This is a genomic window from Streptomyces colonosanans (genome assembly GCF_001866645.1).
GTDB classification, from domain to species: domain Bacteria; phylum Actinomycetota; class Actinomycetes; order Streptomycetales; family Streptomycetaceae; genus Streptomyces; species Streptomyces colonosanans.
Genome location: NZ_MLYP01000079.1, coordinates 1 through 55,228 on the forward strand (window position 1 = coordinate 1; position 55,228 = coordinate 55,228).

55 protein-coding genes, 1 other RNA gene and 3 pseudogenes (1 of these 59 cut by a window edge) are annotated in these 55,228 nt (G+C 71.1%); 31 read left to right on the top strand and 28 right to left on the bottom strand.

The features are described from left to right. The first annotated feature begins 332 nt into the window (after window positions 1-332). Window positions 333-776 carry a hypothetical protein gene (locus tag BIV24_RS26795; protein WP_071369038.1) on the top strand — a complete coding sequence of 148 codons (444 nt, stop codon included), beginning with the start codon at window positions 333-335 and terminating at the stop codon, window positions 774-776. Window positions 777-800: 24 nt separating this feature from the next. Here the strand turns inward: BIV24_RS26795 and BIV24_RS35730 are convergent. Then, window positions 801-914, bottom strand: a pseudogene (locus BIV24_RS35730) (IS5/IS1182 family transposase); the annotation flags it as partial. A 138-nt stretch (window positions 915-1,052) separates the two neighbouring features. Here BIV24_RS35730 and BIV24_RS26800 point away from each other — a divergent pair. Further along, window positions 1,053-1,307 (top strand): type II toxin-antitoxin system VapB family antitoxin, encoded by a 255-nt coding sequence (locus BIV24_RS26800; protein ID WP_071369039.1) that lies wholly within the window; start codon window positions 1,053-1,055, stop codon window positions 1,305-1,307. Continuing rightward, on the top strand, window positions 1,307-1,726 hold the full coding sequence (locus BIV24_RS26805) for a PIN domain nuclease (RefSeq protein WP_071369040.1): 420 nt from the start codon (window positions 1,307-1,309) through the stop codon (window positions 1,724-1,726). The genes BIV24_RS26800 and BIV24_RS26805 overlap by 1 nt, the downstream gene beginning before the upstream one ends. 668 nt (window positions 1,727-2,394) lie before the next feature. Here BIV24_RS26805 and rnpB read toward each other — a convergent pair. The 3 genes from rnpB to BIV24_RS26820 all read right to left on the bottom strand — a co-directional run bounded on the left by rnpB (window position 2,395) and on the right by BIV24_RS26820 (window position 4,236). After that, window positions 2,395-2,796: RNase P RNA component class A (gene rnpB, locus BIV24_RS26810), an RNA gene on the bottom strand. A 139-nt stretch (window positions 2,797-2,935) separates the two neighbouring features. Then, window positions 2,936-3,892 (bottom strand): DUF1648 domain-containing protein, encoded by a 957-nt coding sequence (locus BIV24_RS26815; protein ID WP_071369041.1) that lies wholly within the window; start codon window positions 3,890-3,892, stop codon window positions 2,936-2,938. Then, window positions 3,889-4,236: a GntR family transcriptional regulator gene (locus BIV24_RS26820; protein WP_071369042.1), complete on the bottom strand. Its 348-nt coding sequence runs from the start codon at window positions 4,234-4,236 to the stop codon at window positions 3,889-3,891. The genes BIV24_RS26815 and BIV24_RS26820 overlap by 4 nt, the downstream gene beginning before the upstream one ends. A gap of 31 nt (window positions 4,237-4,267) precedes the next feature. On the opposite strand from BIV24_RS26820, the gene BIV24_RS26825 reads away from it, so the two are divergent. After that, window positions 4,268-4,549 carry a hypothetical protein gene (locus BIV24_RS26825; protein ID WP_071369043.1) on the top strand — a complete coding sequence of 94 codons (282 nt, stop codon included), beginning with the start codon at window positions 4,268-4,270 and terminating at the stop codon, window positions 4,547-4,549. On the opposite strand, the gene BIV24_RS26830 is transcribed toward BIV24_RS26825, so the two are convergent. Together BIV24_RS26830 and BIV24_RS26835 are read right to left on the bottom strand one after the other, a co-directional pair. Next, on the bottom strand, window positions 4,546-5,070 hold the full coding sequence (locus BIV24_RS26830; protein WP_071369113.1) for a TetR/AcrR family transcriptional regulator: 525 nt from the start codon (window positions 5,068-5,070) through the stop codon (window positions 4,546-4,548). The genes BIV24_RS26825 and BIV24_RS26830 overlap by 4 nt on opposite strands. A gap of 49 nt (window positions 5,071-5,119) precedes the next feature. Further along, window positions 5,120-5,527 carry a DUF4260 family protein gene (locus BIV24_RS26835; protein ID WP_071369044.1) on the bottom strand — a complete coding sequence of 136 codons (408 nt, stop codon included), beginning with the start codon at window positions 5,525-5,527 and terminating at the stop codon, window positions 5,120-5,122. Window positions 5,528-5,841: 314 nt separating this feature from the next. Between BIV24_RS26835 and yaaA the strand changes: the two genes are divergently transcribed. Together yaaA and eda are read left to right on the top strand one after the other, a co-directional pair. Further along, window positions 5,842-6,642: a peroxide stress protein YaaA gene (gene yaaA / locus BIV24_RS26840; RefSeq protein ID WP_071369045.1), complete on the top strand. Its 801-nt coding sequence runs from the start codon at window positions 5,842-5,844 to the stop codon at window positions 6,640-6,642. A gap of 82 nt (window positions 6,643-6,724) precedes the next feature. Then, complete coding sequence (gene eda, locus BIV24_RS26845) at window positions 6,725-7,372, top strand: bifunctional 4-hydroxy-2-oxoglutarate aldolase/2-dehydro-3-deoxy-phosphogluconate aldolase (protein WP_071369046.1); 648 nt, start codon at window positions 6,725-6,727, stop codon at window positions 7,370-7,372. Between the two features lie 292 nt (window positions 7,373-7,664). On the opposite strand, the gene BIV24_RS26850 is transcribed toward eda, so the two are convergent. Genes BIV24_RS26850 through BIV24_RS32560 form a run of 3 tightly spaced genes read right to left on the bottom strand, consistent with a single transcriptional unit; the run spans window position 7,665 to window position 10,549 of the window. Beyond that, window positions 7,665-8,933: a bifunctional RNase H/acid phosphatase gene (locus BIV24_RS26850; protein ID WP_071369047.1), complete on the bottom strand. Its 1,269-nt coding sequence runs from the start codon at window positions 8,931-8,933 to the stop codon at window positions 7,665-7,667. 12 nt (window positions 8,934-8,945) lie between these two features. Then, on the bottom strand, window positions 8,946-9,689 hold the full coding sequence (locus tag BIV24_RS26855) for a zinc ribbon domain-containing protein (RefSeq protein ID WP_079168565.1): 744 nt from the start codon (window positions 9,687-9,689) through the stop codon (window positions 8,946-8,948). Then, entirely contained in the window at window positions 9,686-10,549 is an 864-nt protein-coding gene (locus BIV24_RS32560) for a Nif3-like dinuclear metal center hexameric protein (protein WP_079168556.1), read from the bottom strand. Before BIV24_RS32560 ends, BIV24_RS26855 begins: the two co-directional genes overlap by 4 nt. A 232-nt stretch (window positions 10,550-10,781) precedes the next feature. Between BIV24_RS32560 and BIV24_RS26860 the strand changes: the two genes are divergently transcribed. Together BIV24_RS26860 and BIV24_RS34595 are read left to right on the top strand one after the other, a co-directional pair. Further along, window positions 10,782-12,128 (top strand): hypothetical protein, encoded by a 1,347-nt coding sequence (locus tag BIV24_RS26860; RefSeq protein WP_071369049.1) that lies wholly within the window; start codon window positions 10,782-10,784, stop codon window positions 12,126-12,128. 48 nt (window positions 12,129-12,176) lie between these two features. Continuing rightward, window positions 12,177-12,344, top strand: coding sequence for a hypothetical protein (locus BIV24_RS34595; RefSeq protein WP_177198832.1), 168 nt, complete (start codon window positions 12,177-12,179; stop codon window positions 12,342-12,344). A gap of 201 nt (window positions 12,345-12,545) precedes the next feature. Here the strand turns inward: BIV24_RS34595 and BIV24_RS26865 are convergent, their stop codons facing one another. Beyond that, window positions 12,546-13,439 carry a MaoC/PaaZ C-terminal domain-containing protein gene (locus BIV24_RS26865; protein ID WP_071369050.1) on the bottom strand — a complete coding sequence of 298 codons (894 nt, stop codon included), beginning with the start codon at window positions 13,437-13,439 and terminating at the stop codon, window positions 12,546-12,548. Between the two features lie 223 nt (window positions 13,440-13,662). On the opposite strand from BIV24_RS26865, the gene BIV24_RS26870 reads away from it, so the two are divergent. From BIV24_RS26870 to BIV24_RS26885, 4 genes are all read left to right on the top strand, one after another. Continuing rightward, the gene (locus tag BIV24_RS26870) at window positions 13,663-14,574 is read left to right on the top strand and encodes an ABC transporter ATP-binding protein (RefSeq protein ID WP_071369051.1); all 912 of its coding nucleotides are present in this window, start codon (window positions 13,663-13,665) and stop codon (window positions 14,572-14,574) included. Then, the gene (locus BIV24_RS26875) at window positions 14,574-15,290 is read left to right on the top strand and encodes an ABC transporter permease (RefSeq protein WP_071369052.1); all 717 of its coding nucleotides are present in this window, start codon (window positions 14,574-14,576) and stop codon (window positions 15,288-15,290) included. The genes BIV24_RS26870 and BIV24_RS26875 overlap by 1 nt, the downstream gene beginning before the upstream one ends. Before the next feature lie 15 nt (window positions 15,291-15,305). Continuing rightward, window positions 15,306-16,613, top strand: a complete 1,308-nt coding sequence (locus tag BIV24_RS26880; protein ID WP_071369053.1) for a sensor histidine kinase — start codon at window positions 15,306-15,308, stop codon at window positions 16,611-16,613. A 281-nt stretch (window positions 16,614-16,894) separates the two neighbouring features. Beyond that, complete coding sequence (locus BIV24_RS26885) at window positions 16,895-17,527, top strand: response regulator transcription factor (RefSeq protein WP_071369054.1); 633 nt, start codon at window positions 16,895-16,897, stop codon at window positions 17,525-17,527. A gap of 120 nt (window positions 17,528-17,647) precedes the next feature. Here BIV24_RS26885 and BIV24_RS26890 read toward each other — a convergent pair whose 3' ends face one another. Genes BIV24_RS26890 through BIV24_RS26900 form a run of 3 tightly spaced genes read right to left on the bottom strand, consistent with a single transcriptional unit; the run spans window position 17,648 to window position 20,487 of the window. Next, complete coding sequence (locus BIV24_RS26890) at window positions 17,648-18,460, bottom strand: hypothetical protein (RefSeq protein WP_177198833.1); 813 nt, start codon at window positions 18,458-18,460, stop codon at window positions 17,648-17,650. Then, window positions 18,460-18,999, bottom strand: coding sequence for a SigE family RNA polymerase sigma factor (locus BIV24_RS26895; RefSeq protein ID WP_071369056.1), 540 nt, complete (start codon window positions 18,997-18,999; stop codon window positions 18,460-18,462). Before BIV24_RS26895 ends, BIV24_RS26890 begins: the two co-directional genes overlap by 1 nt. A 51-nt stretch (window positions 19,000-19,050) precedes the next feature. After that, window positions 19,051-20,487, bottom strand: a complete 1,437-nt coding sequence (locus BIV24_RS26900) for an MFS transporter (RefSeq protein ID WP_107459743.1) — start codon at window positions 20,485-20,487, stop codon at window positions 19,051-19,053. A gap of 278 nt (window positions 20,488-20,765) precedes the next feature. Here BIV24_RS26900 and BIV24_RS26905 point away from each other — a divergent pair, with 278 nt between their 5' ends. The 4 genes from BIV24_RS26905 to BIV24_RS26920 all read left to right on the top strand — a co-directional run bounded on the left by BIV24_RS26905 (window position 20,766) and on the right by BIV24_RS26920 (window position 25,396). Next, window positions 20,766-22,505 (top strand): MFS transporter, encoded by a 1,740-nt coding sequence (locus tag BIV24_RS26905; RefSeq protein ID WP_071369057.1) that lies wholly within the window; start codon window positions 20,766-20,768, stop codon window positions 22,503-22,505. Between the two features lie 221 nt (window positions 22,506-22,726). Continuing rightward, the gene (locus BIV24_RS26910) at window positions 22,727-23,419 is read left to right on the top strand and encodes a class I SAM-dependent methyltransferase (RefSeq protein WP_071369058.1); all 693 of its coding nucleotides are present in this window, start codon (window positions 22,727-22,729) and stop codon (window positions 23,417-23,419) included. A 10-nt stretch (window positions 23,420-23,429) separates the two neighbouring features. Further along, a complete protein-coding gene (locus BIV24_RS26915) occupies window positions 23,430-24,377 on the top strand; it encodes an N-acetylmuramoyl-L-alanine amidase (RefSeq protein ID WP_071369059.1) in 948 nt (315 codons plus the stop codon). A gap of 158 nt (window positions 24,378-24,535) precedes the next feature. Beyond that, window positions 24,536-25,396: a DUF5336 domain-containing protein gene (locus BIV24_RS26920; protein WP_079168557.1), complete on the top strand. Its 861-nt coding sequence runs from the start codon at window positions 24,536-24,538 to the stop codon at window positions 25,394-25,396. A gap of 95 nt (window positions 25,397-25,491) precedes the next feature. Here BIV24_RS26920 and BIV24_RS26925 read toward each other — a convergent pair whose 3' ends face one another. The 4 genes from BIV24_RS26925 to BIV24_RS26940 all read right to left on the bottom strand — a co-directional run bounded on the left by BIV24_RS26925 (window position 25,492) and on the right by BIV24_RS26940 (window position 29,809). Then, the gene (locus BIV24_RS26925) at window positions 25,492-26,046 is read right to left on the bottom strand and encodes a hypothetical protein (protein ID WP_071369115.1); all 555 of its coding nucleotides are present in this window, start codon (window positions 26,044-26,046) and stop codon (window positions 25,492-25,494) included. Between the two features lie 468 nt (window positions 26,047-26,514). Beyond that, on the bottom strand, window positions 26,515-27,585 hold the full coding sequence (locus tag BIV24_RS26930) for a prenyltransferase/squalene oxidase repeat-containing protein (RefSeq protein WP_071369061.1): 1,071 nt from the start codon (window positions 27,583-27,585) through the stop codon (window positions 26,515-26,517). Further along, window positions 27,582-28,325 carry a class I SAM-dependent methyltransferase gene (locus tag BIV24_RS26935; protein WP_071369062.1) on the bottom strand — a complete coding sequence of 248 codons (744 nt, stop codon included), beginning with the start codon at window positions 28,323-28,325 and terminating at the stop codon, window positions 27,582-27,584. Before BIV24_RS26935 ends, BIV24_RS26930 begins: the two co-directional genes overlap by 4 nt. Further along, complete coding sequence (locus tag BIV24_RS26940; protein ID WP_071369063.1) at window positions 28,319-29,809, bottom strand: glycosyltransferase family 4 protein; 1,491 nt, start codon at window positions 29,807-29,809, stop codon at window positions 28,319-28,321. The genes BIV24_RS26935 and BIV24_RS26940 overlap by 7 nt, the downstream gene beginning before the upstream one ends. Window positions 29,810-30,023: 214 nt before the next feature. On the opposite strand from BIV24_RS26940, the gene BIV24_RS26945 reads away from it, so the two are divergent. Further along, a complete protein-coding gene (locus tag BIV24_RS26945) occupies window positions 30,024-30,668 on the top strand; it encodes a TetR family transcriptional regulator (RefSeq protein ID WP_071369064.1) in 645 nt (214 codons plus the stop codon). A gap of 296 nt (window positions 30,669-30,964) precedes the next feature. Here BIV24_RS26945 and BIV24_RS26950 read toward each other — a convergent pair. Together BIV24_RS26950 and BIV24_RS26955 are read right to left on the bottom strand one after the other, a co-directional pair. Continuing rightward, a pseudogene (locus tag BIV24_RS26950) lies at window positions 30,965-31,203 on the bottom strand (helix-turn-helix domain-containing protein). Window positions 31,204-31,321: 118 nt separating this feature from the next. Beyond that, complete coding sequence (locus BIV24_RS26955; protein ID WP_071369116.1) at window positions 31,322-31,987, bottom strand: phosphotransferase; 666 nt, start codon at window positions 31,985-31,987, stop codon at window positions 31,322-31,324. 320 nt (window positions 31,988-32,307) lie between these two features. Here BIV24_RS26955 and BIV24_RS26960 point away from each other — a divergent pair, with 320 nt between their 5' ends. From BIV24_RS26960 to BIV24_RS26985, 6 genes are all read left to right on the top strand, one after another. After that, complete coding sequence (locus BIV24_RS26960; protein ID WP_071369065.1) at window positions 32,308-33,534, top strand: SCO2321 family membrane protein; 1,227 nt, start codon at window positions 32,308-32,310, stop codon at window positions 33,532-33,534. Beyond that, window positions 33,531-34,145: an SCO2322 family protein gene (locus tag BIV24_RS26965; protein WP_071369066.1), complete on the top strand. Its 615-nt coding sequence runs from the start codon at window positions 33,531-33,533 to the stop codon at window positions 34,143-34,145. The genes BIV24_RS26960 and BIV24_RS26965 overlap by 4 nt, the downstream gene beginning before the upstream one ends. 2 nt (window positions 34,146-34,147) lie before the next feature. Beyond that, window positions 34,148-35,236: a CbiQ family ECF transporter T component gene (locus BIV24_RS26970; protein ID WP_071369067.1), complete on the top strand. Its 1,089-nt coding sequence runs from the start codon at window positions 34,148-34,150 to the stop codon at window positions 35,234-35,236. Continuing rightward, the gene (locus tag BIV24_RS26975) at window positions 35,233-36,942 is read left to right on the top strand and encodes an ABC transporter ATP-binding protein (protein ID WP_071369068.1); all 1,710 of its coding nucleotides are present in this window, start codon (window positions 35,233-35,235) and stop codon (window positions 36,940-36,942) included. The genes BIV24_RS26970 and BIV24_RS26975 overlap by 4 nt, the downstream gene beginning before the upstream one ends. After that, complete coding sequence (locus tag BIV24_RS26980) at window positions 36,939-37,760, top strand: ECF transporter S component (protein ID WP_071369069.1); 822 nt, start codon at window positions 36,939-36,941, stop codon at window positions 37,758-37,760. The genes BIV24_RS26975 and BIV24_RS26980 overlap by 4 nt, the downstream gene beginning before the upstream one ends. A gap of 375 nt (window positions 37,761-38,135) precedes the next feature. Next, complete coding sequence (locus tag BIV24_RS26985; RefSeq protein WP_071369070.1) at window positions 38,136-38,555, top strand: aggregation-promoting factor C-terminal-like domain-containing protein; 420 nt, start codon at window positions 38,136-38,138, stop codon at window positions 38,553-38,555. A gap of 323 nt (window positions 38,556-38,878) precedes the next feature. Here BIV24_RS26985 and BIV24_RS33990 read toward each other — a convergent pair whose 3' ends face one another. Continuing rightward, entirely contained in the window at window positions 38,879-39,310 is a 432-nt protein-coding gene (locus tag BIV24_RS33990; protein ID WP_143064670.1) for a hypothetical protein, read from the bottom strand. A gap of 325 nt (window positions 39,311-39,635) precedes the next feature. On the opposite strand from BIV24_RS33990, the gene BIV24_RS34600 reads away from it, so the two are divergent. Continuing rightward, complete coding sequence (locus BIV24_RS34600) at window positions 39,636-39,785, top strand: TipAS antibiotic-recognition domain-containing protein (protein ID WP_177198834.1); 150 nt, start codon at window positions 39,636-39,638, stop codon at window positions 39,783-39,785. Between the two features lie 304 nt (window positions 39,786-40,089). On the opposite strand, the gene BIV24_RS27000 is transcribed toward BIV24_RS34600, so the two are convergent. Then, a complete protein-coding gene (locus BIV24_RS27000) occupies window positions 40,090-42,147 on the bottom strand; it encodes a bifunctional glycosyltransferase 87/phosphatase PAP2 family protein (protein ID WP_071369073.1) in 2,058 nt (685 codons plus the stop codon). A gap of 403 nt (window positions 42,148-42,550) precedes the next feature. Here BIV24_RS27000 and proP point away from each other — a divergent pair, with 403 nt between their 5' ends. Then, window positions 42,551-43,936 carry a glycine betaine/L-proline transporter ProP gene (gene proP, locus BIV24_RS27005; RefSeq protein ID WP_071369074.1) on the top strand — a complete coding sequence of 462 codons (1,386 nt, stop codon included), beginning with the start codon at window positions 42,551-42,553 and terminating at the stop codon, window positions 43,934-43,936. Window positions 43,937-43,954: 18 nt separating this feature from the next. Here proP and BIV24_RS27010 read toward each other — a convergent pair whose 3' ends face one another. Then, window positions 43,955-44,362 carry an FHA domain-containing protein gene (locus BIV24_RS27010; protein WP_071369075.1) on the bottom strand — a complete coding sequence of 136 codons (408 nt, stop codon included), beginning with the start codon at window positions 44,360-44,362 and terminating at the stop codon, window positions 43,955-43,957. A gap of 118 nt (window positions 44,363-44,480) precedes the next feature. Here BIV24_RS27010 and BIV24_RS27015 point away from each other — a divergent pair, with 118 nt between their 5' ends. Then, window positions 44,481-44,885 carry a DnaJ family domain-containing protein gene (locus BIV24_RS27015; protein WP_071369076.1) on the top strand — a complete coding sequence of 135 codons (405 nt, stop codon included), beginning with the start codon at window positions 44,481-44,483 and terminating at the stop codon, window positions 44,883-44,885. Between the two features lie 67 nt (window positions 44,886-44,952). Beyond that, on the top strand, window positions 44,953-45,444 hold the full coding sequence (locus BIV24_RS27020) for a GNAT family N-acetyltransferase (RefSeq protein WP_071369077.1): 492 nt from the start codon (window positions 44,953-44,955) through the stop codon (window positions 45,442-45,444). 272 nt (window positions 45,445-45,716) lie between these two features. Here BIV24_RS27020 and BIV24_RS27025 read toward each other — a convergent pair whose 3' ends face one another. Then, window positions 45,717-47,834 (bottom strand): MDR family MFS transporter, encoded by a 2,118-nt coding sequence (locus tag BIV24_RS27025; protein WP_071369078.1) that lies wholly within the window; start codon window positions 47,832-47,834, stop codon window positions 45,717-45,719. Between the two features lie 226 nt (window positions 47,835-48,060). Between BIV24_RS27025 and BIV24_RS27030 the strand changes: the two genes are divergently transcribed. Further along, window positions 48,061-49,065: a peptidoglycan-binding protein gene (locus tag BIV24_RS27030; protein WP_071369079.1), complete on the top strand. Its 1,005-nt coding sequence runs from the start codon at window positions 48,061-48,063 to the stop codon at window positions 49,063-49,065. Window positions 49,066-49,086: 21 nt separating this feature from the next. Here the strand turns inward: BIV24_RS27030 and BIV24_RS27035 are convergent, their stop codons facing one another. Further along, window positions 49,087-49,752: an HAD family hydrolase gene (locus BIV24_RS27035; protein ID WP_071369080.1), complete on the bottom strand. Its 666-nt coding sequence runs from the start codon at window positions 49,750-49,752 to the stop codon at window positions 49,087-49,089. Between the two features lie 167 nt (window positions 49,753-49,919). After that, window positions 49,920-50,501, bottom strand: coding sequence for a TMEM165/GDT1 family protein (locus BIV24_RS27040; protein WP_071369081.1), 582 nt, complete (start codon window positions 50,499-50,501; stop codon window positions 49,920-49,922). Window positions 50,502-50,901: 400 nt separating this feature from the next. On the opposite strand from BIV24_RS27040, the pseudogene BIV24_RS27045 reads away from it, so the two are divergent. The 3 genes and pseudogenes from BIV24_RS27045 to BIV24_RS32570 all read left to right on the top strand — a co-directional run. After that, window positions 50,902-51,282 (top strand): annotated as a pseudogene (locus tag BIV24_RS27045) (hypothetical protein); the annotation flags it as partial. 231 nt (window positions 51,283-51,513) lie between these two features. After that, on the top strand, window positions 51,514-52,173 hold the full coding sequence (locus BIV24_RS27050; protein WP_245766952.1) for a PhzF family phenazine biosynthesis protein: 660 nt from the start codon (window positions 51,514-51,516) through the stop codon (window positions 52,171-52,173). 57 nt (window positions 52,174-52,230) lie between these two features. Then, window positions 52,231-52,914 (top strand): maleylpyruvate isomerase family mycothiol-dependent enzyme, encoded by a 684-nt coding sequence (locus BIV24_RS32570; protein WP_245766953.1) that lies wholly within the window; start codon window positions 52,231-52,233, stop codon window positions 52,912-52,914. Between the two features lie 69 nt (window positions 52,915-52,983). On the opposite strand, the gene BIV24_RS27060 is transcribed toward BIV24_RS32570, so the two are convergent. The 3 genes in view from BIV24_RS27060 to BIV24_RS27070 are tightly spaced (at most 39 nt apart) and all read right to left on the bottom strand, a layout consistent with a single transcriptional unit that may run on beyond the window. After that, window positions 52,984-53,391 carry a DUF6262 family protein gene (locus BIV24_RS27060; RefSeq protein WP_071369083.1) on the bottom strand — a complete coding sequence of 136 codons (408 nt, stop codon included), beginning with the start codon at window positions 53,389-53,391 and terminating at the stop codon, window positions 52,984-52,986. Then, complete coding sequence (locus BIV24_RS27065) at window positions 53,388-54,731, bottom strand: tyrosine-type recombinase/integrase (RefSeq protein WP_143064671.1); 1,344 nt, start codon at window positions 54,729-54,731, stop codon at window positions 53,388-53,390. Before BIV24_RS27065 ends, BIV24_RS27060 begins: the two co-directional genes overlap by 4 nt. Before the next feature lie 39 nt (window positions 54,732-54,770). Beyond that, a protein-coding gene (locus BIV24_RS27070; protein WP_143064672.1) for a hypothetical protein crosses the window boundary here: on the bottom strand, window positions 54,771-55,228 show its 3' portion. 412 nt of this gene lie beyond the right edge of the window; the window shows 458 of its 870 coding nt (coding positions 413-870); its start codon lies beyond the right edge, outside the window — the gene reads right to left on this strand; it ends in the stop codon at window positions 54,771-54,773.

The window sequence follows — 55,228 nt, forward strand, 5'->3', positions numbered from 1 at the left end:
CCGTCCCGGCCGAGGGGGCCCTCGCCTGTCCGGGCCCGGTTCACCTTCTAGTGCCGCGGCAGGCAACGTTTGCCCGTTCAGGAGCGGCGTTCGGTGCGTTCCCCCACGCTCGGCTTCGCTCGCGCGGGCGGTGCCCCCACCGGCGTGCCGGCCGGAAGCCCTCGTACTGGACGTACTTGGGCTTTCGGTCGGTGCGGCGAGTGGGGGTACCCCCTGCTCGAAGAGCTTGGGGGAGGCGTGCCGGGCGTCGCGACGGGGCAGACGTTGCCTGTTGCGGCACTAGCGTTCTTGTGACGCGGTATCGCGTTGGCGGCCGACTCGGAGGGGACAAGGTGGGTGCTTCGTACTGGGACTACTACGTGCCGTACCAGGAGGATCTCGGCGCTGCGCTGGAGGAGTTGCGACACCGCGAGTTCCGCGCCGGTGACTACTTCTGGGTGCGCGGCGACGACCGGCTTCCCGAGGAGGAGCGCCGCCCGCGGCCTTCGACCCTGGACGAACTGTGGGCCGACGAGTGGACGCAGCACTCCGGCACCCACTCGATTCTCGATGTCTTCCACGTTCAACGCGAAGATGAGGAGCCCGAGGCCTGCGCGGTACAGCAGGTGACCGCCGAGGAGGCCCGGAGGGCCACCGGCAGTGAACGGCTGACCCGCGAACACGTTCCGGCCGTCCAAGACCTCGCTCGCGAGCGCTGGTACGGCCGTTGCGCAGTACTGCACGACAACCACGGGACGCCACAGGAGATCTACTTCTGGGGTTGGTCCGGAGACTGAGCCGTCTACCTGATCTCGGGCGAGAGCGAGGTGGAGGGTGAGCACGGCCTTGATCAGGTCCGTGATGCCGCTCGTGCTGCACCGCAGTTTGCGCGGGAGCCGCCAGGTCTCGCGCGTGGCTGCGGTCTGTTCGCCCAAGGGGCACCGGCACGACGCCTCGCAACCGGGTGTCGAAGTCTCCGGCGACAACGACAGCCGCGACCAAAAACGATATCGAATGCCATCGACAAATGCTATCGTTTTCGTGGCAGGAGCACTCGCGAAGGGACCGTCCGTATGGCCAGAACCGTCATCGACCTCGACGAAGACATGGTCACCGAGGCCATGCGCATCTTCGGCACCAAGACCAAGGCCAAAGCTGTCCGCCTCGCCATGGAGGATGCCGTCAAGAGGCACCTTCGACAAGAAGGCTTCGACGCCATCGAGGCCGGCGAGCTCGACTTCAGCGAGATCGTGGAGACCACCGGCCCCCGTAACGCCGACGGCTCCCTCAAGCACACCGGCGACTGCGGCGGAGGCCGGGCCGCCTGATGCAGGACCGCTACCTGATCGACAAGTCCGCCCTGGCCCGCTGGGCGAAGCCGAACGTCAAGGAGGCACTCAAACCCCTGCACGAGCGCTACCTCCTCGCCGTGTGCCAGCCCACCGAGTACGAGATGATCCACTCCGCACGGGACAGCTCGGAGGCGACCCGGATCAGCACCTGGCTCCACGCCTTCGACTACCTCCACGCCGACGACCATGCCTTCGCCCGCGCCCTGGAAGTCCAGCGCCATGCTCTCAACGCAGGCTTCCACCGCGCCCTGTCCCTTCCCGACCTGCTGATCGCCGCCACGGCAGAACTGCACCAGCGGACGGTCCTCCACTACGACGGCGACTTCGACATGATCGCCTCCCTCACCGGCCAACCCACCGAATGGGTCGTCCCGCCCGGCAGCGCCGACCGCTGAGCAGGTCGAGCCTCCCAGCCGCTCTCGCGGGGCGGGTACGTCCGTTGCGGCAGCGCGGTGCCCAGACGGGTCAGGCCTCGCCGGTGACGACCGTCTGGATGGCAGCCACGGGTTCCCGGGGCGTGCGTCCTTGAGCAGGAAGCCTGCACCGGGAGCGCATCACACATTCCGGAGGACTTCTTCGCCGTACTGTCTGACGCACTCTCGAACCAGATCGGGGAAGGCTGGGCCGATGGACACGCCTACATCCAGTCCAACCTCATGCCTCCAGCCGTAGCGACAGCGGCCATAGTCACGGCGGCACTTGCGGACAATAACGCGTCCCTGGAATGACGGCCCTATCTCCTGGGTGTCTTGTCCAGCTGCTGACGTTCACCCGAAACCGGCACCCTGCCACCGCCACCTTCGGGCCCACGCTGCAACAGACACCGCTTCCCGCCTCAAGGGACGATCGCCGAGCCCCGCACCAAGACCAGCGAAACTATGATCTGCCCAGGTCAGAGGTGCCCCTCGCTTCTCTACGCCAGGGACTTTTCAGGGACTCTCAGCGCTGTCCGAGGGACTTCCAAGGGACTTTTCGCGGCCTGACGCGGCAAGCCCCCGAAAGACCGGAAAGGGCCTCCGAAGCAGGTCAGAGGCCCTCTCCCAGGCAAAGCCGCAGGCAGCGGCAGACGAGTCGGGCTGTACGCCGGGTTCTGTTCCGAAGGGTCCTCGCGGGCCCTCCGGCGACGGCCATCCATCTAGGACCGGCGTTGCCGCCGGCCTCGTGCGGTCTACCCGCGGACTCGGGCGGGCAGCCCTCGATCGTCCGCGCAGAAACACCGGGGTGTTTCCTTTTGACCTTGCTCCGGGTGGGGTTTACCGAGCTGCCCAGGTCACCCTGGGCACTGGTGGTCTCTTACACCACCGTTTCACCCTTACCAGGGGCCGAAGCCCCGGGCGGTTTGCTTTCTGTGGCACTGTCCCGCGGGTCACCCCGGGTGGCCGTTAGCCACCACCCTGCCCTGTGGAGCCCGGACGTTCCTCGGGGAGGTCCATCAGGACCCCCACGCGGCCGCCCGCCCGGCTCGTCTGCCGTGTCGACCATGCTACCGGGCGCGCGCGGCGGATTCGTCCGGTGTCCGGGCCCGCCGTCGCGAGCACCGAGCCCGCGACGATCAGGGCGTACGCGGCGAGGCCCTGCGCCCACCGCCGCGCCGGAAGCCCGGCTCAACGGGACGGGTGTTGTGCGCGCAAGGAGTTCAGGAGCGCGGCACCTCGTGCGGCGTCGTCCACGCTCACGGCGAAGTCCCTGCCCCGGGCGCGGATGACGAGGCACTCCCCACCGCGCAGCATCACCGTGGTGCCCAGCCTGTTCAGCCGATAGCCCAGGCCACCGACCTGCGCCGCCGTGCGGGCTTCTGAGCGGGCCGACTCGATGTCCCCCACGGACCAGCGCCGAGCCGGCCAGCCGAACGGCCCGAAGGCGACCCTCAGCCCCGTCTCGCTGACCCGTGCCTCCACGGAGGCGAGGCCGAGGAGCAGGATCGAAGCAAGGGCGAGGGGCACGATCAGCGACCAGTCCAGGCTCGTCAGCCCGACCACGCCGACAAGGAGCGCGGCCATCGCCACGAGCCCGGTCACGGCGAAAGCCCCATACATCCACGGGCTGGAAGCACGGGAGAACCACACCAGCCGCTGGCCTTCGGGAAGGTCCATGACCGGGCTGTCCGCCGTCTCCCGCCAAGGGGCAGGAACACGACGGCCGGCGAGCCAGACGATCAATCCCGCCGCGCCCGCCACCGCAAGGGCCGCCACGACCCAGACCGTCACCGAGCGCGCCTCGTGCCAGTCGGTCCGGTCCAGGTTGGCGTGCACGATGGAGGCCTGCGTACCCACGAGGAAGAGTCCGGTCATCAGCACGGCAGGCACCCACTCGCGTGCCACGTCCGTCCGCCGCCACACGATCACCGCACCCGAGGCCAGTACCAGCCAGATCAGTGCCGGGATGAACACCGCGGCCCACAAGGGCATCGAACCGTCGGGGTCTCCCGCACCGTTCCAGTGCGTTGCCAGCCTCTCCGGCAGGCGCCCGCTCGCGGCCAACGGCATCCCCACCAGCAGCGCCAGTATTCCGGCGGTCCACCCGGCGACCCCCCAGGTCGCTCCGTTCCCGCGCTCGTTCACGACAGCTCTCCGATCATCTCGATGAGGTCGGCCTTGCCGTACCCCAGGCGGGCGGCATCGGCCACCAGATCCCGCAGGCGGTCCAGGAGGACGGAGCGCCCGTCCGCCCCGGCGGCCACGGATACGCCCCGGCCGCGCCGGAACTCCAGCACGCCCTCCTCGCGCAGGGTCCGAAGGCCGCGCAACACGGTGTTCACATTGACGTCCAGTGCCTGGGAGAGCTCGCGCGCCGAGGGCAGCCGGTCCCCCGGGACGCACTCCCCCTCCGCGATGGCTCGGCGAATAGCGCCGGCCACCTGCTCGTGCAGGGGACGGGTGTCCGCAACGTTCAGTCTCAGCAACATGGTGCTAATGACGATAGCACCATTAGACGTTATGGGCCTGGGCGCCTTGAGCCCCCTCGCCTCGCTGGACGCGACGACCAAGCGGCGGAGGCCGGGTACCTACTCGTCTTCTCCGGCCTACGCGGCCGCCCGGAAGCAGAAGGGCGACCGCGCAGGGCGGACAGCGACCGCGCGGATGCCGCACGCGCAGGTCGCGGACGGGGAGGGAGAGGGGGAAGCGCTCAGCGGTCAGCCACTTCAAAAGGCGGCCGAGGGCCGGATCATCCGCAGCCCGCTCGCCGATGGGGTCGCGCTCGGGACACTAGGACACTAGGAATGCAATGCCGTCAGGCCCCGCTTCCACGCCGCCGCCAGGTCGGCGTCGCCGGGAAACCGCCCGTGGATCTCCAGGATCACCATGCCGTGCGCGAAGGCCCAGATGGACCGGGCCAGGTCCCCGTCGCCGCCACAGGCGCGCAGCAGAGGCAGTGCGGCCCGGTCCTCCAGGCCCGGCGGGAGCGACGCGCGGGGCAGGGGGCGCTCGGTGGCCAGGCAGTACAGGTGCGGGTGGGCGAGTGCGTACGCCCGATAGGCCTCCGCCAGCGCCGGCAGCCCGCCAGAGGCTCGGGCCTCGGTCGCCTCCAGGACCTCGGCGCACTCCTCGAGCATCTGGGCGATCAGCTCGACCTCGACGGCCTGCTTGTCCGGGAAGTGCTTGTAGAGGGAGGGGGCCTTGATGCCGAGGTGGTCGGCGAGGGTCCGCATGGTGAGCGCGGTGGGCCCGGACTCTTCCAGGAGGGTCCTGGCCGCCGCGACGATCTCCCGTGCGCGGGGCGAGAGATGCGCCCCGGCCACCGGGAGGGCGGCCGCGGAGGCGGGAGTCCCGGCCTTCGAGGTCGAACGGTCAGCCACGCTGGAAACCCTCCTTCGTCCGCAGCCCGTAGCCGAAAGCGCGATCGTACGAGATGTGGGCGAGCCAGCCGCACAGCGCGGCGAAGGCCGGAGCCCAGCTGTCGGGCGTGACCGTGCAGAGGACCATCAGCGCCAGCGGGACCAGCGCCCGGTGCATCGCGTTGTAGTACGGCACCGCACGGGGCGGGAGCTGCCCCTTCTTCATGCGGGGCGCCTCGTCCAGGGCGACCAGGAAGGTCAGGTCCGGCAGAACGGCGAAGGCGAGGGCGAGCGTGCCCGCGAGCCAGCCGTGGTTCACGGCCTCGAGCACCGCGAAGGCGGACCAGAACAGGGCGTTCGCCAGCCAGGCCGTACGGCGGACGACGGTGAGGGCGGGGCGACTGGATGTGGCCGTGACCATGGCTGCCTCCCGGGCTGTCGATTAAGGCTAACACCGTTAGCCACGACTGCGACCGTAAGGCTAACGCCGTTAGCCTGTCAAGGGCCGGGCTTGACCATGACGCAACGTCAGCGTTTGTACTGATGCCATGCGGATCGGAGAACTCGCCGCGACCGTCGGCGTCACCACGCGGACCGTGCGGCACGCGCCGCGTCGGCGCCGTTTGCGGATCGAGCCGGGTGAGCGCACGCCGAGAGCCTCCGGGGACGTGGGGGTGGCTTTCGGTCGCACGGCACGCCGTACGCTGGCGCTGAGTCCTACAGAAGGAGTACGTGTTGCTTGTCCTGCTGCCGCCCTCCGAGGGCAAGGCGTCCTCCGGCCGCGGTGCCCCGGTGAAGCTGGAGTCGCTGTCGCTGCCGGCGCTGAACGCCGCACGCGCGGCCGTCCTGGAGGAACTGGTCGGGCTGTGCGCGGGCGACGAGGACAAGGCGCGCGAGGTGCTGGGGCTCAGCGAGGGGCTGCGCGGGGAGGTCGCGAAGAACGCCGGGCTGCGGACCGCGGGGGCGCGGCCGGCCGGGGAGATCTACACCGGTGTCTTGTACGACGCCCTCGCCCTCGCCTCGCTGGACACGGCGGCCAAGCGGCGGGCAGCCAGGTCCCTGCTCGTGTTCTCCGGGCTGTGGGGCGCGGTCCGGGTGACCGACCGCATCCCCTCGTACCGGTGCTCGATGGGCGTGAAGCTGCCCGGGCTCGGGGCACTGGGCGCGTTCTGGCGTACGCCGATGGCCGCCGCCCTGCCCGAGGCGGCCGGTGACGGCCTGGTGCTGGACCTCCGGTCCTCCGCGTACGCGGCCGCCTGGAAGCCGAAGGGCGAGGTCGCGGGGCGGACGGCGACGGTGCGAGTGCTGCACGCGCAGGTCGTGGACGGGGTGGAGAAGCGGTCGGTGGTCAGCCACTTCAACAAGGCGACCAAGGGCCGGATCGTCCGCAGCCTGCTGACCGAGGGGGCCGCACCGAAGGACCCGGCGGAGCTGGTGGAAGCACTGCGGGACCTGGGTTACACGGTGGAGGCCGAGGCGCCCGCCAAGGCCGGGAAGGCGTGGTCGCTGGACGTGGTGGTGACGGAGATCCACTGAGCTGCGCGGGACGCCGCCTTCTTGCGTTGCATCATACGCAACGCACATTGTGCATATCGCTATCCGTGGGCAGGATGAGGCCATGGCCTCGCCCCTGCCCTCGTCGCCGTCCGCCGTCTCGGTCCTCGATCTCGCGCCCGTCGTCCCCGTGGTCGTCCTCCAGGAGGCCGCCGACGCCGTACCGCTCGCGCGGGCGCTGGTCGCGGGCGGGCTGCCGGCGATCGAGGTGACGCTGCGCACCCCGGCCGGGCTCGGCGCGATCCGGGCGATCGCCGCGGAGGTCGCGGGCGCGGTGGCCGGGGCGGGCACGGTCATCACGCCCCGACAGGTGACCGAGTGCGTGGCGGCCGGTGCGCGTTTCCTGGTCAGTCCCGGATGGACCGACGCGCTGCTGGCGGCGATGCAGGCGTCCGGGGTGCCGTTCCTGCCGGGGGTGTCCACGACCTCGGAGGTCGTGGCGCTCCTTGAACGGGGCGTACGGGAGATGAAGTTCTTCCCGGCGCAGGCGGCGGGCGGCACGGCCTATCTGAAGTCGCTGGCCGGACCGCTCCCGCAGGCCCGTTTCTGCCCCACGGGCGGCATCGGCCCGGCGAACGCCCCGGAGTATCTGGCGCTCCCCAACGTCGGCTGTGTGGGCGGGACATGGATGGTGCCGCAGGACGCGATCGCGGCGAAGGACTGGACGCGGATCGAGCGGCTGGCGCGGCAGGCGGCGGCGCTCGAAAGCTAGGGCCTGTTCTGAGTTCCCCGTCGTCCGCGCGGAGCGCGGGCGCAGCGGCGTTCGGTGCGTGCGATCGGCGTTCGGTGCGTGCGATCGGCGTTCGGTGCGTGCGATCGGCGTGCGGTGCGTGCGATCGGCGTGCGGTGTCGCAGGTCATGTGGCGGAGCCACCTGTCCTGCGGCGCCGTGCGGCATGCGGGTCCCCCCTGCTCGAGCGAAGCCGAGAGCTTGGGGGAGTGCGTGCCGAACGCCGCTGCGCAGACGGGGAACTCAGAACAGGCCCTAAGGCCCCGGCGGAGTCCTCAGCGCAGGTGGGAGGTGTCGTTGAGGAGGCGGAGGCTGGCGTTGCCGTCGGCGTAGTACGCCACCGCGGTCAGCGAGGCCGCGGACAGTTCCATGCGGAACAGGGACTCGGGGGGCGCGCCGAGGGCGAGGCGCACCAGGGTCTTGATGGGCGTGACGTGCGAGACGAGCAGAGCCGTGCGGCCCGCGCGGGAGGCGAGGAGCTGGTCCTGCGTGGCGGCGACCCGGCGGGCGACGGCCGCGAAGCTCTCGCCGCCGCCGGTGGGTTCGGCCTCCGGGTCGGCGAGCCAGGCGTCCATGTCGTCCCGGTACCGCTCGCGGACCTCGGCGAACGTGAGGCCCTCCCAGGCGCCGAAGTCGGTCTCGCGCAGCCCGTCCTCCACACTGACGTCGAGCCCGAGGCGGGCGGCGACGATCCCGGCGGTCTCGCGGCAGCGGGCGAGCGGCGAGGAGACGACGGCCTGGACGGTCCCCCGCGCGGCCAGCACCCCGGCGACGAGTCCGGCCTGGCGCCGGCCGGCCTCGGAGAGGGCCGGGTCGGTGCCGCCGCTGCCGGAGAACCGTTTGAGCGGGGTGAGGGGGGTCTCGCCGTGACGCAGCAGCACGAACGTGGTCGGGGTGCCGAGGTCGGGCGGGGCGGAGGCGATCTGACAAGTGGCCCTCACATCGGCATCGGCCTTCTCCGCCGCTGCCCCGCGGGCCGAGGACGGGGCGGCCGGGACTGCGGTTGCGGCCGCCAGAGCCGCCCGCGCCCGCGCCGCACCGGCGGCCGCGTCGCCGGGCGGGCCCGCCGGTTCGGGTGCCATGGCGGCACGCGTGTCCAGTTCCGCGGTCGAGCGGGAGGGCTCCCACCGCTCCCCGCGGCTGCCCGCGTCCATCGCCTCGTTGGCCAGACGGTCCGCGTGCTTGTTCTTCTCGCGCGGGATCCACTCGTAGGTGACCTGCGCGGCGGGGAAGACGGCGGCGGCCTGCATCGCCAGCGGCTTCATGGCCGGGTGCTTGATCTTCCAGCGGCCGGACATCTGCTCCACGACCAGCTTGGAGTCCATGCGCACGCGCACCCGCGCGGTCGGGTCCAGCTCGTACGCCGCGCGCAGCCCGGCCAGCAGTCCCCGGTACTCGGCGACGTTGTTCGTGGCGGTCCCGATGAACTCGGCCCGCTCCGCCAGCGTCTGGCCCGTCGCCGCGTCGCACACCACGGAGCCGTAGCCGGCGGGCCCCGGGTTGCCCCGGGAACCGCCGTCGGCCTCGACGATGAACTCCCGCACGCCGTACGCCTCTTACAGGCCGGACTCGGAGGTGCGCACCAGGATGCGACGGCAGTTCTCGCAGCGGACGACCGTGTCCGGCGCGGCCGTGCGGATCTCGTTCAGCTCGGTGATCGCCAGCTCCTGGCGGCAGCCCTGGCAGGTGCGCTGGTACAGCTTGGCCGCGCCGATGCCGCCCTGCTGCTCGCGCAGCTTGTCGTACAGCTTCAGCAGGTCCGCGGGCACCGAGCCGGCGATGACCTCGCGCTCCTTGGTCACCGACGCCACCTCGCCGTCGATCTCCTCGAAGGCCGCGTCCCGGCGCCCCGTGGCGTCGTCGATCCTCGACTGCACCGAGGCGACCCGCTCGGTCAGCTCGCCGACGCGCTCCTGCGCGGACTCGCGGCGCTCCATCACCTCCAGGACCACGTCCTCCAGGTCGCCCTGCCGCTTGGCGAGCGAGACGATCTCGTGCTGGAGGTTCTCCAGGTCCTTGGGGGAGGTGATGGCGCCGGAGTCGAGGCGCTGCTGGTCGCGGGCGGCGCGCTGGCGCACCTGGTCCACGTCCTGCTCCGCCTTGGTCTGCTCGCGGGCGCAGTCGCTCTCCTCGGTCTGCGCGGCCACCAGCAGGTCGCGCAGCTGCGTGAGGTCCTTGCTCAGCGACTCGATCTCGGCGTGCTCGGGCAGGGACCTCCGCCGGTGCGCGAGCTGCTGCAGGCGTACGTCGAGGGCCTGGACGTCGAGGAGGCGGATCTGGTCTGCGGGCGCGGCGTTCAGTTGGGGGCTCCTGTGGAGTGAGTGGCGGCGGACGCCGCGTGGGCGGTCCAGGGGTCGGTGACCGTTTTCGAGACGTGGACGCGAAGGCCCCATCCGTGGCGGTCGGAGATCTCGTCGAGCTGAGCGGCTGCCAGCTCGCACCAGGGCCATTCGGTGGCCCAGTGCGCCGCGTCGAGCAGCGCGAGAGGACTGTGGGCGCGATCCGCCATGAACTCTGACGCCGGGTGGTGGCGCAGGTCCGCGGTGAGGAAGGCGTCGACGCCGGCTGCGCGGACGTCGTCGAAGAGGCTGTCGCCGGAGCCGCCGCTGACGGCGACCGTACGGACGACGGCGTCGGGGTCGCCGGCGACGCGGATGCCCTGCGCGGTGGCGGGCAGCCGTTCGGCGGCACGGGCGGCCAGCTCGCGGACGGTCAGCGGGTGGTCCAGCTCGCAGATGCGGCCGAGGCCCCGGCGGCCCTCCGGGTCGGTCGTGTCCGGTACGAGGGGGCGCAGGATCCGCAGGTCGAGCGCGCCGGCGAGAGCGTCGCTGACGCCGGGATCGGCCCGGTCGGCGTTGGTGTGGGCGACGTGCAGCGCGATGTCGTTCTTGATGAGGGTGTGCACGGCGCGGCCCTTGAAGGTGGAGGCCGCCACCGTCGTGGTGCCGCGCAGAAAGAGCGGGTGGTGGGTGACCAGCAGGTCCGCACCCAGCTTCACCGCCTCGTCGACGATCTCCTGGACGGGATCGACGGCGAAGAGGACCCGGGAGACCTCCTGGTCGGGGTCGCCGACGACCGTGCCGACCGCGTCCCAGGACTCGGCCCGCTCGGCAGGCCACAGGGTTTCCAGCGCGGCGATGACTTCAGACAGACGGGGCACGGGGAAAAGGCTACCTGGCCCGGGTCTGTGCCCCACCGGGTCACGGGGGCGACCGGCCTTTCGGACGGCATGGGGTCGCGCATGGAGGGGCCGTGCACTCCCCTCGCGCAGCACATCCGCCCCTTTTCCTCAGGCGAACGGCGAGACGAACACCCTTATGTGTGAAGCGGTCCCCGGGGATCCCACACCTGTGCGTACGAAAACTAGTTTCGTGGCCGGAGGTGACCGAACGATGACGATCTGTGCCTTTACGGCCGCGGCCGAGAACGGGAACGCGTGGGCGGCCCGGCCCGGTTGTGTGATCACCGCGGAAGGCTCCTACGCGGCGCGGCTCGCCCGGCACGGCGAGTCCTGGTACCCGGAGCGCTGGACCCTGGGCGGACCGGAACCGTACGCCGTACCGCTGCCCGGCCATCAGCCGGAGGAGCCCGGCACCGAGGTGCAGCCGATGACCGACGGGCGGGTGCTGGTCCACCGTGCCATGGGCGGGCGGCACACGTTCTCGCTGCTCTATCCGACGGGCCCGGGGACCGGGGAGCTGGCGCTGGGTGCGGTGGAGTGCCCGGGCGCGGGGAGCCGGCTGCGACTGCTTCCGCCCTCGCCGACGGGGAACCGCGCCTACGCGCTCGCGGTGGACGGTGACACGACGACGGTGTGGCTGGTGGCGGGCGGGGCGCACGGGCCCGAGCGCCTGGCCCGGGTGCCGGCCCGCTGCGGCGGCGGGGTGTGGCTGGACCGTGCGGGCCGGATGCTGGCCCTGGACCGCGTGCCGGAGGGGGGTCCCACGAAGACGGTGGTGGTGGATCTGGCGCGGGGCGGGGAGGTGTCGCCGCTGCTGGAGATCACGGAGGAGAGCGACGACCGGGTACTGCTCGCGGACTGGGACAGCGGGCTGCTGCTGATCCGCTCGGACGCGCCGTCACCGGGTCACGCCCGGCTGGGGTGGGGGGTGTTGGGGAGCACGCTGCCGGTGCGCTTTCCGGAGTGCCTGCGCCTGGGCTCCGCCTCCGTGACGCCGTTCGCGATCCAGCCGGGGCAGATGCTGACGCCGGAGAGCTGTGCGGTGGCACTGCGGATCGACGGGGCGGCGGGCAGTTGGGTCGGGGTGTGGCGCCCGGCACACCGCACGGTCCAGCATCTCGCGCCGCCCGCGGGCTGGTTGGCGGGGGCGGGGCTGTGGACGCCGGAGGGGGTGCTGCGGCTTCCGTATGCGACGGAGGCGGTGCGGTGCGGGGTGGCGCGGCTGGCGGTGCCCGGGGGAACAGTCCCGCCCGTCAAGGAGCCCTCCGCGCGGCCGGGTCCGGACTCCGGGGAGCGGGGGGCGGCACGGCCGGTGCCGTTGCAGCAGGCGCCGCTGTGGGAGCGTACGGCGAGCGGTGCCGCCAAGGTGCGCAGGCCGCTGGCGGAACCGGCGCGCAGAACGCCGGCGGCTGCGGTACGCAATCCTCCAACGGAGGCGGCGCTCAGAACCCCGTCGGAACCGGTACACAAACCTCCGGCGGAAGCGGCGGGGACGCCTCCGGCCGAAGTGACGAAGACTTCTCCGGCTGGCAACGCGCCTGTCATGGCCGCCCGTTAGAATCGCCCGGCTGTACGAAGGATCATATTGACGGGGTGAGCACTTCCGATGAGCGACAACTGCACCACACTGCCTGCGCCCGCCGAGGCTGAGGAGGCCGCCGGTCACGGCCGGCACCGCGGAGAGATCTCCGCCCAGGAAGCCGAGTCGAGCCCGAGCGGCCGGCACCGCAAGCCGTCCGAGGAGGCCGAGCAGTCCGGCATCACGGCGGCCTGACAGTGGACCAACGGCAGCGGAGCGATGAACTGACTGCCTATCAGTTCTGCTGAGCTTCCTGCCGGTTGCCGCATCACACACGGCCCCGCCCGTCGTCGAGCAGACGACGGGCGGGGCCGTTCTGTGCGGGGTCCTCCCCTGGACCCTCGCGCTGCGGCGGTCGGACGCGCGTAGGCGGATTCCCTCGAAGGGCCGGCGGGCTCAGGAGTGTTCGACGATCGTGTCGAGGAGGACGGGAGCGTCGCCCCTCCCCCACTCTCGGCTTCGCTCGAGCGGGGGGACCCCCATGATCGCACTCACGGCCACCCGGACCGAACTGTCCCGCCGCCACATACGGATGCGCAGAGTCTCGCCCGGGAAGACGACCCCGGCGAACCGTGTGGAGTAGGCGCGGACCCGGGTCACATCCCCCTCGAGCAGCGTGTCGACGATGGCCTTGAGCGTCATCCCGTAGGTGCACAGGCCGTGCAGGATGGGCCGCTCGAACCCGGCGAGCTTCGCGAACTCGGGGTCGGCGTGCAGCGGGTTCCAGTCGCCGCACAGGCGGTAGAGAAGGGCCTGGTCCTCACGGATCGGCCGCTCGACCACCCGGTCCGGCTCGCCGGTGGGCGGCTCGAGGGCCGCCGTGGGGCCGCGGTCGCCGCCCCAGCCGCCTTCGCCGCGCACGAAGATCTGCGCGTCGCTGCTCCACAACGGGCCGTCGGCGTCACCGACGTCGGTGCGCACGACGAGGACGGCAGCCTTGCCCTTGTCGTACACCGCGGTGACACGGGAGACAGTCCGTGCCCTGCCCGCGGCCGGGATCGGGCGGTGGACCTCCAGCGTCTGACCGCCGTGCAGGACGCGGGCGAGGTCGACGTCGACGCCGGGCATGGACAGACCACTGATCACGCCCGGGGAGCCGCCGCCCGCCACGGTGGCGAAGCTCGGCAGGACATGCAGCCGGGACTCCAGGGTGTAGCGCAGTTCGCCGGGGTCGGTGGCGGGGATGCCGGCGCCGATACCGAGGTGGTAGAGCTGAACGTCCTTGGGGGTCCAGGCGATCTCGCCGGTCCGCGGCTCGGCCGCGAGCGCCGTGGCTGCGTCGATGGGCATGGGGCTCCTGGGAGGTCGTCACGGGCCGGTCGGGTGCCGGGGCAGACGTGGCCCGCCGGCGCGCTGGAACGCGTTCCAGTCCGGGGCTCTGTATAGCCCAGCAACCCGTGCCCGTAAAGGTTCCTGACGAGATGTCAGATCGGTACGCCGTGACATTTGTCCTGCCGGAGTCCGTACAACCGCATCTATCGAGGAGTCGCTGTACCTCCGTAACGTCCTGGTCATGACGAAAACGACCGGGACACCGCCCGCCGTGTCCTTCACGGGGGCGGTCAAGACCTACGGCACAGTTCGTGCCGTCGACGGCGTCGACCTGCGGATCGCACGCGGCGAGACCGTCGCGCTGCTGGGCCGCAACGGCGCCGGGAAGTCCACGACGATCTCCCTCCTGCTCGGCCTGATCGAGCCCGACGCGGGCACCGTGGAGCTGTTCGGCGCACCCCCGGAGCGGGCCGTGCGTGCGGGCCGGGTGGGCGCCATGCTCCAGGAGGCACGGGCGGTCCCCCGGGTCACCGTCAGCGAACTGGTCACCTTCGTGGCCGGCCGCTACCCCACCCCGCTGCCCGTCGCGCACGCCCTCGAACTGGCCGGGATTGCCGACCTGGCCGGGCGGCGTGTGGACCGGCTCTCCGGCGGGCAGACGCAACGCGTGCGGTTCGCGGTCGCACTCGCCGGGAACCCCTCGCTGATCGTCCTCGATGAGCCCACCGCCGCCCTCGACGTCGAGGCACGGCGCGCCTTCTGGGACTCCATGCGGGCCTATGCCCGCCGCGGCCACACCGTCCTGTTCTCCACGCACTATCTGGAGGAGGCGGACGCGCACGCCGACCGGATCCTGGTCATCGACCGCGGCCGGATCGTCGCGGACGGCACCGGCGAGGAGCTCAGGCGGTCGGCGGGCGGCAACCTGGTCTCCTTCGACCTGGCCGGCCGCGGCACGGAGGGCCTGACCCTGCTGCCCGGCGTGCGCTCGCTGGAGGTGCGGGGCGACCGGGCGCTGCTGCGCACGGACGACTCCGACGCCACCGTGATCGCTCTGGCCGACCTGGGTGCGATACGCGGCCTCGAGGTCGCCCCGGCGTCGCTGGACGACGCGTTCCTTGCCCTGACCTCGCGCGCGATGGAGACGGTGTGATGATCGACTACCTGCTGCTGGAAGTACGCCGGACCCTGCGCGACGTCGGTTTCGTGATCGGCGGGATCGCGATGCCGGTGATGATGTACCTGTTGTTCACCAACATCGGTGAGATCGACGGTGGTTGGAAGACCGCGTCCATGGTGGGGATGGCCGCGTACGGCGCGGTCGGCTCCGCCCTCAACACCGGCGGCGGGGTCGCCGAGGACCGGGCGATCGGCTGGCTACGACAGCTGAGGGTGACCCCGATGACCCCGCGCCAGGTCGTCACCGGCCGGGCGCTGACCGGTTCGGTGACGGTGCTGCCCGCGATCGTCGTGGTGCTCGCGGCGGGCGGCCTGGTCAACGGCGTACGGCTGGCGGCCTGGCAGTGGGCGGCGATCGCGCTGCTGCTGTGGCTCGGCTCGATCCCCTTCACCCTGCTCGGCCTGGGCAACGGCTACCGGCTGACCGCGCAGACCACCGGCGTGGCGAACATGGTGTGCAACCTGGGGCTGGCGGTCGTGGGCGGTCTGTGGTTCCCGGTCGCCCTCTTCCCCGGCTGGCTGCGCTCGGTGTCCGCGTTCACCCCGACGCACCGCTTCGCCCAGCTCGGCACGGCGGTCGCCGACGGCCACGCCCCGACGGCGGGGGCCATCCTCGTGCTGACGGCCTGGCTACTGGCGTTCGGCTCCTACGCCGTGATGTCGTACCGCCGGTACGCCGGGAACATCTGATCGGGGGGCGAGGACATGTCCTGGTTGCGAAAGGCTCCGCGCCGCCTGGACGCGTGGCGACTGGCCCGTCGGGCGTGGAAGCAGACGTGGAAGGAGGACAAGAAGTGCTTCAAGGCCGAGCGCAAGGCGGCCCGGAAGGCCGGTAAGGCACATGAGGAGCCGGGCCCGCCGCCCAGCGGCTTCACCCTGCTCCCCTGGCTGCTGCTGGGGATGGGCTCCTTCTCCAACCTCTTCCAGGGCAAGACCCCGAACCCGTGGATCGGCGGCGTGGGGCTGTTCGCCTTCAACTCCCTTTACATCTATGTGGCGTTCCGCGCCTTCTGCAAGGAGACCCGCGAGGCGGCCTCCACGCGGCTGGCGCTCGTCCTGCTGGGCCTGGTGACCTGCGCGCTGGCCATCGGGTACGGCGGCAACTGGCTGATGTTCTTCCCGCTGCTGGGGCTCGCGACCGGCGCGATCGTACGGGGCCCGTGGCTGGGCAAGGCCGCCTTGGGCCTCAGTGCGCTCGCCGGCGCCGTCGCCGGCTTCCGTGTCGGCACGGACGCGATCAACATCGTGTACGGCACGTTCCTGTCGACGATGGTGACCGCGGCGATCCTCGGACTGGCCGAGGCCGTACGCGAACTGCGCGCCGCCCGCGAGGAACTGGCCCGCCGCGCGGTGGAGAAGGAGCGTCTGCGCTTCTCCCGCGACCTGCACGATCTGCTCGGCCACACCCTCTCGGTCATCGTCGTGAAGTCGGAGGCGGCCCGCCGTCTGGCCCACCGCGACCTGGAAGCGGCGCTGGTGCAGGTCACCGACATCGAGTCCGTCGGCCGCCAGGCGCTCGTAGAGATCCGTGAGGCGGTCACGGGCTACCGCGAGGGCAGTCTGGCCACAGAGCTGGACCGCGCCCGCTCGGCCCTGACCGCGGCCGGCATCGAACCCGTCGTACGCCGCTCGGGCCCGCCGCTGGTACCCCAGACCGAGGCCCTGCTCGGCTGGGTGGTGCGCGAGGCGGTCACCAATGCCGTGCGGCACAGCGGCGCGACCCGCTGCGAGATCTCCGTCGACGGCACGTCCGAACACATCCGGCTGACCGTTGCCGACAACGGGAACGGCGCCTCCTCGGCACCGCGCGCGGAGGGCATCGGCGGCACCGGCCTGAAGGGCCTCACCGAACGCCTCGCGGCAGCCGGCGGCTCCCTGCGCGCCGGCCCGTCGCCACACGGCGGCTTCACGGTCACCGCGGAACTTCCGGTGGAGTCGGAGCGCCCCGTGCCGGCCGCCGAACCGGAGGCCGTCGAGGAACCCCCGATGCGGGCCGGTGCCCACCGTCGGTGAACGCAGGCCAGTCAGCGTCAGAGCCCGCGAGGTTCAGCAAGCACCGAGGCCCGCCGGCCCATCGCCTTGTCGTACGACCACCGCTCCCCCATGAGGGGGAGCACACCGTCCGGGCGTCATCCCATCGGGTCCCCGGAATCGGGCTCACGGGCTGATGGAACGAGATGGTTGTCGTCCGACAACCACTTGGAACCAGTGACACACATGTTGTCGCCGACCGATGATTCGTGCGGTTCACATGTCGTGGTGCATGGGCCCCGTACCCTAGGCGCGTGGATGAGATGCCCCCAGATCACCGGTTGGCGAAGTGCATCAGGGTCCTGCTTGCCGAGGACCAAGGCATGATGCGCGGTGCCCTCGCCCTGCTGCTCGGTATGGAGGAGGACATCGAGGTCGTCGCGCAGGTGGCGACGGGGGACGCGATCGTGGACGCCGCGCTGGTCCACCGGCCGGACGTGGCCCTGCTGGACATCGAGCTGCCGGGCATGAGCGGGCTGGACGCCGCCGCCGAACTGCGCGAGCAGGCCCCGGACTGCCGCGTGCTGATCCTCACCACCTTCGGTCGGCCCGGCTATCTGCGCCGTGCCATGGACGCGGGCGCCGCCGGCTTCCTGGTCAAGGACGGGCCGGTGGAGGAACTCGCCGCGGCGATCCGCCGGGTGCTCACCGGTGAGACGGTCGTGGACCCTGCGCTGGCCACGGCCGCGCTGAGCGCCGGCCCGAACCCTCTCACCACCCGCGAGTGCGACGTTCTGAAGGCCTCGGTGGACGGCGCGACGGTCGCCGATATCGCCACCAGACTCCGTCTCTCCGAGTCCACCGTCCGCAACTACCTCTCCTCCGCCATCGGCAAGACGGGCACCCGCAATCGCATGGAGGCGATGCGGGAGGCCCGACAGCAGGGGTGGTTGTAGGGAAGAGGTCCGCCGAGGGGCCGCCCAACGCGCGCGGGCGGCACTCTCCGGAGAGCGGGACCCGGGGACCCCGACGTCACATCGCCCGTGCGATGAACCCCACCTTCCCTTTCGGGTCTTCTACTTCGGCACTCCCACGCTCTTCGAGCCCGTCCCCTTCGGCCCAAGGCACACGAACCAGTTCTGCGGGGAGCCGGCCGCCGGGCGGATCACCCCTTGGTCGCCGTTGACGTCGTAGCCAGGCACCCTGTGGACCACCGAGGTCGTGCCGTCCTTCCACGTGCAGGTGACCTGCTCGGTGCTCTTGGCGACCTGGCCGACGACCAGCCGGTCGGGGCCGGAGGTACCAGGGTCCAGGGGAACCGCGGCGAACTGGGAGTCGCCGGCCGACATGGGCTCCACCTTCTTGACCGTGTTGAACATGATCGTCGACGACTTGCCGTCGCCGACACTCCGACCTACGAAGTACGAGGTCTTGCCGACCAGGTCGGACGCCTGGCGCACCGGGGGCCGCTCCCCGGACCGGCGCATGGCGTCCAGCTGCAGCCGCGCCTCGGTCTCGTCGCGCGGCACTCCCCACACGTCGATGTGGACCCGCCACTTTTTGCCCTGGTCGATTCCGGTCGCCAGCGTGGTGCGCTGAGGCACGTACACGTGCCGCGCCTCCGGTGAGGCCGGTTGTGTCGCCGCCGGCGCCACCCTGTTCCCGCCCTCGCCCGGCAGGCCCGCCAAAGCGAGCGTGGCGCCCGTCGAGCCGGCGAGCACCAGGGTCGTGGCCGCCGCGATCGCCCAACGGCGGGCCCTGCGGCGGCGGCCGCCCCGGATCACCGCCTGGTAGGGGGCTATGCCGATCTCGACCTCGTCCGCGGCACCGGCCAGCAGGAGGGTGATGTCCCTGTGCGTCATGTCGAGGTTCTCCTGGTCCGCGCTCATCACTTCCGCCCTCCCTCGGCCACCATCTCGGTCAAGCCGGGTATGGCGCGGAGTTTCGCGATCCCCTTGGCCGCATTGCTCTTCACCGTGCCCACCGAGCAGCCCATCGCCTCGGCCGTCTGCGTCTCGGTCAGGTCCTCCCAGTACCGCAGGACGACCGCCTCCCTTTGCCGCGGGGGCAGTTGGGCGAGCGCCTTCAGCAGGGCGCTGCGATCGTCGGCCTGGGCGATGCGATCACCGGTGTCCGCCACCTCGCGCACCAGATTCGAGTCGTCTCTGGGCGCGAGGAACTCCTTGAGGCGTCTGCGATGCCTTCGCGCATGCGCGTTGATCATCACGCGTCGTACGTACGCCTCCGGGTCGTCGGCCGAGCCGACCCTGCGCCACGCCACATAGACCTGTTCGAGCGTCGACTGGACCAGGTCTTCCGCGGCGTGCTGCTCCCCCGTGAGGAGAAATGCCGTACGCATCAACCGCGGCCAGCGGCCGATGACGAAGCTCTGGAACTCCGTGTCCCGAGCCTGCTTCCGATCCCCCATGGGCACCTCCTAGATATCAAAAGGAGTCCATGGGCCCGCCGGACCGTTGCCTCACCGAGCGGAATTCGCGGAAGTCTTTCGCGGCAGCCACACCAGCATCAGCACCGCCCCCGCCAGCAGCACGCACCCGCTCACCCGGAACGCCTGCGCGTATCCCTCCGTCAGGGCCTCGGCCGACTGGCGTCCCCCCGTGCGTGTCGCGGCGACTGCGGACATGACCGCGAGGCCCAGCGAACCTCCCATCGTGCGCGAGGTGTTGACCAGTCCTGACACCAGCCCGGCGTCCCCCGGCGCCGCCCCGGAGGTCGCGAGTGCGGCGAGCGGGGTCATCGACAGACCCGCGCCCAGCATCATCAGGATCCCCGGGAACATGATCGCCGTCAGATAGCCCCCACCCGCCGTCATGGTCGACTGCCAGCCGAAACCGGCCGCCGTGATCAGCGTCCCGAGTACCGTCGCGTTCCGCGCCCCCAGGACCCGCATGACCCGCGGCGCGACCTTGGAGCCGAGTACCACGGCCAGTGAGCTGGGCATCAGCGCGAGGCCGGATTCCAGCGGCGAGTAGTCGAGGACGTTCTGTGCGTACAGCGTCATGAAGAACCACATGCAGAACGACGCCGAACCGGAGACGAACATGGCCGCGTTCGCCGAGGCCACCGACCGCACTCGTAGCAGCCCCAGGCGCATCAGCGGGGCCTTCGTGCGCGCCTCGACGGCCAGGAACAGGCCGATCAGGAGGAGTCCGGCGAACAGCAGCACCAGGGTCACCGCCGCCGTCCAGCCCTCCGCCTCCGTCTGCACGATCCCGTACGCGAGCGTGGCCAGCCCCGCCGTCACCAGCAGCGCGCCCGGCAGGTCGAGCCGTCGCCCGCCCCCGGCGCGGCTCTCGGTCAGCCACCGTGCCGCCGCGGCCAGGACGACGGCGCCGACCGGCACGTTGATGAGGAGCACCCAGCGCCACGACAACCCGTCCACCAGCAGCCCGCCGACGAGCCCGCCCGCCGCGCCGCCGCCGGCGCCCACCGCGGTCCAGGTCGCGATGGCACGCGCCCGTGCGGCACCTTCCGGCACCGCCGCGGTGAGCAGCGTCAGCGTCGAGGGCGCCAGCACGGCCGCCCCCAGCCCCTGCACGGCCCGTGCGGCCAGCAGCTCCCAGCCCTGCTGGGCCAGCCCACCGGCGACGGAGGCCAGCGTGAACAGGGCGAGCCCCACCAGGAACATCCGCTTGCGCCCGTACAGGTCCCCGGCCCGCCCGCCCAGCAGCATGAACCCGGCGAAGGCGATCGCGTACGCGTTCACGACCCACTGCAGCCCGGACGAGCTCAACCCCAGGTCGGTCCGCATCGACGGCAACGCCACATTGACGACGGAGACATCCAGCACGACGAGGAACTGCCCGGCACACGCGAGCGCGACCACCACCCATGTGGGCAATGCGGAGCGACGACTTATGGAAGTGTCTTCGGCGGTTTGCAGCATGGAGGCCATGGTCCCAACCCCGGTGCGTGCGTGCATCGGGATTTCGCCCCACCTCCGCCTCAGTCGTACGTCCTACTCCCGCTGCCCGCGGAGAAGAACACGTTCCGCTCGAAGGGCGGCGTCTGACGGCCGATCAATTCTCCATGGGATGGTCAAGGATTCGTTAGGAAGGCGAAACATCGGAATAGGTGTCCTGGCGAACAAGGTTGACCCAACGTCTGTCCGCACAGATCTCGCGAGCGAGCTCTTCCGCACGTCTCCCGATTCCCGGCCCGGAGGCCCACGCAATGACGCACATACCGACCGCCCGGCCCACTCGTGGACGGTCCGGCGCGATCGTGCCGGTGCTCGCCTTCGCGGGCATCGTCGTCGCGGTGATGCAGACCCTGCTCGTCCCGGTCATCAAGGATCTGCCCCAGTTACTGAGCACCTCACCCGGCAACGCCACCTGGGTGCTGACCTCGACCCTGCTCTCGGGCGCCGTGGCCACGCCCATCATGGGCCGCCTCGGCGACCTCTACGGCAAGCGGCGGATGCTGCTCACCAGCCTGGCCGTGATGGTGGTCGGCGCGCTGGTCAGCGGCTTCACCAGTGCCCTGACGCCGATGATCGTCGGGCGTACGCTCCAGGGCTTCGCGATGGGCGCGATACCCCTCGGTATCGGCCTGATGCGCGACATGCTGCCCCGCGAGCGGCTCGGCTCGGCGATGGCCCTGATGAGCTCCTCGATCGGCGTCGGCGGCGGACTCGCACTGCCCTCCGCGGCCATGGTCGCCCAGCACACCGACTGGCACGCACTGTTCTTCGGCGCCGCCGGACTCGGCGTCCTCTCGATCGTGCTCACCCTCCTTGTCGTGCCGGAGTCCACGACGCGCGCCGAGGGTTCCTTCGACCTGCCCGGCGCGCTCGGCCTGTCCGCCGGCCTGGTCCTGCTCCTGCTGCCGGTCACCAAGGGCAGCGACTGGGGCTGGGCGTCCGGCTCCACGCTCGGCTTGTTCGCCGCCGCCGTCGTCGCCCTCGTCCTGTGGGGCGTGCTGGAGCTGCGCGTCAGCGCGCCGCTGGTCGACCTGCGCACCACCGCCCGCCGCGAGGTGCTGCTCACCAACCTCGCCTCGATCATGGTCGGTGTCGCGTTCTACGTCGTCTCGCTCGTCCTGCCGCAACTGCTCCAGCTGCCCACCGCCACCGGCTACGGACTCGGCAAGTCCATGGTCGTCGCGGGCCTGTGCGTGGCACCGCTCGGCCTGACGATGATGTTCACCGCGCCGGTCTATGCCCGGCTGTCCGCCCGATACGGCCCGAAGGTCACCCTCATCACCGGCCTGCTGATCATCGCGATCGGCTACGGCGCCGGCCTCGGCCTGATGGATGCCGCCTGGCAGACCGTGGTCACCTCGGTGCTCCTGGGCGCGGGCATCGGCCTCGCCTACTCCTCGCTGCCCGCGCTGATCGTCGGCGCGGTCCCGGCCTCGGAGACGGGCGCGGCCAACGGCCTCAACACCCTGATGCGTTCGATCGGCACGTCGGTCTCCAGCGCCGTCATCGGCATGGTGCTCGCCAACACCGCCCACCGGACGAACGGCCTCGCGGTCCCCTCCCTGCACGGCTTCCGCGTCTCCTTCCTGATCGCGACGGCCGCGGTGGCGCTCGGCCTGCTGGCCGCCCTCTTCCTGCCGGGGCAACGCCCGTCGGCCGGGACGCAGTTGCGCGCGAGCAGCGAGGAGGAGGCCAACCTGGAGCGCGCGAACCAGGTACTGCGCGGGTTCCGCGGCCGGGTCCTGGATGCCCAGGGCGCCCCGGTGGCCCGCGCCAAGGTGACGCTGATCGACCGCAGGGGCCGCCAGGCGGGCGCCACGCTCTCCACCGAGGACGGCCGCTACACACTGGCCGTGCCGGCGAAGGGCCCCTACGTCCTGGCCGCCAGGGCCGCGGGCCACGGCCCGCTCGCCTCGTCGGCCACCCACACGGGCGACGAGCACCCGATCGACCTGGACCTCTTGCTGCCGGGCGAAACCATCTCCGCCTGATCCCGGCCCCGCACCCGCGCCCCCGTCGCCCCCGCGGCGGGGGCGCGACGGCATGAGGCGCACACGGGCCGGGCCCCGCGCACCCCCGAAGGACGACAACTGCACTCAGGGCCGCCGAAAAACCGCAGGTCACACCGCCTCGCCCCCACCCCCGTCGCCCACGCGGCAAAAGGGTGCGGCAGCATGGGGCGCCCACAGGTACGTACGACGGAAGGACCCCCATGCCTGCGGCACCCTCCCCCGAGCCCAACGAGCAGGCGGGACCCCCCTCGCAGATCCTGGCCGCCTTCGAGGCCGCGAAGGGGTTCATGCCCCTGGGGGAGGGGCTAGCGCTGTACGAGGCCGCCGTCGAGGCGGGGCGGCTCGGACTGCCCCTGCTGGAGGTCGGCACGTACTGCGGCCGTTCCACGATCCTGCTCGCCGACGCGGCCCGCGCCGCAGGCGTCACCGCACTCACGGTCGACCACCACCGCGGCAGCGAGGAGCAGCAGCCGGGCTGGGAGTACCACGACCCGGAGACGGTCGACCCCGAGATCGGCCTGATGGACACCCTGCCCTCCTTCCGGCGCACGCTGCACCGGGCGGGCCTGGAGGAGCACGTGGTCGCGCTCGTCGGCCGCTCCCCGCAGATCGCGGCGCTGTGGGGGACGCCGCTCGGCCTCGTGTTCATCGACGGCGGCCACACCGACGAACACGCGAACGCCGACTACGAGGGCTGGGCCCCCCATGTGGCCCCGGGCGGACTGCTGGTCATCCACGACGTCTTTCCGGAGCCGGAGGACGAGTTCACCGGCCAGGCCCCCTACCGCGTGTACCTCAGGGCACTCGGTTCCGGCGAGTTCACGGAGGTCTCGGTGACCGACTCCCTGCGCGTGCTGAAGCGAACCGAGGCGGGAAGGGGGCGGCGCGGTTAGGGTCGCAGACATGTCGTACGTAGGTCCCGACTTCGATCCCCCCCAGCCGCGCCGCTCCCGGCGCCGGCCACTGACGATCACGGTCGCCGCCCTGGTACCGGTGGCGCTCGTCGGCTGGCTGGTCTACGAGGCGGTGGCCGACACCGGCGACAGCTCGGACGGCGCCGCACCCGCCACGGCCACTTCGGCGTCAAGGTCGGCCACCGCCTCCCCCACGGCCGATGGCAAGCGTTCCGCCTCGTCCTCCCCCACGGCACCGACCGCCGGCGGCCCGGCCGCGTCCGGGCCGCTCAAGGGCAAGGTCGTCCTGATCGACCCGGGACACAATCCCGGCAACTTCCGGCACCCCTCCGACATCAACCGCAAGGTGAACATCGGCACGAACCGGAAGGAGTGCGACACCACAGGTGCCGCCACCAACTCCGGTTATCCGGAAGCTCAGTTCACGCTGGACGTGGCGCGCCGACTGCGCCCCCTCCTCCAACAGCAGGGCGCCACGGTGAAGTTCACACAGGACGGGGACCGCGCGTGGGGCCCGTGTGTGAACGAGCGGGCGCGGATGGGCAACGAGGCGCACGCGGACGCGGCGATCTCCATCCACGCGGACGGCGCGGCAGCCGGCGACCGCGGCTTCCACGTCATCCTCCCGGCCTCGGTGCACGAGGGCGCGGCGGACACCCGTCCGATCGTCGCCCCCTCCCGCGACCTGGGCGAGCGCATCGCGGGCAGCTTCGTGCGCGTCACCAAGAGCGCCCCGTCCAACTACCTGGGGAACGGCACGGGTGTCGTCGTGCGCGGCGATCTCGGTGGTCTCAATCTGTCAACGGTTCCCAAGGTATTCATCGAGTGCGGCAACATGCGCGACAGCAAGGACGCGGCTCTGCTGACCAGTGGCGCGTGGCGGCAGAAGGCGGCGCAGGGGATCTCTGAGGGAATCGTGAGCTTCCTGCACGGGTAGTGATCATCGTCCCAACCCGGCGGACATCCAGGCCTGGTGGACGATAGTGTCACTCCTACGATGAGGGGGCCACCCCCGCGCTTCACACCGCGACCCGAGAGCGAGACGGTGACAGCGACGCCTCCACTGACGACGAGACGACAGACGAAGGACCCGAAGTGAATTTCCGCTCCCTCACTAGAGGCGACGGCGTGGTGATCGGAGCAGCGGTGTTGCTGTTCATCGCGTCGTTCCTCGACCTCTCCGGCTGCGGCGCTTCCAGCGATATCTGCAGCCGGCTCAACCTGCCCAACTCCTGGGACAACCTCGGGCTCGGACTCGGCACCTACATGGCCGGCGTCCTCGGTGGTGCGCTCGTCGTGATCTGCCGCCTGCAGCCCGCACCGCGCAAGGTCGTGGGTCTGGACCTGGGAGTGGTCGGCACCACGCTGACCGTCTCGTCCGCCTGGGTGCTGCTGTGGACGCTCATCGACTTCAGCGATGCGGGATCCGGTCTGATCCTCGGCTTCATCGCCGCCCTGGCCCTGGCCGCCGCCGCCATCGCCACCCCCCTGGTGCCGACCCTGCAGGCCGCCCTTGTCTCGGCCGCCCCGAAGCCTCCCGCCCCCCAGCCCTACGGTGCGCAGCCGCAGGGCGGCTACGGCTACCCGGGCGCCCAGCAGCCCTTCGGCGGACAGCCGCAGCAGGGCCAGCAGCCGGGCGAACAGCCGCAGCAGAGCCAGCAGTTCGGCGGGCAGCCGCAGCAGCAGGGTCAGTCGTTCGGCGGGCAGCCGCAGCAGGAGCCGCAGTTCGGCGGGCAGCCGCAGCAGGCTCCCGCCGGGGACTTCTCGCCGTTCTGGTTCGCCGTGCCGGTGCCGCGTCCGCTGTTCGCGGAGGACGGCTCGCCGACGCCGATCGCCGAACTCGCGCCGGGCACCTGGTACCTGGCGGTCGAACAGCGCGGCACCAGCCTCGTGGCGCAGACGCAGGACGGCCGCCGTGGTGTGCTGCAGGACACGAGCGGCATCCAGCGCGGCTGACCGTCCCGCTCCGCAACGGCCCCTCGCCCTCCCGGGTGCGGGGCCGTTGTCGTACGGTCCTGCCACACAACGGAACTGACGTAGCGTCACACACGTCAGCCCGAGGCGAGCTGCGCGGCCGACGGGACCCGGATCCTGATCCGGGCGCCCGCGCTGCTGCCCGCGCCCTTCACCTTGGCGATGATGTCGTTGATGGAGCGCATGGCCGACTCGTCGCCGTTGCGGAGCCTGGACGGAAGGTTCTTCAAGCCGTCGAGTCCCGTGGTGAGCGGGGCGAGGGCCTTGGCGAGCCTGGGGTCGCCCCGGGCGTTGCGCTGGACCGCCCTGAGCCGGTTGTACGCGAAGGTGCCCGCGCGGCCCGCCTGGGCGAGCGCGGCCTTCCGTCCCCTGACGCCCTCCTTGAAGCCGCCTTCCTTCCAGGGCTTCACGATCCACCGGTCGGCCGCCCCGGCGGCAAGTCCCGCGTTCGCCGCGAACCGGGCCCTGGCGAACTTCTGCCACTCGGCCGGGGTGGTCGGGGACGGCGTCGGGGCCACGATGTACGCGGCGGCCCCCTTCACGGCGCTGCTCCCGCCGCAGGCGGTGGCGCCGGCGGACAGGATGCAGGAGAGGGCGAGCGCCGGGACGAGGCGACGTATCGGCAGCGGCACGGGATCCTCCGGTTCCGGGAAGGGCACGGTTCTCTCGCGGACGGGGAGAACGCGGCTCCACCGGCAGCCTCACCCGCCCCGCCCGCCCGCACCGCCCAGGCAGGGCCGTTCGGGTGACATCCCTCGCCCCTTGCCCTGGGAAGGGACAAGGGGCGCCCGCACCGGAACGTGCGCCAGTGCCGCGGCAGGCAATGTTCGCCCGTCAAGGAGCAGCGTCATGGGGGCACCTCCCGCTCTGGGTCCCCCCCGCTCAAGCGGAGCCGAGAGTGGGGGGAGAAGCCGAGAGTGGGGGAGCGTGCTCTGGGGGTCCCCCCTGCTCGAAGAGCTTGGGGGAGTGCCGGACGGAAGCCCTCGTACTGGACGTACTCGGGCTTTCGTCTGGCGCGGCGAGTGGGGGTCCCCCCTGCTCGAAGAACTTGGGGGAGTGTGCCGGGCGTCGCGACGGGGCGAACGTCGCCTGCCGCGGCACTAGCCGCAGCAGTCCGGATCCAGGCCCGGAGGCAGGAGTTCGCCCCCGAAGACCGCGCAGGTCGGCTCGTCGCCACCGAGTGCCGCCACCGCCAGCAGGAGTGAACCCGCCGTCCAGGTGGTGAGTTCCCGGGGCCAGATCGCCTGGTCCTCGAAGACGTAGCCGGTCCAGTACAGACCGGTCTCCGCATCGCGCAGGTGCTGGATCGACTGGAGGATCTCCAGCGCGCGGTCGGACTCGCCCACCGCCCACAGCGCCAGGGCGAGTTCGGCCGACTCGCCGCCGGTCACCCATGGGTTGGGGACGACACAGCGCACACCGAGACCGGGCACCACGAAGCGGTCCCAGTCGGCCTCGATGCGCTCCTTCGCTTCACTGCCGGTGAGTGCGCCGCCGAGCACCGGGTAGTACCAGTCCATCGAGTAGCGGTCCTTGTCCAGGAACCGCTCGGGGTGCCGGCGTATCGCGTGCTGCAGCGCGCCCACCGCCAACTCCCAGTCGGGCTGCGGCTCTTCGCGCTGCTCGGCGATGGCCAGCGCACAGCGCAGCGCGTGGTGGATCGAGGAGCAGCCGGTCAGCAGCGCGTCCGCTGTGTCCGTGCCGTCGTCCTCTCGTTTCCAGCCGATCTGCCCGCCGGCCTGCTGCAGGAGCAGCACGAACTCCACGGCCGCGTACACCGTCGGCCACATCCGGTCCAGGAACGTGTCGTCACCGGTGGCCAGGTAGTGGTGCCACACCCCGACGGCCGCATAGGCCACGAAGTTGGTCTCGCGGCCGCGGTCGGTGACCTCCTCCGGGTTCCCGTCGGCGTACGCCGCGTACCACGAGCCGTCCTCGTTCTGGTGCCGTGCCAGCCAGTGGTACGCCCGCTCGGCCGCCGTGTGCTCCCCGGCCGCGTCCAGCGCCATGGCCGCCTCGACGTGGTCCCACGGGTCGAGGTGGTGCCCACGGAACCACGGTATGGCGCCGTCCTCCCGCTGTACGGCGAGGATCCCGCGAACGGTCGCGGCGGCCTGCTCGGCGGTGAGGACCCCGGGCAGCACGAGATGATCGGTCCGGGGGGTGGTCACGCGGCGTCCGCCTCGGGGAGACGGGGCTGGTGGGGCTTGGTCGCGTACGCCACGAAGCTCTTGCCGATGAGCGGGTTCAGCGCCTGCTCGGCCACCCGGGTGGCGAGCGGCTTCTTCATGATGTCCCAGACCAGGAGCTTGTGGTACGCGCGCACCGGCAGCACCTTGTCGTTGTCGACGCCGAAGGCGCACTTCAGCCACCAGTACGGCGAGTGCAGCGCGTGCGCGTGGTGCGTGCCGTACGGCCGCAGCCCGGCCTCCCGCATCTTCGCCAGCAGTTCGTCCGCCTTGTAGATGCGGATGTGGCCGCCCTCGACCTCGTGGTAGGCGTCGGACAAGGTCCAGCAGACCTTCTCGGGGCCGTAGCGCGGGACGGTGATGGCGATGCGACCGCCCGGCTTGAGCACACGGACCATCTCGGCAAGGACACCCTTGTCGTCCGGGATGTGCTCCATGACCTCGGAGATGATCACCACGTCGAAGGAGTCGTCGGGGAAGGGCAGCGCGAGGGCGTCGCCCTCCATGGCGGTCGCGGTGGCGCCCGCCGGTGCCTCACCCGCCTCCTTCATCGCCGCGAACCACTTGGCGACCTCGCGGATCTCCTCGCCGTTCCGGTCGAGGGCCACGACCTGCGCACCGCGCCGGTAGCACTCGAACGCGTGCCGGCCGGCACCACAGCCGAGGTCCAGGACACGGTCGCCCGGGGCGAGCGGGAACCGGGAGAAGTCGACGGTCAGCACGTGGCCCTGCTTTCGGGATCGGGGACGACGATTTCTTCGGCGGCGACTGCTTCGTGGTCCGCGGGTGCGGCACTTACCGGGGCCGTGGCGGGGGTCCCTCCGGAAGGGCGGAGCCGGGCGCGGGCACCGGTGCCCGCCGTGGAGCCGGCGACCGCCTCCCGGTACCGGGCCACCGTTCCCTCGGCGGCGCGGGCCCACGTGAAGTGGCGCAGCACCCGCTCCCGCCCGGCCGCACCGAGCCGTACCCGCAGCTCCGGGTCGCCCAGCAGCCGGCTCAACCCGGCGGCCAGCGCCCCGGCGTCGCCCGGCGGCACCGCCAGGCAGGTCTCGCCGTCCGGCCCGGCCACCTCCGGTATGGCACCGCCGGTCGTGGCCACCAGCGGCGTACCGGTCGCCATCGCCTCCGCCGCAGGCAGTGAGAACCCCTCGTACAGCGACGGCACGCACGCCACCTCGGCCGAGCGCACCAGATCGACCAGCTCCGCGTCGGAGATGCCCTTGACGAACTCGACGGCGCCTTCCAGCCCGTACCGCTCCATCGCCTGCGCGACCGGGCCTTCCTGCGGCCGCTTGCCGACGACGACGAGATGCGCCCCGGGGTGCTCGGTCCGTACCTTCGCGAGCGCCTCGATCAGGTACACCAGGCCCTTGAGCGGTACGTCCGCGCTGGACGTCGTCACGATCCGGCCCGGCACCTGAGGCACCGACGGGTCCGGCGAGAAGAGGCCGGTGTCGGCGCCGATGTGCACCACATGGACACGGTTCTGGGAGACACCCAGGTGATCCACGATCTCCTGGCGGGACGACCCCGAGACGGTGAGGACCGACGGCAGCCGGCGCGCCACCCGCTTCTGCATGCGCGTGAACGCGTACCAGCGCCGTACGGACGCCCGCCGCTGCCAGTTCTGAGCCGCGTCAAGCTCCAACTGCCGGTCCACGGTGATGGGGTGGTGGATGGTGGTCACCAGCGGTGCACCGACATCGCCCAACAGGCCGTATCCGAGCGTCTGGTTGTCGTGCACGATGTCGAAGTCGCCGCGACGGGCGCGCAGATGACGGCGGGCGCGCAGCGAGAACGTCAGCGGCTCGGGGAAACCTCCGGTCCACATCGTGGCGACCTCGAGGGTGTCGATCCAGTCCCGGTACTCCTCGCGCCCAGGGGTGCGAAAGGGGTCGGGCTGGCGGTACAGGTCGAGGCTGGGCAGCTCGGTGAGGGACAGCCCCTCCAGGTCCTCACCCTCGTCGAGCACCGGGTACGGCTGCGCGCCGATGACCTCGACGCGGTGGCCGAGCCGGACCAGCTCGCGCGAGAGGTGCCGTACGTACACACCCTGACCGCCGCAGAAGGGGTTTCCCTTGTAGGTGAGGAGCGCGATGCGCAACGGGCGGACTCCCCCGAGTTCCCGGCCTCGCTCGAACAGGGAGGGACCCCCACCGGCGGCCTGGCCCTCCTGGGGACCCGCCTCACTGCCCTCAGCGGTCACTCTCGGCCCCTTCTCCCTGCCGTTCCCGCGAGATTACGCCGGGACGATAATCTAGAACAAGTTTCAGACTTGATCGTTCAGAGGCTCCGAATCTACCGGCAGGTAAGGGAACCACGAGCGGGGGATCGGGTGATTCGCGCCACGGAGCAGGCCCCTGCCATGCTGTCTGATCATTCACCCTCACCGACCGTCACGGAACAACGGAACGGGACCCATGCCTGCGGAAGCCAAGGCGCCAGCCAGTACCGCGAGGGCGGCGGGGCAGCCGGCCTCGCCCCCGCTCACCGAGCGCCAGGAGGCGCGCCGCCGCCGGATCCTGCACGCGAGCGCGCAACTGGCCGGCCGGGGCGGTTTCGACGCGGTGCAGATGCGCGAGGTCGCCGAGTCCTCGCAGGTCGCCCTGGGCACGCTGTACCGCTACTTCCCGTCGAAGGTGCACCTTCTGGTCGCGACGATGCAGGACCAGCTGGAGCACATGCACGACACCCTCAGGAAGAAGCCGCCGGCGGGACAGACGGCGGCGGAGCGGGTGGCGGAGACCTTGATGCGGGCCTTCCGCGCACTGCAGCGCGAGCCGCAGCTGGCCGATGCCATGGTCCGCGCCCTGACCTTCGCGGACCGCAGCGTCTCCCCCGAGGTGGACCAGGTCTCCCGCCAGACCACGACGATCATCCTGGACGCGATGGGCCTGGAGGATCCGACCCCGGACCAGCTGTCGGCGGTCCGCGTGATCGAGCACACCTGGCACTCGGCCCTGATCACCTGGCTCTCCGGGCGCGCCTCCATCGCCCAGGTCAAGGTCGACCTCGAGACGGTGTGCCGACTGATCGACCTGACGGGGCCGCGAGAGCGGGACTAGACGGGGCCGGACAGGACCCGTCGGCGCCGTGCGGGCACAAAAATGACCTACGAGACGGGTTTGGGTGACCTTCTGGTCTTTCGACCTTCCAGCCCCTCGGCCGACCTTTGTCGGCCCCAGCGGAAACCGAAGTTTCACGCTAAAGTCGGCACTTTCCGGTCAAGTTTCCTTGCTCGCCTCGTAGGCGAATTTCAGGATATCTCTCCCGTTGCAGGATAGAAACCCCCTGTTTCATGATTTTTTGGACACTTCCGGCAGAAGCCCCGGTCATCAGTGGGCACTGAAGCGGGCCGGAGTCAGTCCTGGCCCGCGGAGCGGTGACTCAGCAGATCCCCGGGCCGACAGTCCAGCACTTCACAGAGCCGTGTGAGGGTCGTGAAGCGGATCGCCTCGGCTCGCCCGTTCTTGAGAATCGAAAGATTCACATGGGTGACGCCGACTCGGGCCCCAAGTTCGGCAAGCGTCATCCCCGCTCCTCCAGCAACCGGTCGAGGTGCACCTGGATGGCGTGGCTTTCCTCTGCTTCGGCTGCCATCAGACCGTCCCGTCGAGGTCTTCACGCATGGCGAAGCCGACTCGCATGACTCTGACCGGCCGTGTCCGTGCGCCGCCCGCCTTCGTCCTGCGGGCGGACGAGGGAAGTGCGACGGGGATCAGAGCAGCGCTCGTATCAAGTCCTCTGCTTCCCCAAGGACTTCGACCTCCCGCCCTGTCATGGTCGGGTTCGCCGCACGCCGGGCGCGCGCCTTGGCCAGGCCCGCCTCCGTGAGGGCCGACGCCCCCTCCTGCCCCGCGAGCATCGCGGCCAGCAGCTCGCGTACGCCCGCCACCTGGGGTTCGCCGAGCAGAGCGACCTGGGCGAGGATCACCGCGGACATGCCCCAGTCGAGGCCGGGCGAGCCCTCCTCGGCGGTGGCCCAGTCGATGACCTTCGGACCGTCGGCGGTCATGATCACGTTCAGCGGGTGCAGATCGAGGTGGAGGACGCTGACGGCCGGGTCGGCGAAGCGGCGGGCGGGCAGCGCGTGCAGGTCGCGCAGCAGCCGCGCGAGCATCGCCCCGCCCTCCTGCGGGCTGAGCCGCCCCTCCAGGAGCGCCTCCCCCATCGTCGGGCCCGTCAGCCGCTCCATGACGAGGTCGCTGCGCGTCGCGGACCGTACGCCGGGGACCGGATAGCCGTGGCCCCGGACGTGGTCCATCACCACCGCCTCGGCGGCCGCGTCACCGTACGGGTCCCGGTAGCGCCGCAGCACCCACGTCCCGTCGATCTCGTACACATCGGCCATGCGCCCGGACCCGAGCAATCTCCCCGTTGTCATGACCGGATCGTATCTGCGCCAGTACGCATGGGGCCCGTCCCGCACAGGCGGCTCCTGGATGCGTCCGTACGGGCCGGTAGAGTGTGCGCGTCGTCATCACACCTGAACGAGGGGAAGCCGGTGCAATTCCGGCGCTGACCCGCAACCGTGTGCCGCCTCACGGCGGTGAGCCGGATCGCCTCGCACAGGACATGACCGGCTCATGCCACCGGCAGCCCGCCGGCGGCAGGCACCGTCGAGGCATGCGGGGCCGGAGCCGCCCGGTTGCCACCGTGTGCCCGTGCGCCCCGGCCTCCCACAGGGAGAGGCATCCGCCGATCATGATCGTTCGCCGCACCGCAGCGGTACTGGCCGCCATAGCCGTGATCGGTGGCGCCCCCGCACCGGCCGCCCTCGCCGCCTCCCCGTCCCCTTCCCCGGCTCTCCCCTCCGAGCTGTACGGCAGCACGGACCCCACTTACGACGGCGTCTGGCGCCAGTCGTTCGCACTGCTCGCCCAGCACACGGCCGGTGTGCGGCCGGCCGCGAAGGCCGTGGACTGGCTCACCGGACAGCAGTGCGCGAACGGCGCCTTCGCCCCCTACCGTGCCGACCCGAAGGCCGCGTGCGACGCGAAGACTCCCGTCGACACCAACAGCACCGCGGCGGCCGTCCAGGCGCTGGCAGCGCTCGGCGGGCACGACGCCCAGACCGGCAAGGCCGTCTCCTGGCTGAAGTCCGTGCAGAACGAGGACGGCGGCTGGGGCTTCACCGCGGGCGGCGCGAGCGACACGAACTCCACGTCCGCGGTCATCGGAGCACTGTCCGCCGCCGGCGGGGCATCGGCACCGCAGGAGGCGAAGTCCGCGAAGGGCCACTCGCCGTACGACGCGCTGGTGAAGCTGTCGATCCCCTGCGACCGGAAGGACGGCGGCGCGTTTGCCTACCAGCCGGACAAGAAGGGCGAGTTGGCGGCGAACGCGGACGCGACTGCCGCGGGTGTCGTAGCCGCACTGGGCAAGGGCTTCGTGGCCGGTCCCGGCAAGGAGGCCGGGAGCGCCGCGTGCGCCGGCGGCGACAAGCTCACCCCCGCCGACGCGGCGCACAACGGTGCCGTCCACCTCGCCGGGGCCCTGAAGAAGACCCCCTACCTGGAGACCGCGCTGCCGGGCGCGAAGCCTCAGCCCGACTACGGCAACACGGCGGACGCGGTCGTCGCCCTCGCCGCGACGGGGTCCCCGTCCGCCGCGCAGCGCCCGCTCGAATGGCTGGAGAAGAACGCCGCCGACTGGGCCGCGAAGTCCGGACCAGCCGCATACGCCCAGCTGATCTTCGCGGCGCACGCGACGGACACCGATCCCCACAACTTCGGCGGCGTGGACCTCGTCGAGAAGCTCAACGCGACGGGCCCGGCCCCGCAGACGGCCGAGAAGACCAAGAAGACCGACGAGACCCACAAGAAGTCCGACTCCGGCTTCGGCGTCTGGTGGTACGTCGGCGTCTTCGTGGTCGCCGGCATCGGCATCGGCTTCCTGCTGTCCGGCCGCTCCAGGAAGCAGCAGCCGTGATCCGCCGCGGTACGGCCGTCCTGGCCCTGGCCCTGCTGGTCCTCTTCACCGGCGGCCAGGCGCATGCCACCGGCTACCGGTACTGGTCCTTCTGGGAGCGCCAGGGCCAGGCGTGGACGTACGCCACCCAGGGCCCCTCCATGGCGCGCCCGGCCGACGGGGACGTCCAGGGGTTCCGGTTCGCGGTCAGCGAGGACTCGCAGCGGGCCACGAAGCCGCGCGGCGCGGCGGACTTCGCCGCGATCTGCGCGAAGACGCCCGCGCTGGCCGGTGAGAAGCGGGTGGCGCTCGTCCTCGACTTCGGCACGACGGCGGACGCCTCTCCGGGCGAGACCCCGCCCGCCCCGCGCACGGTCTGCGCCCGGATCGCCGAGAACGCCACGACCGCGGACGCGCTGGCGGCGGTGGCCCCGCCGCTGCGCTACGACACCAACGCCCTGCTGTGCGCGATAGCGGGCTACCCGCAGAAGGGGTGCGCCGAACAGGTACGTCAGGACGCCGCGCCGAGCAAGCCGCACCACACCCCGTCGGTGGGCGTACTGGCGGGCGCCGTCGTCGTGGCCGCCCTGGGCGCGGGCGCGATATGGCAGGCGCGCCGCCGCAGGAGCTGACCATGGCACCCCGATCCCGCCGCGGCGGGCCGACCGTGCACCCGGGCGCCTGGTGGCTGTGGGCGCTCGGCCTCGGCACCGCCGCCACCCGCACCACCAACCCGCTGCTGCTCGGCCTGCTCGTGGCCGTGTCCGCCTACGTGGTCGCGGCCCGTCGCACCGCCGCCCCGTGGTCCCGTTCCTACGCGGCCTTCGTCAAGCTCGGCCTCGCCGTCCTCGTCATCCGGCTCGTGTTCGCCGTGGTCCTCGGCTCCCCGATCCCCGGCACCCACATCGTCGTCACCCTTCCCGAGGTCCCCCTCCCCCACTGGGCCCAGGGCATCCGTATCGGCGGCCAGGTCACCGCGGAGGGCCTTGTCTTCGCCCTGTACGACGGTCTGAAGCTGGCCACCCTGCTCATCTGCGTCGGCGCCGCGAACGCCCTCGCGAACCCCGCCCGGCTCCTCAAGTCCCTTCCGGGCGCCCTGTACGAGACGGGTGTCGCCGTCGTCGTCGCGCTCACCTTCGCCCCGCATCTGATCGCCGACGTCCAGCGCCTGCGCGCCGCGCGCCGGCTGCGTGGCCGGCCCGACCGGGGCCTGCGCGGTCTGCTGCAGGTCGGACTCCCGGTCCTGGAGGGCGCGTTGGAGCGCTCGGTCGCCCTCGCCGCCGCGATGGACGCGCGCGGCTTCGGCCGCACCGCCGATGTTCCGCCCGCCGTCCGCCGTACCACCACCGCCCTCACGCTGAGCGGTCTGCTCGGTGTCTGCGCAGGCACCTACGGACTGCTGACCGCGGAAGGCGGCGTCTACGGGCTGCCCCTGCTGCTCAGCGGGCTGGCCGCCGCCCTCGCCGGGCTGCGGCTCGGCGGGCGCCGCTCGCCGCGCACCCGCTACCGCCCGGACGTATGGGGCGCACGGGCCTGGATGGTCGCCGGTTCGGGTATCGCGACGGCGGCGCTGCTGGCCGTCTGCGCCGCGTACGACCCCGCCGCCCTGCGCCCCGGCGTCGTCCCCCTGACCGCCCCGACGCTCCCCCTGCTCCCCGCGGCGGCGGTGCTGCTCGGTCTGCTGCCCGCGTTCGTCACCTCCGCCCCCGAGGAGTCCGCGTGATCCGTTTCGAGAACGTCTCGGTGACGTACGACGGGGCGTACGAACCCGCCGTCCAGGACATCGACTTCACCGTCCCGGAGGGTGAACTGACGCTGCTCGTCGGCCCGTCCGGGACCGGCAAGTCGACGGTGCTCGGCGCGGTGAGCGGACTGGTCCCGCACTTCACGGGCGGCACCCTGCGCGGCCGTGTCACGGTGGCCGGACGCGACACCCGTACACACAAACCGCGTGAACTCGCCGACGTGGTGGGCACGGTCGGGCAGGACCCGCTGTCCCACTTTGTGACGGACACGGTCGAGGACGAACTCGCCTACGGCATGGAGTCGTTGGGGCTCGCTCCGGATGTCATGCGGCGGCGGGTGGAGGAGACCCTGGACCTGCTGGGACTGAACGAGCTGAGGGACCGGCCGATCGCCACCCTCTCCGGCGGCCAGCAGCAGCGCGTCGCGATCGGCTCGGTGCTCACCCCGCACCCGAAGGTCCTCGTCCTCGACGAGCCGACGTCCGCGCTGGACCCGGCGGCGGCCGAGGAGGTCCTCGCCGTGCTGCAACGGCTCGTCCACGACCTCGGCACGACCGTCCTGATGGCCGAACACCGACTGGAACGGGTCGTCCACTACGCCGACCGGGTCGTCCTGCTCCCCTCCTCCGGCGCCCGCCCGGTCCTGGGCACCCCGCCGGAGGTGATGGCCGTCTCCCCGGTGTACCCGCCGGTGGTGGATCTGGGCCGGCTGGCCGGCTGGTCGCCGCTGCCCCTGACCATCCGCGACGCCCGCCGCAGCGCGGGCGAGCTGCGCGAGCGCCTCGCGGACATCGCACCCGTGAACGGCCGCCTCCCGCACGGGGACACGAGCCCGCGCAAGGACCCGAACCCACGCCCCGAAGTCCCGGCCCCGCGCCGCTTCCTGCGCCGACGCACCACGCGCACCGCCCCGGACACCTCAACCCCCCACCCCGCGGCGGCCGTCACCGCCCTCGCCGTCCACCGCGACCGCGTCGAGGCCCTGCGTCACGTCGAGCTCACCGTGACCCCGGGCGAGACCGTCGCCCTCATGGGACGCAACGGCGCCGGGAAGTCCACGCTGCTCGCCGCGCTCGTCGGGCTCGTGGAACCGACCCGCGGCTCGGTGCGGGTCGGCGGCGCGGTGCCGCACCGCGCGGCACCGCGCGACCTGGTGCAACGAGTGGGCCTCGTCCCGCAGGAACCACGGGACCTGCTGTACGCGGACACGGTGGCCGCCGAGTGCGCCGCGGCCGACCGGGACGCGGGTGCCGCCGAGGGCAGCTGCCGGGCCCTGGTGTCCGAACTGCTGCCGGGCGTCGGGGACGACACGCATCCCCGGGACCTGTCGGAAGGGCAGCGGTTGGCGCTGGCCCTGGCCGTCGTACTGACGGCCAGGCCCCCGCTGCTGCTCCTGGACGAGCCCACGCGCGGCCTCGACTACGCGGCCAAGGCCCGTCTGGTCTCCATATTGCGCGCTCTCGCCGCCGAGGGGCACGCCATCGTGCTGGCCACCCACGACGTCGAGTTGGCCGCCGAGATCGCCCACCGCGTGGTGGTCCTCGCGGACGGCGAGGTCGTCGCCGACGGCCCCACCGCCGACGTGGTGGTCGCGTCCCCGTCGTTCGCACCTCAGGTGACCAAGGTCCTGGCCCCGCAGCGATGGCTCACGGTCTCCCAGGTCCGGGAGGCGCTGTCGTCATGACATCCCCTCAGCCGCGGCCTGTGCCGGTCCGTCTCGGCCCCCGCTCCCTGGCCGCCCTCGCCCTGGTCAGCGCGGTCGGCGTCATCGGCTTCACCTGGCCCCTGTTCGCCGACCCCTCCTCGCAGCTCGGCGCGCACGCGCAGGACGCGCCCTGGCTGTTCGCCGGGCTGCTCGTGCTGCTCGTCGCCGTCGTGGCCGCGACGATCGCCGAGTCGGGGCTCGGACCGAAGGCCGTGGCCATGCTCGGCGTGCTCGCCGCGACCGGCGCGGCCCTGCGGCCCATCGGTGCCGGGACCGCCGGCCTCGAGCCGATGTTCTTCCTGCTGGTGCTGAGCGGGCGGGTGCTCGGGCCGGGCTTCGGGTTCGTGCTCGGTGCCGTGACCATGTTCGCGTCCGCGCTGCTGACGGGCGGGGTCGGGCCATGGCTGCCGTTCCAGATGCTGGCCATGGGGTGGTTCACGCTGGGGGCGGGACTGCTGCCGGGACCGGGACGGCTGCGGGGCCGCGGCGAGGTGGCGATGCTCACGGGATACGGGTTCCTGGCCTCGTTCGCCTACGGCACGGTCATGAACCTGGCCGGCTGGCCCTTCATGGACGCGCTCGCCTCGAACGCCGCCTACGACCCGCACGCCGACCTCGCCACCAACCTCACCCGCTTCCTCGCCTACTGCCTGGCCACCTCGCTGGGCTGGGACCTGGGCCGGGCCACCGTCACGGTCGTCCTGACGTTCTTCCTCGGCCCGCCGGTCCTCAGGGCACTGCGCCGGGCGACCCGGAGGGCAGCCTTCGAGAGCCCGGTCACGTTCGAGGCGGGTTAGGGTGCGGCGCGGGTCACACCGCCCCCTCCCGGTCCGTATCGCCCTCGTCGGCTCTGCGTGACGCCGTCCGTGAGGAGCCCCACGTGGCCGCCGTCACCTACGAGGCTCGGCCGTAGGCCGAATGCCTGACATGCGCGCGCCGATCAGGCCCGCGACCTGCACATCGAGAGCCAGGTCACACAGGCGAGTTGCGGGACGAATGCGACCACAACTAATAATACGGGTCATTGCAGACACCCCCGGCCGCCTGCTTCTCTGGATCCCGTCGCCAGGCACCGACCGGCCCACCCGGGTCGCGGCGCCGACGCACACCCACTACGTATCGCGTGGTTCCGGTAGGCCGGCGACCCCTTGTCCCCGACGAAAAGGTGTTCTGTGTCCGTCTCCGTCATCCGCCGCATCGCTTCCCCGAAGAAGGCCATCGCCACCGCCGCCGTCGTCACCGCCGCCGCCGGTATGGCGCTCACCGCGGCGCCCGCTCATGCCGCCACCCCTACTTCGGACCCCGCCTCCGCCCAGGCGATAGCGCGACAGATGATCAAGGACCCCGCGCAGTACGAGGCGTTCCACAAGATCGTCTCGCATGAGAGCGGCTGGAACGTCCACGCCACCAACGCCTCCTCCGGCGCGTACGGCCTGGTTCAGGCACTGCCCGCGCACAAGATGTCGTCCGCCGGTTCCGACTGGAGGACCAACCCGGCCACCCAGATCAAGTGGGGCCTGGACTACATGAACTCCCGCTACGGCAGCCCCGCCGCGGCCTGGAACTTCTGGTCCACCCACCACTGGTACTGATCGAACCGAGCGCACTGATCCGCGAAGGCGGCGACCCCGACCCGGGGTCGCCGCCTTCGGCGTGCTTCAGCCGGTCAGGCACTCGAACACGGCGGGCTGTTGGGCGTACCCGTCCGCCACCTCCACCCGGATCCCCACCGAAGTGCGGTCGGCGAGCAGGCTGGTGCAAGTCGTCGACCCCATAGGGGAGTCAGGGATCGCACGCCACGATATCGGTCACTTCGGACCCAGGGGCGTACTCGGCGTGCCGCAGCTCCATGAACTCCATCACGGCGGGGATGCCGGCCAGCAGCGGGTGGGGGGCTTTGCTCGCTCCACGCTCTTCAGCCTCGGCAAAGAGGTTCGGCAGGGGGCACGCCGTCAAGGAGTTGTCGACCATCCTTTTCCTTCACGTGCCATGCAGTGCACACCGAGCGGTCGAGGACTGAGCGGAGCACGATGAAGTGCCGGCCACGAGACGTCTCGACGGCCGCCGCCAGTTGTGGAGGCTGCGCGCCCAACTGCGCGAGGTAGCCTTCGGCGTATTCGTCCCCGACGGTGTCGTCGTCGAACAGGTCCTGGAAGGCGTCGGTATCCTTCCTGGCGACATCGCGCTGGACGGCATCGCGCAGCGCTTTCAGGCTTGATGCACCCTTCGGGGGCTCAGTCGCGATCAAGTAGCTGACCACCCCGATGCAAGCGGTCACTCCGACCAACAGCGCGACAGAGGCTGCCCGCTTCTTCCACGGCTTCCGCTTCTCCTGCTGAGAACGCACAGGGCTCCTTTTCAACGCGGTACCCCGGGACTGACTTTGATCCGCGGAGTCTGGCGCTCGGCACCAGACTCGCACAGCGATCACCTGCCCAGTTCATCCAACCCCGTCCGGCACCGGTGAGGCACCCGATACCGGAAACACCAGCAGGCCAGAGAATCTGTTCACCGGCTTCGTCACCACAAGCAGTGTCCCGACCAGGCGCGTCAGTCGGCGCAGATCGCCGTCACGCTCACCGAGGCGGAGATGTTCATGCAGGCCGTCACGCCGGTGGCCGACCTGCGGTGCAGGCGGAGGTCGACGGCCATTACCCGGGCATCTGCCGGATGTGGACCCGGACACGGTCGCGTTCAAGGCCCTGGGGCAAAACTACGTCGATGACGCGCAGTGGCTCGCGGTCCACGACCATGTCGCTGCCGGCTTGGCCGAATACCGGTGGGACGCCATGGCCGCCTACGCCGATGCCCGGCTGAGCTGACCGACCACCACTTGCCGGCGGCTGCAGACCCCGGCAACCTCGCACCTTCCACCCGGCTCCCGTCCTTCCACCCGAGTCGGGCAATCCCTACGGCGCCTCCCACGTGGCCGGCGACGGCCCGCCCAGTGAGGTGAACCTGCAGGCGGCCCGCTACCAGGCCGGACGCGTCGTCGAGACCACGGCCGCGCTCAAGGCCGGCCGCGCCGCCTCCGCCCGCGCGTGATGCGGGCCGGGCCCCGGTCTGAGCGACCGGGGCCCGAGCACGATCACGCCGCATCACCCGCGACCTGGGCCCGTGCCCGGATCAGCTCGACGTGCGGTCCCTCACCGACACCGGCGCACTGGCGGCCTCGGCATCGACGGCGGTCGCCGCCACCACCCGGGCGCGCGGCCCCTGGAGCAGATAGGTCAGGCCGAAGCCCGCGACGACGACAATCGCGCCGCCGACCGCGTCCAGCACCCAGTGGTTGCCGGTCGCCACGATCGCCGAGACCGTGAAGAAGGGGTGCAGCAGGCCGAGCGCCTTCATCCACCACTTGGGCGCGAGGATCGCGATGGCCAGACCGCACCACAGGGACCAGCCGAAGTGCAGCGAGGGCATCGCCGCGTACTGGTTCGTCAGCGCGGTCAGCGTGCCGTAGTCCGGCTTGGAGAAGTCCTGCACGCCGTGCACGGTGTCGATCACGCCGAGGTGCGGCATCAGGCGCGGCGGGGCGAGCGGGTAGAGCCAGAAGCCGACGAGTGCGAGCAGGGTGGCGAAGCCGAGCGACGAGCGTGCCCACCGGTAGTCGACCGGGCGGCGCCAGTAGAGCAGGCCGAGGACGGTCAGCGGGACCACGAAGTGGAAGGACTCGTAGTAGAAGTCGAAGAAGTCCCGCAGCCAACCGACCTTGACGACAGCGTGGTTGGCCCAGTGCTCGATGTCGATGTGCAGGAAGCGTTCGATCGAGAGGATCTGGTCGCCGTGCTGCTCGGCGGTGGCCCGGCCCGCCGAGTTGCTGTCACCGGTCGCCGCGAGCCGGATCTTGGAGTAGGCGGCGTAGGTGACCCGGATCAGCAGCAGTTCGAGCAGCAGGTTGGGGCGGGTGAGGGTCCGGCGCAGGAACGGCAGGAGCGGGACGTGCTTCCAACGGGTGGGGACGGGCCGCGCGTACTCCGTGGGGACCGGGCTCCGGTAGTGCGGGGAGGTGCGGGACAGGAACGGTACGAAGGTGGCGGCGGCGAGGGCCGCCAGCAGGACCAGGTTGTCGCGCAGCGGATAGAGCGCCGCCATGTCCGGCAGCATCATCTTCGCGGGGAGCGTCATCACGAGTACGACGGCGACCGGCCACACGTACCGGTCCGAGGCCCTGGTGCCCACCCGGCCGACCACCGCGAGCAGCACCCACAGCAGCTGGTGCTGCCAGCTCGTGGGCGACACGGCGACCGCGACGCACCCGGTGACCGCGACGGCGAGCAGCAGCTGACCGTCGTGCGCGTACCGGATCGCGCGGCGCAGCCCGAGGGCCGCGACGGCGGCGGCCAGCGCGAAGAACAGGCCGATCTCCAGCGGGCCGGACAGGCCCAGCCGGAGCAGGGCGCCGTGCAGGGACTGGTTGCCGTGGTCGTCCGCCTTGCCGCCCAGGCCGACGCCCGCCAGGTGGTGCACCCAGTAGGTGTACGAGTCGTGCGGCATCGCGGCCCAGGCGAGCGCGGTGCACACCGCGAAGGCGCCGGCGGCGGAGACGGCGGCACGGCGGCGGCCGGTGAACCACAGCAGCGGCGCGAACAGCAGTACGGTCGGCTGGAGCGCGGCTCCGATGCCGATGAGTACTCCGCTGGTCCGCTCCCCGCGCACGGTGAAGCACCCGAGCAGCACGAGCAGGACCGGGATGATGCTGGTCTGGCCGAGGGAGAGGGTGTTGCGCACCGGCAGCGACAGCATCATCAGGCTGATCGCGACGGGCGCGGCCAGCAGTGAGCTGCGCCGGGTCGCCGGCTGCGGCAGGGCGCGGGCGACGATCAGGCCGAGCGCGACGACGAGCAGCAACGTGCCGAAGGTCCAGCCCCAGCCGAGTGCCTGCTCGGCCGCCCGGGTGAGCGGTTTGAGGACAAGCCCGCCGAACGGGGTGCCGGTGAACCGCGTCGAGTCGTACAGCGACCCTTCCACGTGCAGGACACCGTGCGGGCCGACCCAGGTCTCCAGGTCCGTCAGCCGCTCACCCCGGGGCGTGCTCAGGACGACGGCGAACTGCCCTACCGCCAGAACGGCGGCGATCAGCCAGAGGCCGACGCGGGCCGCCTTCAGCCGTGCCTTCGCCTGCTCCGCAGCCCCCGCCCCGAAGGCACTGCCCACCTGCCCACTGTGCTCGATGTTCGCCACGCCCCGTCGGCCCTCCCGCCCCGTTCATCCCGTGCGTCCCGCCGTGTGTCCGCCCGAACCCTACGAGGTCCGCGGCACCCCCACGGTGAGACGCAGGCAACCCCCTCTTCACCTGAGGTCCGCCCTGCTATTTGTCCGAATGACGATAGTGCGCGCACCGCCCGGTTCCAGCCTCGGGGGGCGAGAAGGGTCACAATCGAGACGGTTCGCGGCGGCTTGCGACGGGTCCGTCGCGCCTGCACAGACCCCATTTGCGCGCTCTGTGCGGTGAGTCGACTACCGAACGTTATGGCGGCAACTGCCCCTATGGTCGCATTGGCCCGCCTGCCATGGCGGTCCGCCGGTCCGCCGCACGGCGGCGGGCCCTGCCCCTGTCCCCGTCGAAAGGCAGGCGAGCGGTACCTTGCCGACCGTCCCTCCACTCGCAGCACCCGACACCCACCGGAACCCGGCCCCCGAGAAGGCCACCGTCACCGACCCCGCTCTGGTCAGGCGCGCCGTGAAAGCCGCCGCGCTCGGCAACGCGATGGAGTGGTTCGACTTCGGCGTCTACAGCTACATCGCGGTGACGCTGGGCAAGGTCTTCTTCCCGTCCGGCAACCCCACCGCACAGATGCTGTCCACCTTCGGCGCCTTCGCCGCGGCCTTCCTGGTCCGCCCGCTGGGCGGCATGGTCTTCGGCCCGCTCGGCGACCGTGTCGGGCGGCAGAAGGTCCTGGCGCTGACGATGATCATGATGGCGGCGGGCACGTTCGCGATCGGCCTGATCCCGTCGTACGCGGCGATCGGTGTCGGGGCGCCCATCCTGCTGCTGGCGGCCCGACTGGTGCAGGGATTCTCGACGGGCGGCGAGTACGCGGGCGCGTCCACGTTCATCGCCGAGTACGCGCCGGACAAGAAGCGCGGCTTCTTCGGCAGCTGGCTGGAGTTCGGCACGCTCGCCGGATACATCGGCGGCGCGGGCCTGGTCACCCTGATGACCGCGCTGCTGTCCTCCGAGGACCTGGTGGCCTGGGGCTGGCGGATCCCGTTCCTGATCGCGGGCCCGATGGGCATCATCGGCCTCTACCTGCGGATGCGGCTGGAGGAGACCCCGGCGTTCGCGGCGCAGGTCAAGAAGGCCGAGAAGGCCGAGGCCGAGCGCCCGAAGGTGCCGCTGCGCGAGATGATCACCGGGCAGTGGAGGGCTCTGCTGCTCTGCATGGGCCTGGTGCTCGTCTTCAACGTCACCGACTACATGCTGCTGTCGTACATGCCGACCTATCTGACCGGCGAGCTGAAGTACGACGAGACGCACGGGCTGCTGGTCGTGCTCGGCGTGATGGCGCTCATGATGATCGTGCAGCCTTTCGCGGGCGCGCTGACCGACCGTGTCGGCCGCCGCCCGGTGATCGCCGCGGGCTGCGCGGGCTTCCTGCTCCTGTCGGTCCCCGCGCTGCTGCTGATCCGTCAGGGCAGCCTGCTCGCCGTCGCGCTCGGCATGGGCGCACTGGGTCTGCTGCTCGTCTGCTTCACCGCGTCGATGCCGGCCGCGCTCCCGGCCCTCTTCCCGACCCGCGTGCGCTACGGCTCGCTCTCCATCGGCTTCAACGTCTCCGTGTCGCTGTTCGGCGGCACGACCCCGCTGGTGGTCACGGCGCTGATCGGCGCGACCGGGAACATGATGATGCCCGCCTACTACATGATGGCGGCGGCCGTGATCGGTGGCGTCGCGGTGTGGTTCATGGCGGAGTCGGCGGGCTGCCCGCTGCCGGGGTCGGCACCCTCGCTCGAACGCGCGGAGCGCTGAGCCGTACCAGCAGCGAGCTCAGGCCGCGTGGACCTCGTGGTAGAAGCCCACGTTGACGCTGCGCGGAGCGGTGCGGTCCTGGATCACCAGCTCACCGGAGCCGCCCGGCGCGAGCCTGGCCGTACCGCCGTACGGCAGGGGCTGGGCCATGGGGAGCCCGGCCAGGGTCAGCAGCACCTCGGACGGGGGCTCGGCGTGGGAGCCGCGCAGCCAGGTGACCTGCCAGCTGCCGTCGGGACCACACAGGAACTCCAGGTGGACGCGGGAGACGAACAGCCAGTCGTCGGGGGACGCCAGCCGGCACACGGCCCGGTCCCGGCCCACCCGCAGCACGGTGCCCGGGTCGCTGGGCGCGTCGGCCATCAGCATGCCGGCCGTCGCCCCGGCATCCTCCGCAGAGACCGTGGCCATGGTGAGTTCGAGCACGTGCGCTCCTCCTGAATACGGCGGTCGAGTGTCGTGTGGGCAAGCCCGATGGGCGTACTGCGGCGGCATGATAGTGCGACCCATCTCGGCCGTATGTGACGTCCGGCACAATGGATCCATGACCGAGCGCAAGCCACCGGGCGTCAGCTTCGAGTCCTACGTCGACAAGCAGATCCGAGACGCCGAGGCACGCGGGGAGTTCGAGAACCTCCCGGGCGCGGGCCGACCGGTGCCGGCCGTCGCGGAGACGGAATACGACGAGCTGTGGTGGATCAAGCGGAAGATGGCCCGCGAGGGGTTCGCCGTCCTGCCGCCGACGCTGGCCCTGCGCAAGGAGGCGGAGGACACGCTGGCGGCCGCCGCCGCGGCTCCGTCCGAGCGGGTGGTGCGACACCTGGTCGAGGAACTCAACGTGAAGATCCGCGACATGATGTTCAAACCGCCCCCGGGGCCGCCGCTGGGCCTGAAGCCGTACGACGTCGAGGAGATCGTCCGCCGGTGGCGCGAGCGCCGGGCGGGCTGAGGCGCCGCGCTCGCCGGAACGCAAATGGGGTTGCGGGCCTGCCCGGCGTGTCTCGACGATGTCCGCCATGACTTGGACCGTGGCTCGAGAGCCCCATGACTCGCCGGTCGCAGCCGCGCTGTGGCGTGCGTACTACACGGAGGTCAGCGACCGCTGGTACCTGCTCCACGAGAACCACGCGACCGCCCCCGACGAGCTGGAGCGTGAGATCGCCGCCGACACCGGCGACTATCTGGCACCGCCCACCGGAGCCCTGTTCGTGGTCCGCTACGCGGGCGAGCCCGCGGGAACCGCGGGTGTACGGCTGCTGGACCCGGCGACGGCCGAGCTCAAGCGGGTATTCCTGCGCAAGGAACTGCGCGGCCGGGGCGGCGCCCCGCTCCTGGTGTCCGCCGCCGAGGACGCGGCCCGCGCGCTGGGCGCCGAACGCATCGTCCTGGACACCCGCCACGACCTGGTGGAGTCCCGCTCCCTGTACAGCCGTCTGGGTTACCAGGAGACCGAGCCGTACAACAGCAACATGTACTCCGAGCGCTGGTTCGCGAAGCGACTCGTCTAGTACCCCAACAGGCAACGTTCGCCCCGTCGCGACGCCCGGCACGCTCCCCCAAGCTCTTCGAGCAGGGGGTACCCCCACTCGCCGCACCGGCCGAAAACCCGAGTACGTCCAGTACGAGGGCTTCCGGCCGGCACGCCGGTGGGGGCACCGCCCGCGCGAGCGAAGCCGAGCGTGGGGGAACGCACCGGACGCCGCTCCTTGACGGGCAAACGTTGCCTGCCGGGGCACCCTAGCGGCGACTCGTTCAGAGGCGGACTCCTCTCGCGGCCCTTCTAGAGGGGCCGCTCCCGGCGGACCGGCCGTGCGGGCGGGCCGCCGCGCGGGCGCTCCGCGTTCGAGCCGCACAACTCGGTGTTCAGGACCTGGACCAGCTTGCTCAGGTCGGTCGGGCGGTCCGGGCCCCACCAGTCGCCGAGCAGTTCGGCCAGGGACTCCTCGCGGGCCCTGGCCAGGCGCTCGGCGGTCTCGCGGCCCTGCTCGGTGAGGACGAGTTCGATTCCCTCGCGCACCGCCAGGCGCCTCTCCTCCACCTGCCGCGCGGCACCGATGATGACGGTCAGCGGGACGGTGCTGCGCTCGGCGAGCACCCCCGGCTCGGCCCGGCCGTATTTCTTGATCCGCAGCAGCAGCCAGCTCGCCGCGGGCAGCAGGTCGTACCCGGCCCGCCGGGTGATCTTCTCGTAGATCTCGCGCCGCCCCTCCCGCACGCTGAGTACGGACAGCGCCCGGCACACCTCGTCGTACGAAGAGCGCTGTACCGGGTTGCTCGCCAGCGTCTCCGTGCCGTCCGGTGCCGTCACCGAGCCGCGCAGCATGTCCTCGCGCAGGAACCACGCCAGTACGAAGCCGAGGAGGGCGACCGGGGCGGCGTACAGGAAGACGTCGGTGATGGAGGAGGCGAACGCGTGCAGGACGGCGGGCCGTACATCGGCCGGGAGCGTCGTGACACCCCGCGGGTCGGACTTCAAGGTGTCGGCGGAGACACCCGGTGGGAGCGGCCGGCCGGCCAGCACCGCGCTGAGCTGGCCGGCGAGGCGGCCCGCGAAGATCGTGCCGAAGACGGCCACACCGAACGAGGCGCCGATGGACCGGAAGAAGGTGGCGCCGGAGGTGGCGACGCCGAGGTCCTCATAGCCGACCGCGTTCTGCACGATCAGCACCAGGACCTGCATGACCAGGCCGAGGCCCAGTCCGAAGATGAAGAAGCAGACGCTCATCGCGGTCGTGCTGCTGTGCTCGTCCAGCCGGTGCAGCAGGAGCAGCCCGACGGTGGTGATGCCGGTGCCCGTGACGGGGAACACCTTCCAGCGGCCGGTGCTGCTGACGATCTGGCCGGAGCCGGTGGACGACAACAGCATCCCGACCACCATCGGCAGCATGTGCACGCCGGACAGGGTCGGGGTGATGCCGTGGACGATCTGCAGGAACGTCGGCAGGTAGGTCATCCCGCCGAACATCGCGAAGCCGACGATGAAGCTGATGACCGCGGAGAGCGTGAAGGTGCGCACCCTGAAGAGCCTCAGGGGGAGGACGGGTTCGGCCGCCCGGCGTTCGACCGCCAGAAAGGCCGCCAGCAGGACGGCGCCGACCACCAGACCGGCGATCTGCGGCGAACTCCAGCCCCAGGTCGTGCCCCCGAGGGAGGCCACCAGGACCAGACAGGTGGCGACGGAGGCGATGAGGAAGGTGCCGAGGTAGTCGATGACGTGCCGTTGTTCGGACTTCCTCGGGATGCTCAGCACCATCGCGATCACGAGGAGGGCGACGATACCGACGGGCAGGTTGACGTAGAAGACCCAGCGCCAGCTCAGGTGCTCGGTGAACAGGCCCCCCAGCAGCGGCCCGAGCACGCTGGTCGTCCCGAAGACGGCGCCGAAGAGTCCCTGGTAGCGGCCGCGCTCCCGGGGCGAGACGATGTCGCCGACGATCGCCATCGACAGCACCATGAGCCCGCCGCCGCCGAGGCCCTGAAGGGCGCGGAAGGCGATGAGCTCGGGCATGTTCCGCGCCATGCCGCACAGCGCGGAGCCGACCAGGAAGATCACGATCGCGGCCTGGTACAGGTTCTTACGGCCGTACTGGTCACCGAGCTTGCCCCACAGGGGGGTCGCGGCGGTCGATGCGAGCAGATACGCGGTGACCACCCACGACAGATGTTGGAGACCGCCGAGGTCACTGACGATGGTCGGCAACGCGGTCGACACGATCGTCTGGTCGAGTGCCGCAAGCAGCATGCCCAGCAGCAGTGCGCCGATGGAGACGAGGACGCTGCCGTGCATGCTCTCCGCCGCAGGCGCGCCGCGGAGCCCGGCGGCCGCACCGGAAGTGGGGCCCGCGCCCGCCGCCGGTACCGCTGCCTCACCCGCCCTCTCCTGTGCGTCACCGGTCATCAAGACCTCCTGTGGACGGTCGTACGGCGTCCGTGAACCTGGAACCCAGACATCACGGTCCGTATCGTCCTCAGGTTCTCGTGCATTCTCGTGCTCTCATCCTGGTCGGTATGACCGTTTATGGCCTGTTGAGTACCGATGGGAAGCGGAGATTCAGGGGGTGGCCCGGAGATTCCGTGCCGAAGATCTGCATAATCTCTGGAATTCGGCGGGAGGGAACCCAGGCGTGAGCGGATCGAACGGACAGACCTGCCCGGAGTGCGGGGCGCCACGGCGGCCGGACGGCACGCCGTCGTGCGCGTGCACCCGACGGGCGTCCGACGCGCTCCGGGACGCGCGCACGGCGCAGGCGGCAGCGGCGGAGGATTTCGATCCACTGCGCATCCGGCCATACGTGGACCTTCCGGTCACCACGACCGGGGCCGAGGCTCCCACGGCACCGGAGCCGGCTCCTCAGGACGCGACACCGGACGCGACGGTGCGGCTCCCGGCCGTACCGGCGGAGATGCCGGACCGGCACTCCCCCGCACTCCTGGAGGCGCCGGGGCAGGACGCGACCACGCGGCTCGAAGCCGTGCCGGACGGGCCCGAGGCCTTTGCGCCGTCGGGCGCCGCGAGGTCGCGGCACCGGCGGCGCCGACGGCACACCACGCTGCTGGCCGCCGCCGGGGCCGTCGTCACGGTCGCGGCGGCCGCCGCGTTCGCCGGAGGACTGTTCTCGTACGACCCGCCGCAGCGGGACGGAGCGCTGCCCAAGGACATCCGGGAGAGCGTGCCGGAGAAGTCGCCGTCGCGGGAGCCGTCGTCCGCGGCGCCCACGGCGTCCGCGTCGGCACCCGTACCGAGTGCGACCGCGTCACGGAGCGTCGGCCCGACATCCTCGGCATCGCCGTCGAGCGCGTCACCGAGCCCGTCCGCCCCGGCCGCACCGAGCGCGTCGCGGACGACCGCCACTCCCACCGGCTCGGCGTCGCCCACCGCCACCGACGACCGCACCCGGCCCGGCGCCCGCCTCCTGCAGAACGGTGACAGTGGCCCCGAGGTCACCGAACTCCAGCTGCGCCTGCGCCAGCTGAACCTGTACTCCGGCCCCGCGAACGGCCAATACAACAGAAAGGTGGAGAACTCCGTACGCACCTACCAGCTGGCGCGCGGCATCACCCAGGACGAGCCGGGAGTGTACGGGACGGCCACGCGCGCGAGGCTGGAGTCGGAGACGAGCGCGCCCTGACCCAGGGCGCGGCCCGCGCGGTCAGCCGATGTGCACGTGGATCGCCCCGTCCGCCGCGGCCTGGACGCACACCTGGGTGAGGTCCGGGACCAGGACGTCAGGGTCGTGCGCCCCGGCCCGGGGGCCGACGCCGACCACTCGCATCCCGGCGTCGCGCCCCGCGGCGATGCCCGCGCCCGAGTCCTCGAAGACGACGCAGTCCTCGGGCGCGACGCCCAGTTCGGCGGCGCCCTTGAGGAAGCCCTCGGGGTCCGGCTTGCTCACCCCGACGGACTCGGCGGTGATCCGCACCTTCGGCAGCCCGAGGCCCGCGGCGGCCATGCGCCCGGTGGACAGCGCCACGTCCGCCGAGGTCACAAGGGCGTGCGGCAGCCCGGCGAGAGAGGCGAGGAAAACGGCGGCACCGGGGACCTCGACCACACCGTCCATGTCGGCGGTCTCCTCGGCGAGCATGCGCGCGTTGTCGGCGTGGTTCTGCTCCATGGGCCGGTTCGGCAGCAGGACGGCCATCGATGCATGGCCCTGCCGACCGTGCACGACCTTCATCACCTCGTCGCCGTCCAGCCCGTGCCGGCTGGCCCAGCGCCGCCAGCAGCGTTCCACGACGGCGTCGCTGTTGACGAGAGTGCCGTCCATGTCCAGCAGAAGGGCGCGGGCAGTGAGAAGGGTCGTGGCCGTCATCGGCATGCTCCAAGGCGCGGGAAGAGGGCCGGCAGGAGGCCCCGGGGACAAGGCGGCCCCGCCCGCCGGTCAGGGAGTGCGGGCGGGAGCCACTTTGTTTCTCCACGATACAAAGCGAGTCGCGCATCGCGCCACCGCCCCCGACCCCGACCCCGACCCCGACCCCGGCCCGGTCACGCGGCCACGGCCTCGTACAGGCTCCACACCCCGAGCGCCAGCATCACCAGCGCCGCGATCTTCGTGATCAGCCGCAGCGGCACCCTCTTCATCAGCGCCTTGCCGCCGACGATGCCGAGACCCGCGACCGCCCACAGACCGAGGACGGCGCCGAGGCCGACCGACAGGGGGTCGTCGTAGCGCGCCGCGAGGTTCGCCGTCATGATCTGGGTCAGGTCGCCGAACTCGGCGACCAGGATGAGCATGAAGCCGGCCCCCGACACCTTCCAGAAGCTCTGGTTCTCGGGCCGGCGCACCTCCTCCTCGTCCTCACCCTTGCTCCTCAGCAGCACCGCGGCGCCGCCGAGGAAGAGCACACCGGTGATCACATGCACGAGCTGCTGCGGCAGCAGGGTCAGCACACTGCCCGCCGCGACGGCGAGCACGACGTGCAGCAGGAAGGCGGCGGCGACACCGGCGAAGACGTACGAGGCGCGGTAGCGCGTGCCGAGCACGAGCCCGGCGAGGGCCGTCTTGTCCGGCAGCTCGGCCAGGAAGATGACGCCGAAGACGAGCGCCAGGACACTGATGCTGATCAAGGTTCCTCAATCGGTCGGGCTACCCGCCGAGAGTGCTGTGACTGACTGCTGAGACACCTCGGCACGGCAGCACACACGTCACCCGCGCCACACGGCACGGGCATGCACTGCTTGCCGAAGGTCTCGCTGGCCGATCCACGGATCTGGATCCACCTCCGGGCGCCGGCTCAGACGAGCTGAGCAGTATGTCGACGGTCCGGCGAAGAGCTACTCCCCTTCTGCACGGTCCATAGTACGTGCCCCCTCAGGGAACCGGGCAGGGCCGAAAGACCGGCCACGAGGCTTGTCGTGTCATGTACGCACCATTAACTTCTCACCGAGCGTACATCCTCCGGTAACGCGCCCCCGCGAGCATTCCCCTTGCCAGCGCTCAACACCCCTACCCCACAAGGGAGTTCACATGCCCAAGGTCTACGCGCGTCGAAATGTCAGCATACTGGCGGCTCTTACCGGACTCATAGCCTTCGCCGAAATCCTCAACGGTCCGACCGCCTCCGCCGCACTCCCCACCCCGGTCAGCGCCGCCACCGCGCGCACCTACCTCGCCTCCCTCACGGTCGCCGCCGAGGACCGCACCGGCTACAACCGCGACCTCTTCCCCCACTGGATCACCATCAGCGGCACCTGCGACACCCATGAGACGGTCCTCAAGCGCGACGGCTCGAACGTCGTCACCAACTCCGCCTGCACGTCCACCAGCGGCAGCTGGTACTCGCAGTACGACGGCGTCACCCTGACCTCCGCCTCCAGCCTGGACATCGACCACGTCGTATCCGTAGCCGCGACGATTTGAGTCGACTTTTCCACAGGTCAAGGCGTCAGCGACATGCTGCTGCCGATGCATTCAAAACCGAACTTCGCGTACGCACCACTCTGCCGAGCGTCAGTAGCCGAGGTACGGGAAGCCCCGGTGAGTCAGCGCGGCCGTATCGGCTGTCACAGAGCAGCCTGGTGAACTCAGCGAGCTCACCAGGCGAGGACGAGCGACCTCATGGCCTGCTTAGATGATCTGGTGACTCCTGACATCCGCTTCCTGCGCGTCTTCGGCGACCCGAACGGCGATCACGGCAATGTCCTGGGCGTGGTACGCGATGGCCGCGCTTTCCCCGGTGAGGAATCCAGACAAGCCCTCGCTCGGCAACTGCGGCTCAGCGAGACCGTGTTCATCGACGATGCGCAGCGCGGTGTCGTGGACATCTACACGCCAGGGACGCGGCTCCCGTTCGCCGGGTACCCCCTCGTCGGCGTGGCCTGGCTCCTCGGCCTGGAGAGGCTGGAGCTGCCCGTGGGGAGTATCCCCGTGCGCCGCGCCGACGGCTTCACGTGGATCAGAGCACGAGCGGATTGGGTTCCGCCGCGCACGCTGCGGGAGTACGGCAGCGTGCAGGAGGTCGACGCGCTAGCGGTGCCGGAACCGGGCGAGTGGGTGTACGCCTGGGCCTGGCAGGACGTGGCCGCCGGCCGAATTCGGGCCCGCGGGTTCCCGGGCCGTGGCGATGGCATCGACGAGGACGAAGCCACCGGCGCGGCAGCGCTCCTGCTCGCCGATCGGCTGGGGCGGGCCGTCACGGTCACCCAGGGCAGCGGGTCGCAGATCATGGCAGCCCCCGGCCCCGACGGGACGACCGACATAGGCGGACGGGTCTGCGTCATGGAGAATCCCGCGTGCTGAGCTGTAGCGGCATGGCCAACAGGCGCCTGATCAAGGCCGGTTGGTAACGTCACCGGCGTGGATTACGACCGTGTGCTCGAAGCGTTTCGTCTGGAGTGCGGGGCGCTCACAGATGCTGTGTCAGGACTGTCTGAGGCAGGGTGGGAGCTCCCGACGCGCTGCACCCCCTGGACCGTACGCGAGCTGCTCGGGCACGTATGGGTCGTGATCGATTGGCTTCCAGGGATGCTGGACTCACCGGCACCGGGTGAGGCCGAGATTTCCGCGGCGGAGTACTACCGCCCGGACGACCGCTTTTCATCGCAGACCAACGATGCCCGGATCGCTCTGGCTCGGGACCGTGCGGCGCAGTCGGCTGATGGGGCCGCCTTCGCCGAGGGTTTCACCGAGACCTGGCAGCGAGTCGACCGGCTGTGCAGGGTCCAGCCGGTCGGCCGTACCGTGCGGACACGTCATGGTGACGCCATGCTCCTGTCGGAGTTTCTCCTCACCCGGATTGTCGAAGTCGCCGTCCACGGTCTTGACCTGGCTGATGCACTGGGACGCGAGCCCTGGCTGACCTCGTCGGCCGGTGACGCCGTGACGGAGTTGCTGCTCGGTGCAGAGCAGACTGCGGCCGTCCGCACGTTGGGATGGAGCCAGCCTCACTTCCTCCGCAAAGCCACCGGCCGCGAGCCACTGGATGAAGAAGAGGCCGCGCAGATCGAACAACTCAGTATCCGATGGCTTGCCCTGGGCTGACACCATGCGCCTGGCTGCAACCTCCAATCCTTCCTGGTAGCACGGCCTACTGCGTCGACAAGCACGGCTTCAATCGGCCTCATAGCGGGCCAAGCGCCTGCGTAGATCCAGGTTCTCGCCCTGCGCGACTTCCAGGGCCTTGCGGAGCCTCGTCACCTCCTCACGGTGAGCATCCTGCTGTCGCCTGAGGCGGGCGCTCAGCGCCCTCACGGCGGCTGAGGCCGACGAGTCTCCTGGCGGGTCTACGAGCGCTGCCGAAGCCGATCCGTCTTTGGTGCGTTGCCGTTCGATCCAACTGCGTAGCTCGGGGCTCCGATAGAGGAAGTCCGTGCTCACACCGGCCTGGCGGGCCACGGCGGTGAAGCTGATGGGCTTGCCCGCCTTGGCCAGCTCGGCAAGCGCGGCGCGGGCCCGCTTCCCGGCTTCCTCGGTGCGGGCGCGGGTGGCCTGGCGGAGATGCTCCGGCATGGGCGTCATGCGGTCGGCTCCTGTTGTTGGACGGTGGACCGTGATTCGGGGCGGTCGGCCGCGCCTGCCCCGCGCACTGCCCTCAGCTGTCCGTCCTCACGGACACTGACCTGGTCCAAGGCGACGAGGACCTTGTCCAGGGCGCGGGTTTCGGCGAGGCGGCCGGAGAGCCAGATGTTGTCCTCGCCCATCGGCTCACCGTGGCGTGCGGTGAACTGCGCCTGGCGCCGGGCGATCAGTGCTTCGGTCTGGCCAAGCTGGTGCTGGAGTTCGTCGCGATGGCTGGCGTCGGTGACGAATTTGTCGCAGGTGAGGCAGGCGTTGCCCTTGGAGCACACCTGTCTGGGCGGGAGCATGCACCAGCCGTTGGGCAGCACGCGGTCAGCGCGCTGGTCGAGGTGGAGGAGGTCGTAGAGGTCGCTCGGATTCACCTCGGCGGTCCGGCCGTCGGCCGTCACCTTCTTGTAGCGAAGGAACTCACGCTCGGCCGTCACGGCCAGGGTCTTGGCGTAGTGCAGAGTCATGGTCGGCGTGATGTGTCCGAGGTAGCGCATGACGACGTGGATCGGGACCCCGGCGTTGATCAGGTCGGTCGCGCGGGTGTGCCTGAAGGTGTGGGTTTTGGAGATCTTGACGGGCCGGCCGACGCTGTCGGTGATCGCCAGGGTCTTGGTCAGCTCGCCGAGTCGGCTGTGGAAGGTCGCCGAGGCGTAGGGCCTCTTGCCGAGCCGGTTGTTCTTGGTCTGCAGGAAGAGGTACCGCGGTTCCGTTCCCGGTGGGGCGCCGTGGGCGGTGATGAACTCACGAGCCCACTCCTGCTGGCGGCGGACGATGTCGGCGATCTCCTGGTCGACCGGGATCGTCGGTGGATCACCGCCGGTGATCTTCGTCTGCTGGTAGGCGAGTCGTGCCACGAAGCCATCCGGCTCCTTGTCCTGCTCGTTGCTCGTCGTCAGGAGTGGCAGCAACGGTTCGAAGTCCATCATCAGGACCTCGTTCATGCGTCGGCCGGTCCGGATCAGCAACATGAGCGCGTGGAAGGCCTGCCGGTCATCGAGCCCACCCTCGGACTTGGCGGCCGCGAGTGCTCCGGAGCCTGCGGCGATCCGGCTGATCACCTCGTCCTCCAGAGCCATGTCGTCCGGTGGCTGGTTGGTGAGCCGCGGCTTGTCTTCCAGCCGGAACAGCACGGAGTGGTGCATCCCTAGCGCGCCCCAGCGTCGCTCACCGAGCACCGACACCGCCTCGGCGCGGTTGTCGTACATCCAGCGGTAAAACGCCTCGATGGTCACCAGCGTGCTGCGGCGGCTGTTCTTGGACAGCTTGCCGCCCTTGTTCGGCCCGCTCATCACCGTGTGGCTGTTGAGGGAGTCCACAAATCCGCGCAATCAGATCCGTAGCTGATCCGGGGAATCGACGAGCTGGGGGCCGGAGCAGCCGACCTGGTCGATGTACCACTGGAACCACTTCAGGTGGTCGAGGCGGCTCTTCACCGACGACCACACGTACCGCTCCGTCAACAGCTGCACCGACAGCCACCACTTCGCGGCCTCCCTGAACCAGTCCGTCGTGAGCTGACTGAAGTTGGCCACGGACCGGCCCCAGGGCTCGTGCTCGCGTTGCGGAATGCGCCGGTCCAGGCTGGGGTTCCATACGTCCAGCCGCCACCATTCACCGTCGTGGTAGGCATGGGCCAGGCGGTCCTGGAGATGCTTGACGCTGTTCAGCACGTGCGTGACGAGGCTCGCGTTCCGCGACGCGTCGGTCCGCATGACCGCACGCCGCACTTCGCGTGCCCACTCCTCGTGAGAGAGCGCCGTCAGCGACCTCGCGGAACGTGCCTGCG

What these genes read in the sequence shown, in the direction of transcription:
- BIV24_RS26970 (WP_071369067.1), top strand. Translation starts at nt 34,148, where the DNA reads ATGGCACCCCGATCCCGCCGCGGCGGGCCGACCGTGCACCCGGGCGCC.
- BIV24_RS26960 (WP_071369065.1), top strand. Translation starts at nt 32,308, where the DNA reads ATGATCGTTCGCCGCACCGCAGCGGTACTGGCCGCCATAGCCGTGATC.
- BIV24_RS26945 (WP_071369064.1), top strand. Translation starts at nt 30,024, where the DNA reads ATGCCTGCGGAAGCCAAGGCGCCAGCCAGTACCGCGAGGGCGGCGGGG.
- BIV24_RS27020 (WP_071369077.1), top strand. Translation starts at nt 44,953, where the DNA reads ATGACTTGGACCGTGGCTCGAGAGCCCCATGACTCGCCGGTCGCAGCC.
- BIV24_RS26885 (WP_071369054.1), top strand. Translation starts at nt 16,895, where the DNA reads ATGCCCCCAGATCACCGGTTGGCGAAGTGCATCAGGGTCCTGCTTGCC.
- BIV24_RS27065 (WP_143064671.1), bottom strand. Translation starts at nt 54,731, where the DNA reads ATGAGCGGGCCGAACAAGGGCGGCAAGCTGTCCAAGAACAGCCGCCGC.
- BIV24_RS26800 (WP_071369039.1), top strand. Translation starts at nt 1,053, where the DNA reads ATGGCCAGAACCGTCATCGACCTCGACGAAGACATGGTCACCGAGGCC.
- BIV24_RS26860 (WP_071369049.1), top strand. Translation starts at nt 10,782, where the DNA reads ATGACGATCTGTGCCTTTACGGCCGCGGCCGAGAACGGGAACGCGTGG.
- BIV24_RS26865 (WP_071369050.1), bottom strand. Translation starts at nt 13,439, where the DNA reads ATGCCCATCGACGCAGCCACGGCGCTCGCGGCCGAGCCGCGGACCGGC.
- BIV24_RS26915 (WP_071369059.1), top strand. Translation starts at nt 23,430, where the DNA reads ATGTCGTACGTAGGTCCCGACTTCGATCCCCCCCAGCCGCGCCGCTCC.
- BIV24_RS26825 (WP_071369043.1), top strand. Translation starts at nt 4,268, where the DNA reads ATGGGCCTGGGCGCCTTGAGCCCCCTCGCCTCGCTGGACGCGACGACC.
- BIV24_RS27060 (WP_071369083.1), bottom strand. Translation starts at nt 53,391, where the DNA reads ATGACGCCCATGCCGGAGCATCTCCGCCAGGCCACCCGCGCCCGCACC.
- BIV24_RS26900 (WP_107459743.1), bottom strand. Translation starts at nt 20,487, where the DNA reads ATGGCCTCCATGCTGCAAACCGCCGAAGACACTTCCATAAGTCGTCGC.
- BIV24_RS26805 (WP_071369040.1), top strand. Translation starts at nt 1,307, where the DNA reads ATGCAGGACCGCTACCTGATCGACAAGTCCGCCCTGGCCCGCTGGGCG.
- BIV24_RS27025 (WP_071369078.1), bottom strand. Translation starts at nt 47,834, where the DNA reads ATGACCGGTGACGCACAGGAGAGGGCGGGTGAGGCAGCGGTACCGGCG.
- BIV24_RS26895 (WP_071369056.1), bottom strand. Translation starts at nt 18,999, where the DNA reads ATGGGGGATCGGAAGCAGGCTCGGGACACGGAGTTCCAGAGCTTCGTC.
- BIV24_RS26875 (WP_071369052.1), top strand. Translation starts at nt 14,574, where the DNA reads ATGATCGACTACCTGCTGCTGGAAGTACGCCGGACCCTGCGCGACGTC.
- BIV24_RS26820 (WP_071369042.1), bottom strand. Translation starts at nt 4,236, where the DNA reads ATGTTGCTGAGACTGAACGTTGCGGACACCCGTCCCCTGCACGAGCAG.
- BIV24_RS26955 (WP_071369116.1), bottom strand. Translation starts at nt 31,987, where the DNA reads ATGACAACGGGGAGATTGCTCGGGTCCGGGCGCATGGCCGATGTGTAC.
- BIV24_RS26870 (WP_071369051.1), top strand. Translation starts at nt 13,663, where the DNA reads ATGACGAAAACGACCGGGACACCGCCCGCCGTGTCCTTCACGGGGGCG.
- BIV24_RS26880 (WP_071369053.1), top strand. Translation starts at nt 15,306, where the DNA reads ATGTCCTGGTTGCGAAAGGCTCCGCGCCGCCTGGACGCGTGGCGACTG.
- BIV24_RS27035 (WP_071369080.1), bottom strand. Translation starts at nt 49,752, where the DNA reads ATGCCGATGACGGCCACGACCCTTCTCACTGCCCGCGCCCTTCTGCTG.
- BIV24_RS27015 (WP_071369076.1), top strand. Translation starts at nt 44,481, where the DNA reads ATGACCGAGCGCAAGCCACCGGGCGTCAGCTTCGAGTCCTACGTCGAC.
- BIV24_RS26905 (WP_071369057.1), top strand. Translation starts at nt 20,766, where the DNA reads ATGACGCACATACCGACCGCCCGGCCCACTCGTGGACGGTCCGGCGCG.
- BIV24_RS26980 (WP_071369069.1), top strand. Translation starts at nt 36,939, where the DNA reads ATGACATCCCCTCAGCCGCGGCCTGTGCCGGTCCGTCTCGGCCCCCGC.
- BIV24_RS26835 (WP_071369044.1), bottom strand. Translation starts at nt 5,527, where the DNA reads ATGGTCACGGCCACATCCAGTCGCCCCGCCCTCACCGTCGTCCGCCGT.
- BIV24_RS26890 (WP_177198833.1), bottom strand. Translation starts at nt 18,460, where the DNA reads ATGAGCGCGGACCAGGAGAACCTCGACATGACGCACAGGGACATCACC.
- BIV24_RS26910 (WP_071369058.1), top strand. Translation starts at nt 22,727, where the DNA reads ATGCCTGCGGCACCCTCCCCCGAGCCCAACGAGCAGGCGGGACCCCCC.
- eda (WP_071369046.1), top strand. Translation starts at nt 6,725, where the DNA reads ATGGCCTCGCCCCTGCCCTCGTCGCCGTCCGCCGTCTCGGTCCTCGAT.
- BIV24_RS34595 (WP_177198832.1), top strand. Translation starts at nt 12,177, where the DNA reads ATGAGCGACAACTGCACCACACTGCCTGCGCCCGCCGAGGCTGAGGAG.